This window comes from Flavobacterium adhaerens, assembly GCF_040045115.1.
Lineage (GTDB): Bacteria > Bacteroidota > Bacteroidia > Flavobacteriales > Flavobacteriaceae > Flavobacterium > Flavobacterium adhaerens.
In genome coordinates this window covers 346,029-403,699 of the sequence record NZ_JBDLZX010000001.1, presented here as the reverse complement: position 1 = coordinate 403,699, position 57,671 = coordinate 346,029, and the positions used below count along the sequence as shown (strand labels likewise).

Sequence of the window (57,671 nt, the reverse complement as noted above, 5' to 3'; positions counted from 1 at the left end):
AGGGTCGATAATCCGCATACCAAACCGTTTTATTTTTGGGGTTGGTTAATTGCCGAAATAAAGAAAACGCATCCCGATGTATTGTTTTTGGCCGAAGCTTTTACCCGTCCTAAAATTATGAACGAATTAGCGAAACAAGGTTTTAGCCAATCCTACACGTATTTTACATGGAGAAATTCAAAACAGGAATTAACTCAATATGTTGAGGAGCTAACTCAAACGGAACAAAAAGAATTCTATAGACCTAATTTTTGGCCCAACACACCTGATATTAATCCATTTGCTTTGCAACACGGAAATGAATCAATGCATTTGCAAAAATATTTTTTGGCTGCTACACTAAGTTCTAATGTTGGAATTTACGGACCAATTTTTGAATATATGATTAGTACTCCAATGGGTAATGGCAAAGAAGAATATTTAGATTCCGAAAAATATCAATATTATAAATGGGATTGGAGCATTCGCAACAGGCTAATAACACTAATTACTAGAATTAATATGCTTAGACGCGAACATCTTTCATTGCAACAAACCAATAATATTGTTTTTTGTGAAACCAATAATGACCAAATCATATCTTATTACAAGTTTGATGACACTAAAGAAGATGAAACTTTGATGATTGTAAATCTTGATAATCACAACACAAGTAGTGCTTCGGTAAGAATGCCTTCGGATTTTAGTCATATTCATATAACTGATTTAATTACCGGAAACTCATATTATTGGGAAAATGAATGGAACTATGTAGAGCTTTCTGCAGATTTGCCTTTTCATCTTTTCAAAATTCATCGTTAACCGTAATCAGCGAAATATTATTTTATAAAAAACAAAGCCACAAATATGAACAAAGTACAAACCTATTCACTTTTTACGGATTTTGATATCGATTTATTCAAAGCAGGCAAACATTTTAAACTTTATGAAAAATTAGGAGCACATTTCATTGAGGTAGATGGTGTAAAAGGTGTTTATTTTGCTGTGTGGGCACCATCGGCTAGGACTGTTTCGGTGGTTGGAGATTTTAATTATTGGGTTCAAGGAGAGCATCAATTGTTTGTGCGTTGGGATTCTTCGGGAATTTGGGAAGGTTTCATACCAGGGATAGAACAGGGGACCAAATATAAATTCAAAATTCAATCCAATATCAACGGAATTATTACCGAAAAAGCAGACCCTTTTGCTTTTTACTGTGAAAAACCGCCACATACAGCTTCAGTAATTTGGGATTTAAACTATACTTGGAAGGATAAAAAATGGATGGAGAATCGCAAAGAACATAACGATTTAGATAAACCATTCTCTGTTTACGAAGTTCATTTGGGTTCTTGGAAACGTAAAGGTAAAGAAAATCGTTTTTTGACCTATAAAGAGTTTGCAGAGGATCTTGTAAAATATGTTAAAGAAACTGGTTTTACACATGTCGAATTTATGCCTGTTATGGAGTATCCTTATGATCCTTCGTGGGGTTATCAATTGGTAGGATATTTTGCTCCAACATCTCGTTTTGGAAACCCACAAGATTTTATGCTATTAGTAGATAAGTTACATCAAGCAGGAATTGGTGTTATTTTAGATTGGGTGCCTTCACATTTTCCTGAAGATAGTCATGGTTTGGGATTTTTTGATGGATCTCATTTATATGAACATCCCGATAGAAGAAAGGGGTATCATCCCGATTGGAAAAGTTTGGTTTTTAATTATGGAAGAAATGAAGTTCGTTCGTTTTTAATTAGTAATGCTTTGTTTTGGTTACAACATTATCATATTGATGGACTCCGAGTTGATGCTGTTGCTTCTATGTTATATTTGGATTATTCTAGGAATGATGGAGAATGGGAGCCTAATATTTATGGAGGAAGAGAAAACCTAGACACTATTAGCTTCTTGAAAGAATTTAATGAAGCGGTTTATGGCAATTATGAAGGAGTACAAACTATAGCCGAAGAGAGTACATCATTTCCAATGGTTTCTAGACCTACATTTGCAGGTGGTTTAGGATTTGGAATGAAATGGATGATGGGCTGGATGCACGATACCTTACAATATTTCCAGAAAGAAACGGTTTATAGAAAGTACCACCAAAACGATTTGACTTTTTCTATGACCTATACTTATACAGAAAATTTTATGTTACCATTATCTCATGATGAGGTGGTATATGGGAAAAGGTCTATTTTAGGAAGAATGCCAGGTGATGAGTGGCAACGATTTGCTAACCTTAGATTGCTTTATAGTTATATGTTTACGCATCCAGGAACCAATTTGTTGTTTATGGGGGATGAGTTTGGACAAAGTGGAGAGTGGGATTTTCAAAATAGTTTAGATTGGCATTTATTACAATATGATTTTCACAATGGGATAAAGTTATTAATCACGAATCTCAATAAACTGTATAGATCCGAACCAGCTCTCTACGAAAAACAGTTTAGCCCAGAGGGTTTTGAATGGATCAATTATTCAGATCATGAAAATGCTGTTTTATCCTTTATTAGAAAAGGAAACAATCCGAAAGATGATTTAATCATTGTTCTCAATTTTACGCAAGTAGTGAGAGAAAACTATAAGATTGGAGTTCCTCAAAAAGGAAAACTTGTAGAAGTGTTTAATAGTGATGAAAGTGATTTTGGAGGGAGTGGTGTTAAAAACACTAAAAAAATAGCCGTTGAAAATAATCCTCACGATCAAAAAGAGTATTCTGCCACCATTACACTTCCTCCGTTGGGGGTTGTAGTTTTTAAAACTTCTTAAATAAAAAGGAATAAAAATGTAACTTTATACCTCGATAATTAAATCTATGCATTATGAAAAAAAACATATTATTAGGAATCGGTATAATTGGTTTAGTCTATTCTTGCGCAACTAATCCTATTACAGGTTCAAAGGAGCTTAATTTTGTGTCAAATGATAATTTATTCGCAACATCATTTCAGGAATACGGAACTTTTTTAAAAGACAATAAAGTAATTTCGGGTACTGCTGATGCTAAAAAAGTAGAGAGTGTTGGAATTAGAATTAAAGCGGCAGCCGAAAAGTACGCAAATTACCTTGGTAAACCAGAGTATTTAAAAGGCTATCAATGGGAATATAAATTAGTAGAGAGTAAAGATGTGAATGCTTGGTGTATGCCAGGAGGAAAAATTGTTGTTTATTCAGGAATTATGCCAATTGCCAAAGATGAAAATGGCTTAGCAACCGTGATGGGACATGAGGTGTCGCATGCTATTGCCAATCATGGAGCGCAGCGAATGAGCGCTAGTCAAATACAGCAAATTGGTGCTGCAGGTGTTGCCGTTGCAACAGGGAATCAAAGTGCAGAAAAGCAACAAATGTGGCAACAATATTACGGAATAGGAACTCAAGTAGGAGGAATGCTCCCTTTTAGTAGAAGTCATGAAAGTGAAGCTGATAAATTGGGACTTATTTTAATGACAATTGCAGGTTTCAATCCAGACGAGAGTATTGTTTTTTGGCAAAGAATGTCGGCACAATCAGGAGGATCAGCACCTGCCGAATTCATGAGTACTCACCCTTCAGATGCTACTAGGATTGCTAATTTGAAAAAATTAATTCCGCAAGCAAGAGAAATTGCTGCAAAAGTTAATGCTCCTGCAAAAGGAGTTGCTAAATAGTCGGAATCTATTTGTAAACTAATAAGCCATAGATCAATAACAAATTGTTGTCGATTTATGGCTTCGTCTTTTTGAGGATATTCTAAAATTCTAATTTTAAATTTTTAATATTAATCTGTGAAAAAATATAATTGGCTATCATTCCAATAAAAAAATAAATAAATTCGCAAATAAAAAAATCAAGTATGGCAGATTTAGAAAAAGGAAGCAAGAAGTTATTAAACGCTTGGGCATTTTACGATTGGGCAAATTCCGTTTATCCTTTAGTGATTTCATCGGCAATTTTTCCAATTTTTTATGAATCCCTATTTTCTGATCGAAGTCATTATATAGATGTTTTCGGAATGAATTTAAAAAATTCAGCACTGATTAGTTTTGTTACTGCAATAGCTTTTTTAATGGTTGCTATTTTTTCACCAATACTATCAGGAATTGCAGATTATGTTGGAAATAAAAAAACATTTATGAAATTCTTCTGCTATATGGGAGCTATTTCATGTATTGGATTAAACTGGTTTAGTTTAGAAAATATTTATGTTGGGTTGTTTTTTTATTTTTTTGGACTAATTGGTTTTTGGGGAAGTTTAGTGTTTTATAATTCTTATTTGCCAGATATAGCTTTTCCCGATCAGCAAGATTCAATTAGCGCCAAAGGATATTCTCTAGGATATATAGGAAGTGTAGTTTTGTTAGTTCTTAATTTGGGAATGGTTTTGATGCCTGATTTTTTTGGTATCACAGGAACAAAAGGAGAGGCAGCAATGAAAGCAATGAAATATTCTTTTATAATGGTTGGAATCTGGTGGATCATATTTAGTCAGTACACCTATTATTTCTTGCCTAAAGGAAATAAAAAGTCAGATTCAAAAATAACAAAAGCGGTAGTTTTTAATGGTTTCAATGAATTGAAAAAAGTTTTGAAATTATTAGAAGCCAATATACCACTTAAACGATATTTGGTAAGCTTTTTTGTTTATAGTATGGCTGTTCAAACCGTAATGCTAATTGCAACTTATTTTGGCTCACAAGAAATTGCTTGGGAATCAGATAGTCAAAGTCAAACAGGGCTTATAATTTGTATTTTGTTGATTCAGTTGGTGGCTGTTGTTGGAGCAGTATTAACTTCCAGAGCCTCAACTAAGTTTGGAAATATACCTGTTCTTATCGTAATCAATTGTTTTTGGATTGTATTGTGTTCTGTGGCTTATTTTATCGTAACTCCTATGCAGTTTTATGTGATGGCAGCATTGGTAGGACTTGTTATGGGCGGAATTCAAGCTTTATCTCGTTCTACTTATTCGAAATTATTGCCTGAAACCGATGATACAGCCTCTTTTTTTAGTTTTTACGATGTTACCGAAAAAATCGGAATTGTGATAGGGATGTGTGTCTATGGAATTATCGATCAAATTACAGGCAGTCCAAGATTAGCAATAGTATTTTTGGCCGTATTTTTTATAGTTGGCGTTTTACTGTTGAATAGGGTTCCTCAAAAAGGGACAATTGCTAAATAATTTTTTTTTAAAGGAATTAAAAAAGGCTAATTAGTACAATTTTAGCCTTTTTTATTGGTCTTTATTTTGAAACGCTTTTAATGAAATCTTGGCTTGTTTTTGAATTTCTCTTTGCATGAAGCCTGTCCATCCAAATAAGAAACCTTTAAATCCAAATGCTTGTCTTGACCATTTCCAGATATCAAACGAATCAGTGTGTTGTAGTATCAATCCGTCTGAAAAATGAAATTGTCCACGAACTTCATTGACGACCTGTCTGTTGGTTTTGCTAAAATTATAAGTAGCAATCCATTTTACAGAACCAGATGTTTCGTTGGCTTTAATGTCGGAGTATTCTATTTTTATATTCCCGTTGCTATTTTTTAACAGCATTTTCCACATCATACGTACCTCATCACCTTTTAATTTTCCAAAAGCAGGATCCTCAAATTGTATAGATGGATGATAACATTCGCACATTGTTTTGGCATCGGCATTAGCAAATGCAGTATAAAATTTTTGAATTGTTTTTTCGTTTGGATTCATTTTAATTGAAATTTTAAAAATGGTTATATGATTTTCAAAAGTAAATTGGGATCGGGACAGTTTTTTAGATAATGCTCTAATTTATTTTTGCTGCAAACTCCAGGATAATCTCCAAAATTATCTTCAATGTCAGCTATTATTTGAAAATGCAAATGTGGAGCATAATCGCCATTTACCGATGAATCCCCTAAAAATGCCAACTTTTGTCCTTTCTTAAAAGAATCTCCAACTTTAAGATTGTCAATACTCTGTAATGTCAAATGCCCGTATAGTGTGTAAAAAGTTTGCTGTTCAAATTGGTGCTCCAGTATAATTGTTGGGCCATAATCACCCAATTTGGCATTATTTTGAAAACTGTGTACTTTTCCGTCAAGAGCGGTTAATACCGGTGTTCCAGCTTTTGTCCATAAATCCAAACCAATATGTATATTGCGTTCTTCGGTATTTAAAGCATTGAATACGGAGCTTCGTTTGTATAAATTTCTATTCTCATTATATCCACCAAAAGCCACTGTTGCGTTTTTCTCTTTCAAAAAATGATTAATAAAATGTTCAAATTCATTCGAATTTTGAATTTGATCGATTGCAATATTTGATTCTGATAAGTCTATAGAAGTGTATTGAGAGTAGGGGATAGAGGCATCAATAACTTTGATATCTTTCAAGTCTAAAAATAAATTTTCAAGAGCTGTCATCTAGGTATGTTTGGTTGTATAAAGATAAAAAAAAATCTCAACCCTAAGATTGAGATTTCTTTTACGATTGGTTTAACTATTAATACAAAGAAGGGAATCTTGCAGGATTTACTTCATGTATCATGTCATAAACTTTTTCAAAAATATCTTCAGCTGATGGTTTTGAGAAATAATCGCCATCGGTTCCGTATGCAGGTCTGTGAGCTTTTGCAGACAAAGTTTGTGGTTTACTGTCTAAATAAACATAAGCATTTTGTTTTTCAATTATTTGTTGCAAAATAAAAGCTGAAGCTCCACCAGGAACATCTTCGTCAATTACCAATAAGCGATTGGTTTTTTGGATACTTTTTTGGATATCGTGATTGACATCAAATGGAAGTAAAGATTGTATGTCTATTACTTCACAATCAATACCTATTTCGAATAATTCTTTAGCGGCTTGTTCTACCAATCGTAAGGTAGAACCATATGAAACAAGTGTAATGTCGTTTCCTTTTTTTAGTGTTTCTACAACTCCAATAGGTGTTTTAAATTCACCATAATTCAAAGGTGTTTTTTCTTTTAATCTGTATCCGTTCAAGCATTCTATGACCAAAGCTGGTTCGTCGCACTCTAATAATGAGTTATAAAAACCTGCTGCTTGTGTCATGTTTCTAGGAACCAATACACGGATTCCTCTAACCGCATTAATAATCATTCCCATTGGAGAACCAGAATGCCAAATTCCTTCTAAACGATGACCTCGGGTACGAATGATTAATGGGGCTTTTTGTTTACCAACAGTTCTATATTGTAAAGTAGCCAAATCATCACTCATGGTTTGAATGGCATAAATCAAATAGTCTAAATATTGTATTTCGGCAATAGGGCGTAAACCTCTTAGAGCCAAACCAATTCCTTGACCTATGATGGTGGCTTCACGAATTCCAGTATCGGCAACACGAAGTTCCCCGTACTTTTCTTGCATTCCTTCGAGCCCTTGATTTACATCGCCTATGTTTCCAGAATCTTCACCAAAAATCAATGCTTCGGGAAATTTGGAAAATAGCGCATCAAAATTATCTCTCAAAATCATTCGGCCATCAGTGTCTGCCACAGCGTTTGGTGCGTATTCTGGCAATATCTCTTTGGCCGAAAACACATTGTTTTCTGATTCAGAATATAAATGACTACTGAACTTTGGTTGTGTTATTTTGAAGTAGTTTGTTATCCAATTGGACAGTTCTTCTTTTTGAGGTTCGCTAATAATTAAACGAAGTGATTTTCGAGCAATTATCATAATCTCCTTTTTTAGGGGAGATTTTATATTCTTTAAACTGTTAATATTTCTTTGAATTTCGTCTCTTCTGTTGCTAGTGGTTACTGCTTTTTCTAAAATAGAGATTAATTCATTTTTCTCTTCGATAATAGGTTCGATAAAAGTATTCCAGGCAGCCTTTTTACCTTCAAAAACTTCTTTTTTAGCTTCAAGGTCTATTGCCTCGAGTTCTTCTGGCGACGCAATATTAATGGCAATCATCCATAATTTCATCTGACGAATACAGTCAAACTCTTTTTCCCAAGCCAATCGTGAAGCGCTTTTGTATCTTTCGTGAGAACCTGAGCTGGAATGTCCTTGAGGTTGTGTTAGTTGTGAAACGTGGATTATAACAGGAATATGCCTTTCACGAGCAATTTCGGCTGCTTTTTCATAAGTAGCAATCAAATCTACATAATCCCAACCTTTTACAGTTAGAATTTCGTAACCGTTTGTTCCTTCTTCAATTTGAAATCCTTTTAATATTTCAGAGATGTTTTCTTTAGTAGTTTGATGCTTTGCATGTACCGAAATACCATATTCGTCATCCCAAATACTCATAACCATTGGTACTTGTAAAACCCCGGCTGCATTTATGGTTTCAAAAAATAATCCTTCAGAAGTGCTGGCATTACCAATAGTTCCCCATGCAATTTCATTACCATTATTCGAAAATAATTCTGCATTAGGGATGTTAGGAATGTTTCTGTATATTTTCGAGGCCTGTGCTAATCCTAGTAATCTTGGCATTTGTCCAGCAGTAGGAGAGATATCGGCACTCGAATTTTTTTGTTGTGTTAAGTTTTTCCACGAACCGTCTTCATTTAAGCTATGGGTTACAAAATGACCTCCCATTTGTCTTCCTGCCGACATAGGTTCGATTTCTAAATCAGTATGTCCGTACAGTCCAGCGAAAAATTGTTCAATTGTCAATTCGCCAATAGCCATCATAAAAGTTTGATCTCGATAGTAACCTGAACGAAAATCACCGTTTTTAAAACATTTAGCCATTGCAAGCTGAGGGACTTCTTTTCCGTCTCCGAAAATACCAAACTTAGCTTTTCCTGTTAATACTTCTTTACGACCTAATAAGCTACATTCTCTGCTTATTAAGGCAATTTTGTAGTCATTTAGAACTTCAGTTTTGAAATCTTCAAATGTTAAACTGGTATCTACTGTTTCTTTAATCATATCTTAAAAAGGTCTGCTTACGGGAGCAAATTTAATTAAAAACAATCTAAACAGCATTAAATTATTGTTTATTTTTTAGTTTTTTCACAAATAATTTTTATTAAAACGAATGTATTTTTATTAAATAAATAATTTTAGCTTAAATAATTGTGTAAAAGTTTAAAAAATTAAAGTTTTTATTTTGAATTAAAACCATTTTCTAGTAAAAAGGTTGATTAATGATTTGGGATTGAAAATAAAAATAAACCGAATTTTTTCGCCATAATTTTTATCTGCAGGTTCAAATCCATTTGAAGAGTAGATAGGAAAGTACAATTCGAAATAATCTTGAACCAAATTCAGTCGGATACCGCTATCGTATAAAAAAGTAGGATCGGCGTTTCTGTTTTTTATCAGACCAAAATCTGCATAAGCATCAACCCAATTCCAAAGTAGTGAATAACTTAAATTTGTAGTAGTTAGCCATTGGTTTGCTTCTGAAGGAGTTACAAATGATTTGAATCCGCCTTGTCCTAAAATAAACTGTTGGCTTAATATACCTGTTGTTTCCGATCGAGCATAAACCGCATAATCAAACAAATAATCGTTTACTCTAGAAACTCCAAAATTATAATTTTGTGTGTTGTTGCTGTTGTAAATAAAAGTTCCAGCAAAAACACGAGCATTAAAATAACGATTGTCATTGAATAGCTTACGAAACTCCATTTCGGCAGAGATTTTACCAAAATATCCTGAGAATTGAATATCTGTGAGGAATTTTACATGACTAGTGATTTCTGTTTTTATATTGTAATATTTGAGGTTTAAAATAGAATAATTATCGGTGCTGTCTATTACTGTCAAAGAAGGTTCTTTGTAAATAATGTTGTATTTCATTGTAAAAGCTTGCTTTCTATTGTCACGATAATTTGGTTGTCTGATGTAGAAAGAAACACTTGGATACAATTTTAGATATGCAGCATCTGAAGCATAGTGATAATAGGAGGCTCCTAATAAATATCGGATATTGTACAGTCTGTTCTCTCTTAAATATTGATTGTATGCAAAAGAACCGCTCCCAATGACTGAATTGGTATTAATGGAATACATTGGATTAACATTAAACATAAAAGGTTTATCAAATAAACTGTAGTTATAGAAGCTAAAACCTGGCGCAAAACCATCGTATAAATTATAAAATAAGGTTGGGACATAAAATAATTGCGTACGATGTGGATCTTCTAAATCTTGAAAAAAGGTCATTTTTAAAGGACGATTTAAAGAAAAAGCACGCAATGATTTCCAGTTGTTTCTTAGGTTAAACTCGGGAACTTCATTGCTGTAATTGAGTACTAATTTGTCAATTTTTTTTCTTTCTATGGTAAGAATAGTGTCTATTTGATTGGTTTCTAACCATTTTTTGAAAACAACTTGTTTATCTCTGATTCCAAATATAGGCATCGGAACTAGAGGGATTCCTTTGTTTTTTACCTTAAAAGTAATACTATCACTGGTTTTGGTAATGTGACTAAATTTATAATCTATAGGTTTTCGGTTGTCAATAATATACTCAAAAAACCATTCTATGTTTTGGGGTGAATTGGATTTTAAAATTTGTTCAAAATCATTTCCATTCGTTTGTTTTTGAAGGTTTAATTCGTAAAATTGCTTAATTCCTGTAGAAACCTTATTAGTGCCAAGGTAATCATCAAGGTATTTTAAACTCAGTCCAGCTTTGTATTTATTGGCAATTTGAACATTGTATTTTATCAATGTATTTTTCGAAACATTAAGGGGTTGGTCTAGATTTTTTCTAGCCATAAGCATATAGTAATAACTGTATTGTTCATTAAAGTCGGTTTGAGCCATTTTGAAACTTCTCAATAAATAATATTTAGAGGCGTCTCCCATCATTTTGGCATCATGATGGTATTGGTCAATATAATTCATCATGCTAAAGATTTGAATTCCATCAAATATCCAATTGTCTTTTCTGGGGTCTAATCTTAAACTGTTTTTGAGATAATTATTTAAATATGTTTTTAAAAATTTTATTTCGAATAAAAAATCGGTATGAAACGGTCGCATAAATTTGGGTAACTGATTCAGTCCGTAAAAAGGATTTTTTTCATAATCGGTTGTTGAAATGATTATTTTATCCATCGGATATTCGCCTATATGATGGTTGCAATAGGTTACGATTCGCTCGATAATTTTAGCTTTTAACGAATCGTTGAATCTTCCAGAATTAATGTTATTAAATACTTCTAAGTTATTGACTTTGAATTTTGTATAACTTGATTTTTTTTCGATTATTAAATCAAAATTTGTTCTGTTTTTTCCAGTCAAAATCGCATGAGTTTCCTCTTCGGTCTGTGATATTTGTTGTTGTAACAGGTCTGTTGTGATGTCGCTTTTGCCTTTAATTTTTAGGTCAATATCAAAATCAGTTGAGCCATTGGCAATATCATCCAGATTTTCGTTACTGTATTTTACAAATTGATGATTCTCATATCGAGCAGGAGTGATGAACCAATCCTTAAGATGCATTCCAGATTTTTCTAAACGCCCATATTTTGTGAATTTGTCACTTGGTATTTTGACATTATAGGTCAGAATCAATTTGATTTTTTGATTGGGTAATAAGTTTGTATCAAGTAAAATTTTAATATAATCTGGATTTTTTTTTGTTCTTTCCCAACCAACTTTTTTTTGCAGTGTATTGTTAACGATAAAGTTTGTTGTGCCTCCAAGATCAGATTGATCCGCAAGATGAAATTTGTTGTAAAACTCATCCGAAAATCGTTTGCCCAAAGGACTTTCTTTGTCTGAGAAAGCATTGTTCCAGTCGTTTAAAACAATAGTAGTTAACGTGTCTTTCGATTGGTTGTAGAAAGTAATTTCTTGATGGATAGATAAAGAAGATTGTTCCATATCAGCAACTACAGTCATCTTAGAATGATGCTGTGCATACTGTTTTTGAGTCACCCATAAAACAATAATAGAGAAGATGATTTTGCTGTATGTTTTCAATCTGGGACGATGTATTAGTTTATAAGGTTATAAAGCTACTACAATTTACAAATAATTAAGAAAAGTACAGTATTAATCAGCTAAAAAGCATCGAAAAGCGTTGAAATAAAAAAGCCGTTCTTTCAAACGGCTGTGAGATTAAAAATTAGGGCTTAAATCGTATTTCTTATAGAATTTCTCAATTACTTCTACCACTTCGTCCTCGGTATCGACAATTTTAAATAAATTCAAATCTTCAGGATTTATAGTGTGTTCTTTTTCGAGTAAAACAGTTTTTATCCAGTCGATTAGACCAGCCCAAAAAGATGAACCGACTAATATAATTGGAAATTTTCCAATTTTTTTGGTTTGAATTAAAGTGATGGCTTCAAATAATTCGTCTAGTGTACCAAAACCTCCTGGCATTACGACAAATCCTTGCGAATATCGTACAAACATTACTTTTCTGACAAAGAAATAATCAAAATTCAAATTCTTGTCTCTATCAATATATGGATTAAAATGTTGTTCAAATGGTAACTCGATATTCAATCCTACCGAAGTTCCTCCACCAAAATGTGCTCCTTTGTTACCAGCTTCCATAATTCCAGGACCACCACCAGTAATTACCCCATAACCAGCTTTACTGATTTTGTAGGCTATTTTTTCGGCCAATTGATAGTAGTGATCTTCAGGTTTGATTCTGGCCGATCCAAAAATAGTTACACAAGGTCCAATTCGCCCCATGTTTTCATAACCGTTTACAAACTCAGACATAATTTTGAATATTCCCCAGCTATCATGGGTTCTTATTTCGGTCCATGTTTTTTGTTTAAAACTTTCATGGATTATTTTATCTTCCTCATTATCAAAATCTTGTAGTTTCATGTTTTATATTGTTTTTTGTTTATGCTTTTTTGTTGTTGATTCTTACTTTTTGCAATTAAAATTATATTCTATATAAGTATCCTATTGGTAAACTAAGATACTTGTTTTTCTAAAGAATCATTGTAATAGTAACCTTAATTTTAATGTTTTTTTAAATGAATAGAAAATTAAAAAGAATTAAAATTAGTTTGTATTTTTTATTTTATGAGTAATCAAGACAGTTTTTTTTGAATTATTTGTAGTTTTAGGGCGTAATTGTATTGTTTTCTTGAATAACACAGTTACCTCATTTAAAATAAATACACTTTGAAGAAATTTTTTATAAATCTATTACTATTAATAGGATTTCACTTTTCTATTGAAGCTCAGGAAAATCCTGTTCAGTTTTTGGATATATCTGATGGATTGTCAAACAATTCGGTCACTACAATTTTTCAGGATAGTGATGGGTATTTATGGTTTGGAACTTATGACGGATTAAATCGATACGATGGTTATGGTTTTAAGGTTTATCGTAATCGTATCAACGATAAAAAATCATTGCCTTTTAATACCATTTATAATATTGAAGGAGATTTTCAAAAAAATATTTGGTTGGGAGGTTCGAATGGGATTTGTATTTACAATAAAAATACGGCAAGTTTTCAGTCGGTTCAATACAAGGGTTTTGATGGAAAATCAAAAAAATTAAAAGATGTTATCCATCAAATTCGGGCTATATCGAATGATTTGGTATTAATAGCTTCTCAAAGTTTGGGTTTGGTGGCTTTTGAAAATAATACATATATAGGTAGCCAAGTTCCTTTAGCAATTCGAAGCACTAAAAAAGTTATAAAAAACTACGATGCAATAGCTATTCAGCATGATAAAATAAATAAACATTCTTGGGTATATGTTCGTAATACTGGAATTTGTAGTTATCAGTATCAATCAAAATCATTGCAATTAGTATTTCCGTTATTAAAAGAAGTAAAGGCTATGAAGCTGGCTACAGATGGAAATTTATGGTTAGGAACTGATGAAGGACTTTTTTTGTTTGATACTAAATTTGGTACTGTTTCTGAAAATTATTTTTTGAATAAATGTAGTGTTACCGATATTCTTGTTGATCGAAAAAAAGAAGTTTGGGTAACTACAGATGGTTGCGGAATTTATAAAGTATTAAAAGGGAAAAACAAAGTAATCTCTCAGGATGAAATAAATAGCAATCCATTGGCCAAAAGTAACTCGGTTTGGAGCTTATATGAAGACAAAACTGGAAATAAATGGTTTGGATCCTTACGTGGTGGTGTGAGTATGCTAAGTAATGTACCGAAGTATTTTAAGACTATTCGGTATAATGCAAAAAATCCGGCGGAGAATTTTATTTTGTCATTCTGTGAAGATGAACAAAAAAATGTTTGGGTTGGAACAGATGGTGCTGGATTAAAATACTGGAATCGAAAAAATAATACTTATACCAATTATAGTAATAGCCTTTCGAGCAAGTTTATTACAGGAATTGCTAGAGATGACAATAACGATATTTGGATCTCGACTTGGGCAGGAGGGGTAAATCGAATTGCTAAAAACAATACCGTAACCCAATATTCTTGTTACAATCCCTATACGAAACAAATAGAGAAAAATATTTGGTCTATATACAAAGATTCAAAATCTAACATTTGGGCAAGTGCCACCAATGAAGGTTCACTTTACTTTTTTGATCGAAAACAAAATGTTTTTGCCCTTTTTGATAAATCGATCACTAATTTGCAATGTTTGACCGAAACTAGTGATGGGAAAATTTGGGGAGGAAATTATACGAGTCTATTTTCTATAGAAAAAGAAGCTCATAAAATTTCAAAGTTTCCAATAGGAAATCCTATTCGATGCATTCATGAAGATAAAAAGAAGAATCTTTGGGTTGGTACACAAGAAGGAGGATTGGTTTTGTTTGATCGTAATACCCAAAAATTCAAAAGGTTTACTACTGATGATGGCATTCCATCTAATACTATTTTGAGATTGCTTGAAGACAAAGAGGGAAATCTTTGGATGAGTACTTATAATGGTGTTTGTAGATTTGATAATAACAGAAAAACGTTTCGTAATTTTTCTGTAAATGATGGACTTCAAAGCAATCAGTTTAGTTTTAATGCAGGTCTTCAGTTATCTACTGGAGAATTCCTTTTTGGAGGAATAAATGGTTTTAATATCTTTTTTCCTGAGGCTATAAAAGGGTTTAATCAAAAGAATAATTTGTTGCTGACCAATTTTTATGTGAATAATCAATCGGTCGAAGAAAGTAAAGCCCGCATTGATAGTTCGAATAAAATTAAACAAGTTGTTTTGAATTATGATGAAACAACTTTATCAATGGAGTTTGTAGCTTTAGATTACAATAATGCCGACAAAATCAATTATGCCTATTTTTTAGAAGGTTGGGATCAGCAATGGAACTATGTGGGACAAACTCGTAAAGCAAATTATTCAAGATTGCCCGAAGGGAATTATACTTTTAAAGTAAAGACAACCAATTTTAAAGGGGGATGGAATAAGGAGGAGACTCTTGTTGAGATTCAGGTTTTACCTCCTTGGTATAGAACTTGGTGGGCCTATATGCTTTATCTGTTGACAATTGGAGGATTGTTATATGTTTATAAAGATTATAATAGAAATAAAGAGCAGTTAAAATATAAGGTCAAAATTGCTGAGTTAGAAAGTAAAAAAGAAAAAGAAATTGCTGAGAAACAGTCATCGATGTTTACTTATATATCTCATGAGTTTCGAACTCCTCTTTCATTAATTATAAACCCTCTGAAAAAGGCTGTTCAGAAAGAAAACGTTCAAAATGGTTCTTCTGGAAGTGATCTAGCCATTGCACACAGAAATGCTAGAAGGCTTTTGAGTTTAGTGGATCAACTTTTACTTTTGAGAAAAGCAGAGAATGATGCTGATTCGCTTAGACTGTCAACAATCAATATGAATAGTTTATGTAATGAGGTTTTTCAGTGTTTTGTAAATCAAGCAAAGGATAAAAACATTCAATACAATTTTGTAGTTCCAGATCATGATATTGTGATTGTTGGTGATTACGAAAAAATCGAAATTTCTTTGTTTAACTTGATGTCCAATGCATTTAAATACACATCAATAGGAGGACATATAGATTTGATATTGACGGAAACTAATAATGAAGTTATTCTTAAAATAGCGGATACTGGTCACGGAATAAATGCAAAAGATATTGATGTGATTTTTGAGAAATTCAAACAAATTAACTCTAAAGTTTCTATTGGGACTGGTTTTGGAATCGGACTTTACATTGTTAAATATTTTGTAGAGAAGCATAAAGGAACAGTAAGTTGTACCAGTGAGATAGGTAAAGGGACATCATTTACATTGACTTTTCTTAAAGGTGATAGTCATTTTGATAACGTTGAAATAATGGATGTGACTCCAAAAAGAACTCAATTGTTTGACGAATTAATTGTTGATGATGCAGAAGAGACAAATTTATCAATCGAAAGCTCAGGTGCAGATAAAGACTTGAAAAAAGTGATGCTTACCGAAAAACGTACTGTTTTAATTATTGATGATAATTTTGAAATTAGATCATACCTAATCAAATTATTCTCTGAAAACTATGTTGTTTATAGTGCTCAAAATGGTGAGGAAGGTTTGAAATTAACAAAACAACACATGCCTGATCTTGTAATTAGTGATATTACTATGGATGAAATGGATGGTATCGAATTGTGTAGAAGAATAAAAGAAAATAATGATTTGTCTCATATTCCTGTTATTTTGTTAACGGCCTCCAAAAATACTGAGACTCATTTGCAAGGAATCAACGAAGGAGCTGATGATTATATCACCAAACCTTTTGATGATGATATTTTGGTTGCTCGGGTAGAATCATTATTGAAAAATAGAAGTAATCTAAGAGCGTATTTCTTAGATAGTATAACTTTAAGAGAGAATACACAAAAAGTTCCTGTCGAATATCAAGAAATGCTTAAAAAATGTATCGATATAGTAGAAGCTAATATCCATAAAAAAGATTTCACCATCAAGAATTTTGCCCTTGAAATGGGAATGAGTCATAGAACACTTTATACTAAAATCAAAATTATTTCTGGGCAAACCTTAAATGCTTTTATTCGTTCTCTGCGAATACGAAGAGCTGCTATGTTAATGCTTACTGAGGATATGAATATTGCTCAAGCAAGTGCAGAAGTAGGTTTTGAAGATCCAAAATATTTTAGACAACAATTTGTGAAACTTTTTGGAATGACTCCTTCTGAATACATTAAAAAATATAAGAATTCCTTTAATTCTGATCTTAATGTTGTCAATTAATTTTAACTCAAGATTATATTTTTATTAAACATATTTGTTTTTTTATAGCTGTTTTGCGCTATTCTATGAAAAAACTACAACGTTTTAGTGATAAATCGTCTTTAAAACAAAAAATATACAATATTCAAAAACAAGTATTTTTTTTTAAATACTTAATAATTTTTAGAGCAAATAAATATCTTATTACAATTTTGACCTCCTTTTTTTTCCAATTTACCCCTCTTTATAAGTGTAGATTAAACATTTCTTTGTGGTTATAGTAATTTAATTAACATTTTACTATGAAATTAAGAGTGTTCGTTTTTCATATATAATCTGGTTTGAATTTTAGTAAAATTTAAAAGCATATTAAAATTTGGTTATGTTTTGGTTAAAGTTAATTAGTTGTTGCTTATCCATTAACCCGTAGCTTAAAAACTACGGGTTTTAAAAAAATAAAAACACTCTTTTTTGAAATCTTGAATTGTGCAGAAATTAGAAAACAATAGACAATCCTTTTAGAATACTATTATATATAAATTATGAAAACAATTAGATAACCATTTTACCCTTTTTGTTTACCTAAATGAAGGAAAACAGAATTAATCAGTTTACAATTAAACCAGTGATTACCTTAAGAATTAAAAAAAAAAAAAAAAAATAACCTAACTTAAAATTAATGAAATGAAAAAAAATGTATTTCTATTTTTTCTTGCTCTTTTTGCTGTCCTTTTTACGGGATGCCAAAATGACGAATCAGATTTCCCAAGTTCTGATGATCCTACGATAGTAGTTGCCACCGAAGAAATTTATGGTGCGCCTACTAGAAAATTTGAAATCAAAGCTGCTTTGGCGGATGATTTAGGATTAAAGAGTGTTCAAATTCAAATCCCTGAATTATCACTTGATAAAGTCATAACTTTTGGGACAGATCCATTAGTAACAAACTATGACTTAAGTTACTTTTTTGAAGTACCAGCAGATAGAGGAACTTCAGAAGTTTTCAAAATTAAATTGATTACTACAGACGTTTCTGGAAATGTTGTTAACGATGAAATTAATTTGCGTTTAGACGGAGAGTTTTCAGTTCCATCGATAACAATGAACACACCAAAAGAAGGTGCTGTGATCTTGTTGTCAACTAGCAATGAAATGCCAGTAAATTTTGTCGTAAATGACGATTCAGGTATTGATTATATTGAAGTAAAATGTGAGGCTCTTGGTATTCTTGATTTAATTCAATTAACAGATAGCCCTCAATCATATACTTTCAATAAAACTTATACATTGCCAGTTACTGCTGCAAATTATGTATTGACCATTACAGCAAGAGATAAATTTGCTATTCCTAACACAGGTTCATTAAGCATTAATGTGGTTGCTACAAACGAATACCCAGCTATTTATTTATGTGATCAACCAAAAGGAACTAATCTTACTACAGATGCTGTTGGAGTTCCTATGTATTTCCATGAGAAAAACGGACAAGATTTTGAGTTTAACTATTATGCAGATTCAGACAACAAAGAAATTTATTTCTTAGGACAAGAATCAGATTTTGCACCACATTGTTTTGGATTAAACGCTTCTGGTAATTTAGCAGATGATGTTACTTCTAGTCCAATTGTTTTACCAACCAAAGGATATTACATAATAAAAGTAAACCCAAATACTTTGCTTTATTCTGTAGAAAAATACACACCAACAAGTAAAGTTTGGGCTGATGTTGCTAATGGATTATGGCATGACGACGAAGCTTTAAGAAAACCATTCGTAAGTGTTTGTGGTGGTGGAATTAAAGATGCTAACTGGGATACTTGGAATGCTTGGGTAATGACAGGTTTACATTTAGCTAATAATCCAAACAATCCTTACCAATTAGTGGGCGAATATACTCTGACAGGTACTATGGAAGCTACATTTACTGGTCAATGGTGGAGTCCATCATGGAGATTAATTCAAAATGGTGTTTGTACAATGTCTCCAGGTGAAAACGGAAATGCTAAATATCCAGCAGCTGCAGGAGTTTACAAAGTAGTTCTAGATACAGAATTGGAAAGAGTCTTTATATCTAAAAAATAGTTTGTTATGACTTTGTTGTAACATTTAATCAATAAAACAACTTAATATGAAATTTAAATATATATGGTTTTTTATTGTCCTTTTATGTACCACGGTATCATTTGGACAAATAAAAATAAAAGGAACCGTTAAGGATAAAACTAACGTTCCAATTCCAGGGGTTAATGTAATTGTAAAAGGTTCTACGATGTCAGCATCTACAGATTTTGACGGGAATTATTCAGTAGAAATTCCTAACAAAAATGCACAAGTTGAGTTTTCTTATGTTGGTTTTACTACCAAGGTAGAGCTTGTAAACGGTAGAACCGAAGTAAATGTAATACTTAGTGATGCTAGTAACGAGTTAGATGAAGTAGTTGTGGTAGGTTATGCTACAGTAAAAAAGAGTGATGTAACGAGTTCTATTTCTTCTATAAAAGGAAAAGAATTACAAACGATGACTGTAGGTAACGTAACCGAATCATTGCAAGGTAAAGTTTCTGGGGTTCAAGTTGTTGGAGCTGGAGGACCTGGTGCACAACCTAGAGTATTAATTCGTGGTATCTCTACGGTAAATTTAAGTACAGACCCGCTTTATGTAGTCGATGGAATCCCGATGGGTACAAGTATCAACTTCTTGAGTAATAATGAGATAGAGTCTATGGAGGTTTTAAAAGATGCTTCTGCAAGTGCTATCTATGGTTCTCGTGCATCAAATGGAGTTATCTTGATTACAACCAAAAAAGGTAAAGTAGGTAAAACTAGATTTACAGTTGATCTTAGCTCAGGTATGCAAATCATGAATAACCCTTATAATATGGCTGATGCCGAAGGGTATGCTACTATTATGAATGCTGCTTATAACAATTCGGGATATTCAGATTATTTACCAAATCCTTCTCAATATAGAGGAAAAACTACTGATTGGTGGGGAGCAGGAATTAGAACGGGTACACCTGTAACAAACGCTTCTCTTGGAGTGACAGGAGGTTCAGAAAAACATACTTACGCAGCGAGCATCAACTATTATGATAGCGACTCGATGTACGGAGTTGGTGGTTGGGAAAGAGTTACGATGAGAATCGCTAACGATTTCAAATTCTCTGATAAATTCTCTGCAGGAATTACATTGAATCCTCGTTATGAAACTTGGGGTTCTCCAGGAAACTGGGCAGATTTTGATAAAATTGATCCAATCACACCAATTTACAAACCAGTTGATCAATTAGATGGTACCGAAAATGAATATAGCATTTATGCTCGTTCTCCTTCGTATATCTGGAATCCAGTTGCATCAGTAGCAAGATATGATGATTATACAGATCAGTATAATTTAAACATGAATGGATATTTACAATATACACCAATCAAAGGATTGGTAATTCGTTCACAAGCCTCTATCGAGGTTGGTGATAAAACACAAAGTATTTTTAGACCTGATTTCGTAATTGATGCTGCTCACGAAAAAGCAGAAATCAATAGTGTTGAAAGAACTAACACTACTAACGCAGATTGGACTTGGCAAAATACAATTACCTATAGCAAAACTTTTGCTGAAAAACACAATGCTTCTTTAATGGTAGGTAATACTATGGAAGAGTACAACGGAAATAATGTTTGGGGTTATGGTGAAGGTGTTCCTAATAACTCAGATTCTATGAGAGAGTTAAATGCTGCTACCAAAAACCGTAACAGTGGAGGTAACAGATGGTCAAGTTCTTTGATGTCTTATATTTCTCGTCTTTCTTATAATTATGACGGAAAATATTATTTGACAGGAACTTTTAGACGTGATGGATCTTCAAAATTCATGGAAAATAACAAATGGGCAAATTTCCCATCGGCATCTTTCTCTTGGAGAATCTTGAATGAAGATTTTATGGAATCAACTAAAGAAGTTTTTAGTGATTTAAGATTTAGAGCTGGTTGGGGTAAAGTAGGTAATCAAAATTTACCAAGTGCCGTTTATCAGTCAAACATTGGTCAAGGATTTTACGTAATTGATGGTGTTGTTGTAGATACATCGTATCCATCTTCTATGGCAAATAAAGATATCAAATGGGAAACTGTAGAAGATGTAAGTTTTGGTATTGATTATGCTTTATGGAAAAACAAACTTTCAGGATCTATCGAGTATTACCAAAAGAAAACTAACGATATGTTATTCTCTAAACAGTTCCCAACCTATAGTGGTTTCCCAAATTATTCAACAATGTGGACAAACGTTGGTTCTATGAAATCAAGCGGTATCGATTTAATGATTTCATATAAAGATAAAGTTGGAGATTTCTCTTATGGCGCTGATTTAACTTTTACAACTGTAGATGTAGAGATGGTATCCTTATCTACAGATGGAGAAAAATTATACGGAGCAAGTAATAGAACGCTTACAGTAGAAGGTGATGAGCCAGGATATTTTTACGGATACGTTGCTGATGGTTTATTCCAAAACCAAACAGAATTGAACTCTCATACAGATGAACACGGAACTAAATTGCAACCTTATGCACAAGTAGGAGATGTTCGTTTTAAAGATTTAAACAACGATGGAAAATTAGACGATCAAGACAGAACAAAAATTGGTACTCCTTGGGCTGATTACAATATTGGTTTGAATTTAAACTTTGCTTACAAAGGATTTGATTTAGTAGCTAATTTCTATTCAAGTTTAGGGAATGATCTTGTAAACCAAAATATATCTGATTTATACAATGGTGCAAGTTTGACTAACAAAGTAAGCGGATTAGATCAAATGGCTTGGCATGGTGAAGGAACTTCTACTTATGTGCCTCGTTTGTCTAAAGATGATAATAACGAAAACTTTACCAAATTCTCTTCTCTTTATGTTGAAGATGGTTCATTTGTTCGTCTAAAAAATATTCAATTGGGATACACATTTACAAACCAATTCGGATTGGATAAATTGAGATTATCAGTGTCTGGACAAAACATTTGGACATGGACAAACTATACAGGAGTAGATCCTGAAGTAGGAGGAGGAGTTTTAGGATCAGGTTTTGGTGGATGGAATTATCCTGTACAACCAACAATCCTAATGGGGCTTAATGTAGCATTTTAATTAAAAAAATCATGAAAAAAATAATAGTATCAATAATTGCTTTTGCTGCATTTGCAGTTTCTTGTAGCGATTTTATCGAAAAAGAAGAAAGAGGTACGCAAACTTTGGAGAACTACTTTCAAACGGCACAAGAATGCGAAAATTACGCTAATGAATTAACCCAACGTTTATTATTAGCCAAAGACTGGTGGACATTAACAGCGCCAAGAGTTACCAACGAAATGTCAACCGATGATGCTTGGATGGGAAATACTGGTCAAGACAATTCAGCTCACAGACCTTGTTCTCAATACATTATTACACCAGATAATATGGGAGATATGAACAGTATTTATACTGCTCATTTTTATACTATTCAATCGGCTAATATTGGTTTAGAGAAAATGGTAAATTCACCAATTACTGAGGCTCAAAGAAATCAATACATGGGTGAATCTTTGTTTGTTCGTGCTTATTGTTATTATGAATTGGTAAACCTTTTTGGAGGTGTGCCTTTGTACACAACTTCATTAGGAACTGGTGATTTAAATTTATCTCGTAGCTCTGCTGCCGAAGTTTATGCTCAAATTGAGTCTGATCTTAAAGAGTCTGCTGCAAAATTAGAAAGCGCTCCAGTAAATAGAGATGGAAGAATCAATAAATGGGCTGCTTATGCATTACTGGCTCGTGTAACTTTATTCCAAGAAAAATGGGCTGATGCTAAAATGTATGCTAACAAAGTTATTACCGAAGGACCTTTCTCTCTTGAAACTGACTTCTTAAACATTTGGAATGTAAACAATCACAACGGAGTTGAGTCTATTCTTGAAGCTCAAACGTCTTCTGTTCAAGATAAAAGTCTAGGTGCAGCTTTGCCAACTTTGGCAGGTGCTAGAGGTGAAGACAAGAAAAACTTCCCAAGTAATGATGCTGGAGATGTTCTTGACGGATGGGGATGGTGTATGCCAACTAGTGATTTAGAAAATGCTTATTTGTCTGAAAACGATGAAATTCGTCGTAGAAGTACCATTACAAAATGGGGTGAAGCCGCTTATGGTGATGAACTTTTAAATCCAACTCACAAGTTTAGTTTAAATGATAACAAATCAGGACGTATCTGTCGTAAATATTACATTCCGATTGAAACACGTCGTTCTTTAGATAAATTAGACGGTCACTTACCATTGAATATTCCATTGATTCGTTTGGCCGAAATGTATTTAACAAGAGCAGAAGCTAGTTACCATGCAGGAGGAGATGCTTTGGGAGATATCAATATCATCAGAGCTCGTGTAAAATTAGATCCAAAAACAGGGATTTCTGGACCAACTTTGTTGAAACAAATTTACAAAGAGCGTCGTTTAGAATTAGCATTCGAAGGATTGCGTTTGTTTGATATTCGTCGTCAAAAAGATCCATCAACTGGTAAAAGAGTTATCGAAACATTAATGGGACCAAACGGAACTTTTGTACAGTATAACTTGAATTCTTCTGACGAGTACGAAACAACAAATACTCGTGAAGCTCAAGACAAAGGAATCAATTTTGATGCTTCGAAACACTTATTATGGCCAATTCCTCAAGTAGAAATTGATTTGAGCCATGGTTTGATCGAACAAAATCCTGGTTACTAAGATGAATTTTTTAAAAACTACCAAAGTAAGTCTGCTATGTGCAGGCTTACTTTTAGCTAATTCTTTTGTTGGTTGTAGTTCGGATTCATCAGATAATGATTCTGGCGAAGGGACTTCTACAACAACAAGTTTGGATATCAATTTAAGTACAAATCTTCAAACGATGGAAAGTTTTGGTGCTTCTGATGCTTGGCAATGTAATTTTATTGGAAAAAATTGGCCATCGGAAAAAAGAAATAAAATAGCTGATTTGCTATTTAGTAAAGAAGTTGATTCAGACGGAAATCCAAAAGGTATTGGATTGTCATTATGGCGTTTTAATCTTGGAGCAGGTAGTTCAGAACAAGGCGATGCAAGTGATATAGGTGATGAATGGAGACGTACCGAATGTTTTACTTCGGATGGTGTAACTTATGATATGACAAAACAAGCAGGTCAGGTTTGGTTTATGAAAGCGGCTAAACAACGTGGTACTGAGAAATTATTGGCTTTTGCTAATAGTGCACCTGTATATTTGACTCAAAACGGGAAAGCATATGCGTCTATCAAAGAGTTTTATAATCTGAAAGATGGAAAAATGTCTGAGTTGGCAGATTTCTGGGTAAACTCGTTGAGTAAATTAAAATCTGAACACGGATTAACTATTGATTATGTAAGTCCGTTTAACGAACCACAATACGAGTGGGACGGTACAGGGCAAGAAGGATCGCCAGCAACCAATGCTAATATTTACAGTTTGGTATCTACTTTATCACCAAAATTAGCTTCGAGCGGAATTGATGCTCAAATCGTTGTTGGAGAAGCTGGGGCTTACGAACCTCTTTATAAAACAGTTTCAGGAAAAGAAAGTAGATCTAATCAAATTGATTATTTCTTTGGAGCAAATTCAACCAAAAATATTGCTGGTTTGAGTAATGTAAAAAAAACCATTTCGGCTCATAGTTACTGGCAAGCTTGGCCTTTGAGTGATTTGGTTTCTTCAAGACAATCTGCAGCTACAAAAATTGCAAGTGCCAATATTAGTCTTTGGTCATCAGAATATTGTGTTTTAGAAAGTCCAGGAACTTCAGAATTACCTGGTGGTTCAGGAAATGGTAGAGATTTAGGCATGCAATTGGCACTTTGGACAGCACGTATTATTAGTACCGATATTGCTGTAGGAGGAGTTACTTCTTGGCAATGGTGGACAGCCATCAGTCGAGGAGACTACAAAGATGGTTTAATTCATGTTGATAATGGTTCTAGCAATGGTGCAGGAGATGCGAATTATTGCAAATACGACGGATACATTAGGGAGTCTAAAACCTTATGGGCTCTTGGGAATTTTTCATTCTTCATAAAACCTGGAATGATAAGAGTTCAAATTCCTTCTGTAAACAATGCCGCTGCTGTAAATGATGTGATGGTTACTGCTTACAAAGACGAATCAAGCAAAAAGTTGGTTGTAGTTGCTGTAAATGTTAATACTGCAGCAAAGGCTTATAAATTGAATCTTGCAGGAGGGACATTGGTCGATAATAAATTAACACCTTACACAACTTCTGAATCTTCAAGTTTGAAAAAAGGGGCAGATATTGATCCAACAAATTTTGAAATTCCTGCAAAATCTGTAGTGACCTATGTAGGAACTTATAAATAAGAATCGATAAAGATATTTAATCGCAAAGTTCAATGTTGTTCTGTTGGATTTAGACACAGAAAGATAGGCTTTGCGGTTATATATAAAATAGAATATTAAAATGAAAAAAGTATATATCTCTCTTTTATTGGTAATGGGTTCAATGGCATTTGCTCAGAGAACCGCTATCATTAGCACAGATAATGTAGTTCAGACAATGGATGGATTTGGAGGATCTGATGCCTGGCGAACTCAGTTTGTTGGAAAAAATTGGCCTGAGCAAAAAAAGAATGCCATAGCTGATTTACTTTTTAGCAAAGAAATTGATGCTCAAGGAAACCCTAAAGGAATTGGGCTTTCTATTTGGAGATTTAATTTGGGTGCTGGAAGTGTAGAGCAAGGTGAAAATAGTAAAGTTTCGGATGAGTGGAGAAGAAGCGAATGTTTTCTTAATGCAGATGGTACTTATGATTTTTCAAAACAAGAAGGACAAAGATGGTTTTTACAGGCAGCTAAAAAAAGAGGTGTTGAAAAATTCTTGATTTTTACAAATAGTCCACCCGTTCAAATGACAAATAACGGATTGTCTTTTTCTTCTGAAAAAAATAAGCTGAATCTAAAAAATGGAGCAATCCCAAAATTTACTGATTTTTTAGTTCAAAGTATTAAAGGTTTAGAGAAAAAAGAAGGAATCAAATTTGATTATGTGAGTCCATTAAATGAACCACAATGGGAATGGATGCCAAATAATGGTGACAGGAACAGTCAAGAAGGAACACCAGCAACAAATTTGGAAATTTATGAGGTAACGAAATCACTTTCGGAGAAACTCAAAGCTGAAAAGATGAGTACTGAAATTGTAATTGCCGAAGCAGGGCAAATCAATTATTTATACGAGAATGTAAATGCCGAAAACCGCGATAATCAAATTGACTATTTCTTTGGAAAAACAAAGACCAATATTTCGAAACTCCCAAATGTAAAAAATGTCATTCTAGGACATAGTTATTTTACAACTTGGCCAATTGATAGACAAGTTTTGAGCAGAAAATTGATCGCTGCCGAAGTGAAACAAAAACCAGGTTTAAAATATTGGCAGTCCGAATATTGTATTTTAGAAAATCCTGGTGTAGCCGAAATTCCAGGAGGTTCTGGAAATGGTAGAGATTTAGGAATGCAGACAGCATTATTTGTTGCGAGGCTAATTCATAATGATATTGCTCTTGCTAATGCTTCGTCATGGCAATGGTGGACATCACTTACTCGTGCCGATTATAAAGATGGTTTGATTTATCTAGATGATGGCAAAAGTAACGGAAGTACTGCACCTGATTACGTGAAAAATGATGGTGTGTTTCATGATTCTAAACTGCTTTGGGCATTGGGTAATTACTCTCTTTTTGTTCGCCCAGGAATGCTTAGAATTGATGTTCCTAATCAAAATGAATTGGATGCTGCAAATGATGTGATGCTTACCGCTTACAAAGATACAGCAAACAAAAAGTTAATTGTTGTGGCTGTAAACTGCGGAAAATCTGCTCAGAAATACAAATTTGAATTATCAAAAGGAACTGTAAAAAACAATGAATTGACACCTTATATCACTTCTGAAAATTCAAATTTAAAAAGATCCGAAATTCAAAAAATAGACAATCTTGAAATACCAGCAAAGTCAGTGGTAACATTTGTTGGAGAATTACAATATTAAAAATTACTAATTATTGTTTGTGAAAATTAATTTTTTCAGCAACATAGAATCTTAATAAAAATGGTTACAAAAAAAATCTTATTACCAGCATTACTCTTTTCGTGTCTGTCTGCGAGCAGTCAGGTTTCGTTTGGGGATTCAAAAAAAATTAATGACAATTGGAAATTCAACCTTCAAGAAACTCCAGATGCCAAAAACACAACTTTTGATGACAGTAAATGGCAAAAAATAAATGTGCCTCATGATTGGAGTGTAAAAGGACAATTAAGTCCAACACTTGCGAGTTGTACAGGATATTTACCTGGAGGTATTGGTTGGTACAGGAAATCAATCAATATCCCACAAGCCAAAAGTGGCGAAAAAGTGTATTTGTATTTTGAAGGAGTATATAACAGAAGCGAAGTTTTTATCAATGGTCATTCTTTAGGAAAACGTCCAAACGGATATATATCTTTTGCTTATGACGCAACTCCTTATGTGAAATATGGAGAAGAAAACACAATTTCAGTAAGAGTAGATCATAGTCAAAGTGCCGATTCTAGATGGTACACTGGTTCTGGAATTTACAGAAATGTTTGGGTTGTTTATTCAAATCCGGTTCACATTGCACAATGGGGAGTTTATGCTTATCCAGAAGTAAAAAAAGGGTCAGGAATTTTGAATGTTGAAGTAGATTTAGAAAATGGTTCTTCATCAAAATCGGCTTTAACAGTTGTAAACGAATTGATTTCTAAAGACGGAAAATCGGTTGCCAAATCTTCTTCAAAAGTAGAAGTAGCGGCTAATAAAAACGGGAAAATTGCGACGAAATTAAATGTCAAAAATCCACAATTGTGGGATTTAAATAACCCAAATTTATATCAGCTTAAAACGACAGTTTTTAGAGATGGAAAAGAAATTGATAAAACGGTTACACAAACAGGTTTTAGAACTTTTACCTTCGATCCTAACAATGGTTTCGCTTTAAACGGGGAGTGGATGAAAATGAAAGGGGTTTGTTTACACCATGATGCTGGAGTTTTGGGATCTGCTGTACCGAGAGAAGTATGGGAAACTAGACTTAAAACTTTGAAAGAGATTGGCGTAAACGCAATACGTACCAGCCATAATCCACAAGCTCCAGATTTTTATGAGCTTTGTGACGAATTAGGATTATTAGTTTTGAATGAAGCTTATGACGAATGGGAATTCCCAAAACGTAAATGGTTAGAGGGATGGAATTATGGAACTCCAGGATTCCAAGGCTCATTTGATATTTTTGCTGATTGGGCTGAAAAAGATTTAGAAGATTTTGTTCGTCGTGACAGAAATCATATGTCGGTTTTTGGATGGAGTATTGGTAATGAAGTAGATTATCCAAACGATCCTTATTCGCATCCTGTTTTAGACAAAGGAAAAGATGGATTTGGTCAAGCTAATTATGGAGGTTACAAGAAAGATGCACCAGATGCAATGCGTTTAGGTGCTATTGCAAAACGTTTGGTTGCAGCGGTTAAAAAATATGATAAATCACGTCCTACAACGGCTGGTTTAGCAGGTGTTGCCATGTCTAACGAAACGGAATATCCAGGCGCTTTAGATATTACAGGATATAATTATACTGAAAGCAAATACCAATCCGATCATGCTAAATATCCAAAAAGGGTAATTTATGGTAGTGAAAATGTGCATGATATGGAACCTTGGTTGGCTGTAAAAAACAACAAACATATTTTTGGTCAGTTCCTTTGGACGGGTATCGATTATTTAGGAGAATCAGGTAGATGGCCATCTAGAGGTTTTTATTCAGGATTAGTTGATTTTGCTGGAGTTATAAAGCCTAGAGGGTATTACCGTCAATCACTATGGTCAGATAAACCAATGGCTTATTTAGGAACTTATCCATTGACAAATGACAAAGACGTTTCTAAAGATGCTTGGGCAATTTGGAATTACGATGCTGGGCAAAAAATACGTGTAGTTTGCTATACCAATGCTGCTAAAGCTCGTTTGGAATTAAACGGAAAAGTTGTTGGTGAAACTAAGTTATATGATGAGAAAACTGGAATTATCTACTGGGACATTCCTTTTGCGTCTGGAAAATTAGAAGCAATTGGTTTAGATAAAAATGACAAAGAGGTTAGTCGTTATGCGATTACTTCAACTCAACAGCCAGTTGAATTAACGATTGCAGAGAAAAACATCACAATCAGTAAAGATAAAGGTGTTGCCAAAATCATGGTTCAGGTTAAAGACCAAAACGGTTTGCCAGTAATGCTCTCTGATAATGAAGTGACTTGTACAATTACAGGACCAGGAACTTTACTAGGACTTGAAGCAGGAAACAACAGCGATATGACAGATTACACAGATAATGTACAGAGAGTATTTCACGGTCATATAGCGGCATATGTACAAGCTACAGGTGAATCTACAGAGCCTATAAAAGTAACATTTAAAAGCCAATGGCTAAAACCAGTTGATGTTATCGTAAATGTGAAATAATTTTTTTTTCGCTAAAAACACAAATTAGATCTAAGAGCAATTAATTGTTTTTTAGATCTAATTTCATTTCAATATAAAACAGTATATTTAAAGTGTATTATTAACACTTATTTTTTTAAAAATTATGAAAATAAAAAATAAAATAACCATTTTTTTAGGAACCATTTTAATTTCTGCATCTGTAAATGCGCAAATAAAAACATTTGCAGAAGGAGAATTTAAACAATGGGCAAAAACACCTCCAATGGGCTGGAACAGCTGGGATTGTTATGGTCCGACTGTAGAAGAACATGAAGTAAAAGCCAATGCTGATTATATGGCAAAAGAACTTAAAAAGTTTGGTTGGGAATATATAATTGTTGATATAAGATGGTTTGTAGAAAATGACAAAGCAGGCGGTTACAATCAAACAGATCCTCGATATGTAATGGATCAATACGGAAGATATTTACCAGCGTTAAATAGATTTCCGTCTGCAAAAGATGGACAAGGTTTTAAACCTTTGGCTGATTATGTTCATGCTAAAGGATTGAAATTCGGAATTCATATCATGCGAGGAATTCCTAAAAAAGCAGTTGAAGACAAGATGCCAATTAAAGGTGCAAACGGTGTAACTGCAGATCAAATTTATTCTACAGCTTTGCAATGCGAATGGTTAAGAGATAATTATACCATTGTTGCGGACAAACCTGGAGCACAGGAGTATTATGATTCTATTTTTGAATTATATGCACAATGGGGAGTCGATTTTATTAAAATAGATGATTTATCTAGACCTTATCATGAAGGTGAAATCAATTTAATCCGAAAAGCAATCGATAAATGTGGGCGCAAAATTGTTTTGAGTACTTCGCCTGGAGAAACTCCAATTACGGCTGCTTCACACGTAAAAGAGCATGCTAATATGTGGCGTATGGTTGATGATGTTTGGGATACATGGCCTCACATGACGCATTTGATGGATATTGCTCAAAAATGGTATCCACATATTGCTCCAGGAACATGGCCTGATTGCGATATGATTCCGTTGGGTCGCATTTCGATTAGAGGAGAGCGTGGTAATGATAGAATGACTCGTTTAACAAAAGACGAGCAATATACGTTGATTACATTTTTTAATATCTTAAAATCACCATTGTTTTTTGGTGGAGATTTACCAAGTAACGATGCTTTTACTTTGTCATTATTAACAAATCCTGAAGTTGTAAAAATGCATAATGAGAGTACCGATGTAAAGCAACTTTTTCAAAAAGATGGAAAAATTGCGGTTACTTCAAAAAATGCAAAAGATGGAAGTGTTTATCTGGCATTGTTCAATATTTCAGATAAAGACTCACAGAAAGTATCCGTAAATCTTTCAGATCTTGGAATTTCCGGTTCAGCAGAAGTTTTAAATATGTGGACAGGTGAAAAATCTAAAGTAACTTCCAAAGAAATAGGAGCAGATTTAAAACCGCATAGTTCAGTTCTGTATCAATTAAAAAGCAAAAAATAATGAAAAGAATATTTTTAATTCTGCTAATGTGTTTTAGTTTAGCACAGGCACAGAATACAACCAAAGGAACACCACCAATTATTGCCGAAAAAGATTTAACGGCATACTTATTTGTATATTTTACAGGAAACTCAGTCGAGGAGGAGGCTGTTCGTTATGCGATTAGCGCAGACGGCTATCATTATTACCATCTTAATAATAATAAACCGGTAATAGACAGCAAAGCAATCAGTTCAACTGGAGGTGTGCGTGATCCACATATTTTGAGAGGTGAAGATGGAAAGACTTTTTATATGGTTTTGACAGATATGACTTCATCAAAAGGTTGGGACAGTAATCGTGCAATGGTTTTATTAAAAAGTACCGACCTTGTCAATTGGACAAGTAATGTAGTGAATATCCAAACTACTTTTCCAGGTAATGAGAACTTAAAACGTGTTTGGGCACCTCAAACTATTTACGATGCAAAAGCTGGTAAATATATGATTTACTTTAGTTTGCAGTATGCGGGAGGCCCTGACAAAATTTACTATGCTTATGCTAATAAGGACTTTACAGCTCTTGAAAGCGCTCCAAAATTATTGTTTGTGCCAAAATCAGAAAGAGCTTGTATAGACGGTGATATCATCGAAAAAGAAGGCGTTTATCATCTTTTTTATAAAACAGAAACCGAGAAAGCGGGTATAAAAGTAGCAACTACTACCGATTTGACTTCGGGGAATTGGATAGAAAATGATAATTATCTACAACAAACCAACGATGGAGTAGAAGGGTCTAGTGTTTTTAAATTGAATAATTCTGATGAGTATATTTTGATGTATGATGTTTACACCAAAGGGAGATATCAGTTTACTAAGACAAAAGATTTAGAGCATTTTGCTGTAATCGATAATGAAATAGCTATGGATTTCAACCCGCGTCACGGAACGATTTTGCCTATTACAAGATCCGAATTGAATCGTCTTACCGATAAATGGGGAACTCCGGCAAAATATCCAAGAGTAAACAATAATCCAGTTCTTGAGGGCTACTATGCAGATCCAGATATTTTATATTCTAACAAAACTAAGAAATATTACATTTACCCAACAAGCGATGGTTTTGATGGCTGGTCAGGGTATTATTTCAAAACATTCTCGTCCGATAATTTGAAAGATTGGAAAGACGAAGGTGTTATCATCGATCTTAAAAAAGATGTTACTTGGGCAAATCGCAATGCTTGGGCTCCTTGTATTGTTGAGAAAAAAGTAAAAGGAAAGTATAAGTATTTCTATTATTTCACAGCAGCACAAAAAATTGGTGTTGCCGTTTCAGACAATCCAACAGGACCTTTCAAAGACAGTGGAAAAGCTCTTGTAGCGACTAGACCAGAAGGAGTAAAAGGTGGACAAGAAATTGATCCAGATGTTTTTACAGATCCTAAAACAGGTAAAAGTTATTTGTATTGGGGTAATGGTTATATGGCTGTAGCCGAATTGAATGACGATATGGTTTCTTTCAAAGGTCAAGCCAAATTAATTAATGTTGACAACACTTATCGTGAAGGAACTTACGTAATTTACAGAAAAGGAACTTATTATTTTATGTGGAGTGAGGATGATACTAGAAGTCCAAATTACAAAGTGCGTTACGGAACGTCAAAATCACCTTTGGGGCCAATTGAAATTTCTAAAGATAATGTAGTTATCCAGGGTATTCCAGATCAGGGAATTTACGCAACAGGACACAATTCGGTTTTACAAATCCCAAATAAGGATGAATGGTATATTACGTACCACCGTTTTTCATATCCAACTGGTATCAAAATGGGTGAAGCTGGTGGCTTTCACCGCGAAGTCTGTATCGATAAATTAGAATTTAAACCTGATGGAACTATCAAACAAGTTGTTCCAACCCATCAAGGAATTGAATTATCTAAGTAAAACAAGAATTATGATGAAAAGCAAAAGACTAGTTTTGGTAACACTTTTTTTATGTGTAGTACTTCCAGTTTTTTCTCAGCAGAAGCATACAAAAGTAAAAAACAATATTGTTTTAGATTCAATACGATTAAGTGACCCATTTGTTTTTGCTGACAAAAAAAGTAATATGTATTACATGACTGGGACTGGTGGCTTATTATGGAAGAGTAAGGATTTAAAATACTGGTCAGGCCCTTTTGAAGTTGCAAAACCAAACCCTGAATCATGGATGGGAAAATCACCAATGATTTGGGCAGCAGAGATACACGAGTACAAAGGAAAGTATTATTATTTTGCCACTTTCACTAATGAAAAAATCATCATTGATGCTAAAAAGAATGTTAGAAGGGCAAGTCACGTTCTGATAAGTGATAGCCCAGAGGGGCCTTATGTACCTATGGCTGATAAAACGTATCTACCTGAATCTATGTCAACGCTTGATGCAACATTATGGACAGATGTAGATCAAAAACCATATATGGTATATTGTCATGAATGGGTACAGAATAATAATGGTACTGTTGAAAAAATAGAGCTTAAGAATAATTTTAGTGGTACAACTGGGAAAGCAAAAATTCTTTTCTATGCTAAAGATTCGCCTTGGAGTAAACAAAAGGAGAATGGGTTTATAGAGCCAAATAAAGTGACTGACGGACCATGGGTTTTTAGAACAAAAACTGGAAAACTAGGAATGTTGTGGACTAGTTGGGTTTATGATGTTTATACTCAGGGGGTGGCATATTCAGAAAGCGGTACTCTTGACGGACCTTGGATACAAGAACCCGAACCAATAACACCACCAAATTTTGGGCATGGCATGATGTTTTATACTTTTGATGGTAAACTAATTATGTCATTACATAGTCATTATGAGAATAATAAAGGAAAATATATTCGTATTCCTAAATTTTTTGAAGTCGATGATTCTGGTGATAAACTAAAGTTAGGGGATACATATACTCCATAATGATGTTTAGATAATTCTTATGATTAAAATTAACTGAACTAATCATTTATATAAAATATTTATACTCTAATTTTTTAAGTTGAATTTTTATTAGAAAAGACTGTCTCTTATTTAAGAGATAGTCTTTGTCTTTTAATAATAAATGTAATTTGTGATTTTTATGGATATTAATAGATTTTTCACAAAAAGAGAAACTCTATTCAAAATTTTAATTAGGATAATTCCTTTTTCAAAAACTTGGCTGTAAAGCTTTTTTTGTTTTGAGCGACTTCTTCAGGAGTTCCTTTGGCTACAAGCGTTCCGCCACCTTTACCACCTTCAGGACCAATATCAATTATATAATCGGCCAATTTTATAACATCCATATTGTGTTCGATAATTAATATGGTATTTCCTTTATCAACTAATTTATTGATGACCTCCATCAATACTCGAATATCTTCAAAATGTAAACCTGTAGTAGGCTCGTCTAAAATATAGAAAGTGTTTCCAGTATCTTTTTTGGATAATTCTCCTGCGAGTTTAATACGTTGTGCTTCGCCACCAGAAAGAGTTGTACTTTGTTGACCAAGTGTGATATAGCCCAAACCAACGTCTTGAATAGTTTTTATTTTTCTGTAAATTTTTGGAATATTTTCAAAAAAAGGAACAGCTTCATCAACAGTCATTTCGAGTACATCCGAAATAGATTTGCCTTTGTAGCGTATTTCAAGTGTTTCTCTATTAAAGCGTTTGCCTTGACATGTTTCGCATTCGACATAAACATCTGGCAAAAAATTCATTTCGATTGTACGAACTCCAGAACCTTCACAGGTTTCGCAACGTCCTCCTTTTACATTAAAACTAAAACGACCAGCTTTATAACCTCGAATCATACTCTCGGGAGTCATCGTGAAAAGATTTCTGATTTCTGAAAAAACTTCAGTATAAGTTGCTGGATTGGATCGTGGTGTTCTTCCAATTGGACTTTGATCAATATCTATTACTTTATCGATATGCTCTAAACCTTCAATTTTTTTGTAAGGCTTTGGTTTTTTGACCCCATTAAAATAATAAGCATTCAAAATAGGATAAAGGGTTTCGTTAATCAAAGTCGATTTTCCGCTTCCAGAAACGCCTGTGACACAAACTAATTGACCTAGAGGGATTTCGATAGAAACATTTTTTAAGTTATTTCCTGTTGCTCCTGTAAGTTTTAGGAATTTGCCATTTCCTTTTCTTCTTTCTTTCGGAATATCAAATTTCATTTTACCATTCAGATATTGAGCGGTAATGGTATTGGATGCTAATGTTTCTTTTGGGGTACCGATACTAATGATTTCACCCCCGAATTTGCCTGCTTTTGGACCTATATCAATAACATAATCAGCCGTTTCGATCATGTCTTTATCATGCTCGACTACAATAACGGAGTTTCCAATATCACGTAACTGTTCAAGTGATTGAATCAGTTTTTCATTGTCTCTTTGGTGCAAACCAATACTAGGTTCGTCGAGAATATACAAAACACCGACCAATTGTGAACCTATTTGAGTTGCCAATCGAATACGTTGTGCTTCGCCACCAGAAAGCGATTTTGAGCTTCGGCTTAAGGCTAAATAATTCAAACCAACATTCATTAAAAAGTTCAATCTGTCTTTGATTTCTTTAATGACTTCAGAAGCAATTGTTTTTTGTTTTTCAGACAAATGTTGGTCTAGGTCTAAAAACCAAGCAGTCAAATCTGAAATATCCAAATCGCATAATTCGGAAATGTTTTTTTCGTTGATTTTAAAAAAAAGAGCTTCTTTTTTTAATCGTGAACCTTCGCAAACTGGGCATTTTACTTCATCCATAAATTCTTTAGCCCAACGTTTTATGGTTGTCGAACCGCTTTCGTCGTGTTGGTTTTTGATGAAATGAGAAATTCCTTCAAAATCAATTTTGTATTCTTTGGTAACGCCTAAAACTTTAGATTCAATTGCGAATTTCTCTTTTCCACCATTCAAAATCATTTCCATTGCTTCTTCAGAAATACTTTCGATTGCATCGGTTAATTTGAAATTGAATTTTTCGCCAATAATTTCTAATTGTTTGAAAATCCAACTGCTTTTGTATTCACCCAAAGGAGCAAATCCGCCAGCTTTTATCGATAATTTAGGATTGGGAACTATTTTTTTAACATTGATTTGATTGATTGTTCCTAAGCCATTGCAATGATCGCAAGCTCCTTTTGGGGAATTAAAAGAGAATAAATTGGGTTCTGGATTTTGATAGGAAATTCCAGTTGAAGGACACATTAAATTCCTGCTAAAATAACGAACTTCATTCGTGTCCTGATCAAGTACCATCAAAACATTTTCGCCGTGATGCATAGCGGTATTGATACTTTCGGATAATCGTTTGTCGATATCGGGATTGTTTTCGATAACCATTCTGTCCACGACAATTTCGATATCATGTGTTTTGTATCGATCCAATTTCATTCCAGGAACCAAATCGAGGATATCTCCATTTACACGAACTTTCAGAAATCCTTGTTTGGTTATTTGTTGAAATAACTCGGCATAATGTCCTTTTCTAGAACGAATTACGGGTGCTAAAATATTGATTCTTTTTCCGGTAAAATTATCAGTAATCAGTTCTTTAATTTGATCATCAGAGTAGGAAACCATTTTCTCGCCCGTATTGTAACTGTATGCGTCTGCGCCACGTGCGAATAACAAACGCAAAAAATCGTAAATTTCTGTAATCGTTCCTACGGTAGAGCGTGGGCTTTTACTAGTTGTTTTTTGTTCAATTGCAATTACGGGCGAAAGCCCATCAATTTTATCAACATCGGGTCGCTCCAATCCTCCTAAGAATTGTCGAGCATAGGCCGAAAAAGTTTCTACATAACGCCTTTGTCCTTCGGCATAAATCGTATCAAATGCCAAAGATGATTTTCCAGACCCCGAAAGACCAGTAATAACCACTAGTTTTTCGCGAGGAATTGAAATGTCTATATTTTTTAGATTATGAACGCGAGCGCCTTGAACTTCAATCGTATTGTCTGTTTCTAGCATAATTTTTACAAAAAAGCAAAGTTACCATTTTGCTTGATTTTTTTGATAGGATATCATGGAAGATTGTGTTAAAATAAGATAATATAAAAGCAAAAGAGGATTCGCATTTTTTTTTTGAAACAATATGATTTTCTCTTTTAGATTATGTGTGTTTATTTTGCCGTTGAATAAAATTAATAACTACTTAGTTTAGATAAAAAATTATTCTATAGTCATTGATTTTAATTTGGTTCTGTAGGCTTCTAGCGCAACATATTTGGATATAAAACCATAATATTTTTCATCACGAACCACCGGGAGATAGTTTTTTTTGGATGATTCAAATTTGTTCATTACTACTTCCATGCTGTTAAAAGGATGGATAACAGTTTCTGGTCGTACCATAACTTCTTTGATCAAGGTGTATTTTACCCGGTAAGTATTGAAAATAATTTCACGGATATCATTAAAATGAATAATTCCTAAAAGTTTATTGTCTTTGGAAACTACGGCAAAAATTACTTGATTGGAATGAGAGATCAAATCGACTAATTTTTCTAAATTTTCATCGGGTGATACTGTAAGGAAATCAGTTTGGATAATAGAGTTAGTATCTAATGTGGAGAGAACATTAGTGTCTTTATTACTCGTAAATGCGTGCCCTTTTTTAGCTAAATTTTTAACATCCAACGAATGAATTTCAAAACGTTTAGAGATTGCAAAACTAATTGAAGCAACTATCATTAGAGGAATCATTAATCCGTAACCCCCTGTGATTTCTGCAATCAAAAATATTGCTGTTAAAGGTGCGTGAAATAAACCGCTCAAGATTCCGGCCATTCCAACCATTGTGAAATTACTAACTGGCAAGTTAGTTAATCCCGTCATATTAAGGAACTTTGAAAAAAAGAATCCAACATATGAACCTAAAAATAGAGCAGGGGCAAAATTACCCCCATTTCCGCCACTTCCTATTGTAATCCCCGAAGCAAAGGCTTTTAGCATAAACGAACATCCAACAAAGGCCAACAAAGCCCAATCGTTGTTTCTAAATTCACTAAAAAAAGTATTCTCTAATAGTTGCCCAGGGTCTTCTTCTGCAAGTGTTCTAATCGTTTCGTATCCTTCGCCAAAAAGAGTTGGAAAAATAAAGATTAAAAGAGCTAGAATCGAAGCTCCAAATAATGCTTTTTTATAAGGAGAAAGCTTTACGTGACTAAAAAAATGCTCTGCTTTTTGAAAATTTCGGGTGTAATAAATCCCGATAAAACCTGTTGAAATTCCAAGAAAAATGTAATAAAAAAGATTATGATAATTAAAAGTTTGTCTAGTAGGGAAATTCAATAATATACTTTCGTCTAAAGCAATTGCAGATACTAAAGCTCCAGTTGCAGCAGCAATCATAATAGGTGTAAAGGCCGAAATACTCACATCGACAAGTAAAACCTCTACAGCAAATAACACTCCGGCTATTGGGGCGTTAAAAGCTGCTGCAATACCAGCTGCAACACCACAACCAATAAGCAAAGTTCTATCTCTATAATGTAATTTGTATTTCTGAGCATAATTAGAACCAAATGCCGCTCCTGTAATTACGATCGGACTTTCGAGTCCAGCCGACCCTCCTAAACCTACGGTAAGTGAGCTGGTTGCGATTTGAGCGTACATTTGTTTCTTCGGAATTATACTGGCTTTTTTGGCAACTGCAAATAAAATTTGAGAAGTTCCTTTCTCGATGGCGCCACCTAAAAATCTATTGACAACGAATACCGTAAGCAAAATTCCTATTGCAGGAAGCATTATTTTGATTAATCCAATAGTTAGAAAATCAGTATGAATAGTAAGAAAATTGGTATGTCTGGTTACATAAGTTGCAAATCGAAAAACCCAGTGCGCAAATGTTTTTAATACAATCACCGCAAAAGCTGATGAAATACCAACCAAAACACTCGATAGGAGTATGAATTGTTTTTCTCCTAAAAGAGATTGTGATAAAGCAATTAGTTGTTCAAATTTGGAAAGGAGTTTTTTTAACATTAGATCTTACATCATGGATTGAATACAAAATTAAGATTTTATATTAAGAAGAGAAAACTATTCCATTAATGACATTGCATGTTTAGCAACAATTCCAAAATTATAACCTTGAGCTTGATCATATCCTGCATAATTTACAGCTATGAGTTGGCCACATTCGTTAAATACTGGTGAACCACTAGCACCATGGGTAGAAGTCACATTGTATTGAATACTAACACCGTCTGATTCTTTATTTATTTGACCTTCATATACCTGAACTTTGATTCCCTTGCGGGTATTGGCTAATTGCAATCCTAGCGGATAACCAATTAAAATTGCATTGGTTCCAGGTTTTAGAGAAGTGTCATCGGTTACAGCGTTATCTAAATCGACAATATTAGTTACTGATGTTGGTAAAGTTTCATTTGTTAATTGTAAAATAGCAACATCAACTTCATCTTCGTTAGCTATTTTAAAGACTTTGCATGGAAGCCAGTTGTCTTTTGAACCGTGTAATGCAATACTAACTGTAACTGTTTTAGGAACAATTTCAATATCTTCAAGACTAGTATAGGTAATTTGACCTGTTACTGCTGCTTCATCAGTTTTGTTTTCGGTAATTAAATCGTTTACTTCTGAGTTTACATTTGTTGAATCTACATTGGCTACAACTAAATTATTTTCGATAGCAGCTTCTTCATCGGAAAAATCTCCTTCGTTTTCATAATCATTATAATAGTCATTCCAATGGGACTCTAGATAAACTTTGTAATCTTTTTTATCGATAGAATCAGGAAGTATTGCTGCAATATGATTTTTCAATTCATCAAAAGCTTGGGTATCTGGGGTTGCGTATTTCCAAGGTTCAGCCACATGATGATTGGTTACAATTTTTCCGTCTTCTGAAACAAAAAAGCCTGTTCCTGAAATAGTTTTTTCTTCAAATGAGGTATCGTCAACTTCGATTTGAAAAGGTTCTGAACCTTTGATTGAAATCTGTAATGAATAGGAGTGTTTAACCAACACGACTGCATTTTTGAACTTGTCGTAAATTTGAGTCTGACTGTTCAAGCATATGGTTTCTTTTTTGTTGAACTTTGCCCAAACACGTGGTATTATGATGATGCCAAGTACGACTAATACAGCCGATATAAGAATTATTTTTTTTGATTTAGAATTGTTTTTTTCTGGATTTGAATTTACTTCGGGTTGGTTGTTTTCTGACATTTTGATTTTTTTAGCAAGCAAATTTAATAAAACAAATCTGAGTTAATATGTGCTGTTGTTGTATAATTCGTTGTTTTTATAAAAACTTATAAACAATTAACCGTCACAATTTTATTGGAGTTTAAAATCCATAAATACATAGTGCCATATCAGTATTGAAACTTTCTAGAAAAAATCAAGAATATTCGTTTCAATTTAGGTTTTGTTTCTTTTGAGAATGACTAAAAAAAGTACCATTTCTTAAATAGAAATTAGTTTTTGATACGATTCTTTTCTTAAATCTTCGAAGAAAGTTGTAAACTCTTCTTCAAAATCATCGTAATGTGTGGTAAGTTCTGTTGAAGCAAATCGCATATTGGATTGATTCTTCGTGCGATAATCCATTTGTGTTAGGATTTGGTTGATTCCTTCGATAGTTTGGTAGCTTGCTAACCAGTTTTGTTTAATCATGTATGGCATCATTCCTTTGGCTCTTTCGGATAGCAAATCGTAATTATCGTGTAAGGATTGATAAAAAAGAGCTACATAATTTTCGAGTTTTTCATCAGAATAACAATTCCAATTTTTGGCTAAAAAATGATCGTAAATCACATCTATTATAACTCCTGAATAATGATGGTATTTACTATGCAATCGGCTGGTGCTTTTTCTAAAAATGGGGTGCGAATCGGTGTAGGTGTCAATAAATCGGTGCAGAATTATTCCTTTTTGAATATCCGAATGGTAATTTACGAATTGTTTTCCGCGAATTCCATCGGCCATGAAATTTCCAATTTTTACGAGTTCTTGGTCGCCTGACAAATAGATATGGGCAAGAAAATTCATTTTTTTACTTTTTTCTGGAAACAGTTTACTAAGTACTCTTAGGTTTCTTAGTTTTCGTTTTTAGTAAAAATAGCATTTTTTTTTTTAAACTTAGAAACTTAATAAGTCGGAAACTTAGCAACTTTTCTATATTTGTAACTAAATAACCATATAATTTTTAAAAATGACATTAATAAAATCAATATCAGGTATTCGTGGTACGATAGGAGGTAAGGTAGGAGATAATTTGACTCCTGTTGATGCTGTAAAGTTCGCCTCAGCTTACGGAACTTGGCTAAAAACATATTCAAAAAAAGAAAATTTAACTGTTGTTGTTGGTCGTGATGCTCGTATTTCTGGGCCAATGATTCATAATTTAGTAATCAATACTCTTGTTGGTTTAGGAATTGATGTGATTGATTTGGGGTTGTCAACTACTCCAACTGTCGAAGTTGCTGTTCCTTTAGAAAAAGCTGATGGCGGAATCATTTTGACTGCTTCTCATAATCCGAAACAATGGAATGCTTTGAAGTTATTGAATGAAAAAGGGGAGTTTTTGAGCGGTGCTGCAGGTGAAAAAATTCTTGAAATTGCAGAAGCCGAAGCTTTTGATTTTGCCGATGTAGATAATTTAGGGCAAATCACTGTAAATGATGCTTATATGGATATTCATATCGACGAAGTCTTGAATTTACCTTTAGTCGATATTGAAGCCGTAAAAGCAGCTAAATTTAAAGTAGTAGTAGATGGTGTAAACTCTTCGGGCGGAATTATTGTTCCTAAATTATTAGAATTAATGGGAGTTGAAGTGGTCAAATTGTACTGCGAACCAAACGGTCATTTCCCTCATAATCCTGAGCCATTAAAAGAACATTTAACCGATATTTCTGAATTGGTTGTTAAAGAAAAAGCCCATTTTGGAATCGTAGTAGATCCTGATGTAGATCGTTTGGCTTTTATTAGCGATGACGGAGAAATGTTTGGTGAAGAATATACTCTAGTAGCTGTAGCCGATTATGTTTTGAGTAAAACACCTGGTAATACAGTGTCTAATATGTCTTCATCTCGTGCATTGCGTGATATCACTAACAAGTACAATGGTACCTATGAAGCGAGTGCTGTTGGAGAGGTAAATGTTGTCGAATTAATGAAGAAAAACAATGCTATCATTGGTGGTGAAGGGAATGGCGGAATTATCTACCCTGAGTCTCATTACGGTCGTGATAGTATGGTAGGAATTGCTTTGTTTTTAACGCATTTGGCCAACCAAAATGTATCTGTTTCGGCATTACGTGCTTCTTATCCTGAGTATTATATGAGTAAAAACAAAATAGAATTGACTCCTCAAATCGATGTTGATGCTATTCTGGTTGCTATGACCGAAAAATATAAAAATGAAGACATCACAACAATTGATGGTGTGAAAATTGATTTCGCCGAAAATTGGGTTCACCTTCGAAAATCTAATACCGAACCCATTATTCGTATCTATACCGAAGCCGCCACACAAAAAATCGCCGATGATTTAGCATTAAGAATTATCGATGAAATAAAAGCAGTAGCAGGCATATAAATTTTAAGAAGCGAAACAATAGGCTTTATCAATTAGCATAGATTCCTGCCATCGTCTTTATCTCTACGCTATGCTTCGAGGATATCGACTCTGTCAGGGCTAAAAAGTGAGCAATTGTCTTTATTTGCAAAAATATATAAACCTAAAAAACCGTTCCATTATTTTGGAACGGTTTTTTTATATTTCGTCGGGATGACTGGATTCGAACCAGCGACCCCTAGCACCCCATGCTAGTACGCTACCAGGCTGCGCTACATCCCGATTTTTTTAGAATTGCAAATTTATTTTTTTCCCAATAATATCAAACAATTTAGAAACTATTTTTTTAGATAAGTATCGAAAAAATATTGAGGATTTTATTATTTGTCAAGTAATAATTGTTTGTTTAAATAGGTAGTATTGAATATTTATCAGAAATCCGTCTGTTTTTCGGGTTAATAATCAGGATACTCTTTTAAAATCTAGAATATTTACCAAAAAACGTAAAGTTGCCGATTTGTCTTTTATCAAAAAGCGATATATTTGAAGCCAAATTGCGTTAAAATGATTTCGACAAAAACAAGCACTCAATTAGAAAACTATTTTCAACAGTTTAGAGAAAACATAATTGGCATCAATCAAGAGTTTGAATCGCCTTTTGGTCTTCAAAAAATTGTTTATACAGATTGGACTGCAAGTGGGCGTTTGTATCGTCCAATAGAAGAAAAATTGATGAATGAGTTTGGTCCATTTGTTGCCAATACGCATACCGAAACTACCGTTTCGGGAACCGCAATGACCAAGGCATATCACCTAGCAAGACATATCATAAAGAATCATGTAAATGCTAATTCGGATGATGTTTTAATTACCGATGGTACCGGAATGACAGGGGTGGTCAACAAATTTCAGCGAATTCTAGGTTTGAAAATCCCTGAAAACCTTATAGAATATGTAAATATTCCAATCGAGAAAAAACCTATTGTTTTTATATCTCACATGGAGCATCATTCGAATCAAACTTCTTGGTTAGAGACTATTGCTGATGTAGAGGTCATCCCTTCCTGCGAAAATGGACTTTTTAGTCTGGATAATTTGTTTGCTTTATTAGAAAAACACAAAGATAGAACATACAAAATAGCTTCTATAACTTCGTGTTCGAATGTAACGGGAATAAAAACTCCTTATCATGAAGTAGCCAAACTTATGCATCAGTACAACGGAGTTTGTTTTGTTGATTTTGCGTGTTCAGGCCCGTATGTAAAAATCGATATGCATCCTGAGGATCCAAAATCTTATTTGGATGCTATTTTCTTTTCGCCTCATAAATTCTTGGGAGGTCCCGGAACGTCTGGGGTTTTGGTTTTCAACAAAAAGTTATATCATAATATGGTGCCAGATTGTCCAGGAGGCGGAACGGTTTCTTGGACAAATCCTTGGGGCGAACATAAATATATAGACAACATTGAAGATCGGGAAGATGGAGGAACACCTGGTTTTTTGCAGGTTATTAAAACGGCTTTGGCAGTTCAACTGAAGGAACAAATGGGTGTTGATAATATTCTAGAACGAGAGCATGAACTGGTAGAATATGTTTTTGCTTCTCTGAATACAATTTCTAATTTAAAAATACTAGCTAATCAGCATCATGATCGTTTAGGTGTAATTTCGTTCTTTATAGAAGATTTGCATTTTAATCTTGGGGTGAAATTATTAAATGATAAGTTTGGGATTCAAACGCGTGGGGGATGTAGTTGTGCGGGTACTTACGGACACTTTTTGTTGCATGTCGATCAAGAAGCTTCTAACAAATTAATCGACGAAATTAGTTTAGGAGATTTGATTCGAAAACCAGGCTGGATTAGAATGTCTATTCATCCAACCACAACTTCAGAAGAAATTGAATATGTTTGCGATAGTATTAAATCTTTATCCGAAAATTTCAAAGAGTGGTCCTTAGATTATACTTATGATAAAGTGACCAATGAATTTATTCATAGGAATTCAAAGGCAATCGAAGACGAATTTGTACAAAAATGGTTTTCGGTCAAAAAATAGGAAACTAAAAAAGCTTTTCGAAAATGGTATCGAAAAGCTTTTTTTTAGTTTATAAAAAATATGTTTCTTAACGTCTGTATTTCCATCGTTTATGAGTCCATAAATAATATTCGGGAGCTTCATAAATTTGTTTTTCCAAAAGATGCAAATATTGGTTGGTAAGTTCAAAATCAGGTATTTCTTTTGGGTTTTCCGAAAGGATTTCAAGGGTAGCTTCGTAGTGACCTCGACTTACTTTTTTGGTATTCAAATATAGTAGAGCCATGTTGTATCTTTTGGACAACATTTCGGCACCAATATGAACAGGAACTTCTATCCCCATAAATTTTGCCCAATGTACAGCCGCTTTGGCTTTAGGCGATTGATCGCTTGCAAACCCGTATAATGACAATACTTTGTTTTTATTGTTACTAATAATTGTTGGAACTGTCTGTCTAGTAGTGATTAATTTGGCTTTGAATCTCGAACGTATTTTATGGACTAATTTATCAAAATAAGGATTTTTAATTTGTTTATAAATTCCATAGCCCACGAAATCAGAATAATAATTCATGGATATAATCCATTCGTAACTAGCATAATGTGAGCAAATTACAGCGATGCTTTTTTCGTGTTTTTCGACTTCTTTGTAAACATCTATATTTTTGAAAACAAATCTTTTGCGAATTTCTTTTTCCGAAATATTCATCGTTTTGATCATTTCAAGAAACATATCGCACATATGGTGGTAAAACTTTTTTTCTACATCAAGGCGCTCTTTTTCGGATAAATGAGGAAGTGCCAATGCCAAATTTTCTCTTACTGTTTTTTTGCGATAGCCTATAATTCTGTAGGTTATAAAACAAACCAAATCAGAAACTAAATAAAGTATTGGAAAAGGAAGTATAGATATTCCCCAAATTAATGGATAAGCAAGTAAATATACAAGATATTGCATGTAGTTAAAATTTATACAAATATAAATAAATAATAATTTTAAAATTAATTGTACTAATAAGCTTCTAGTTTTGAGATTATCTCAATTTTTGTATGTTTTAAATAGTCAAAACTCGAAATGGTTATGGTAATCAAAAAGAAAGTGCTGAAATACAATATATAAAGGATAACTCATAAGCCTGAATGTATTTCATTTTTTATCCAATCAAATATATACTTTTAAACATGTTTCCTGTTTTTTTTATCGTTTTTTTAAGATTTTTAGTAGCCAACTGCTATTTATTTTTTTAGTTATCAAATACTTTTCAATTCATTTCAAAAGAGTGTATCTTGTCTATCAAATAATAGTTAGTTTTACTGTAAACTTTTAAAATTTAATTCGAGTATGAATCTTATTTTGCTTGCCATTATAATTGCCAATGTTATAATTAGTTATAAGGGATTTAATGATCTTTATTTCTTCAGAAAGTACGAATTCCATATTGGTAGTATTCGTTCTGGAGAACAAATCCGAATGATTTCGTCAGGATTCTTGCATGTAGATATAGCCCATTTGGTATTCAATATGCTGACGTTGTATTTTTTTGCACCTGTAGTATTAACTTTTTTAGGAACAGTTTCGTTTGTAATGGTCTATTTTGGTAGCTTGATTTTTGGTAGTTTGCTTACAATGTTGTTTCATAAAAACGATTATAGTTATAGAGCCGTAGGAGCATCTGGTGCGGTTACTGGAGTATTGTATTCGGCTATTTTGTTGCAACCCGATATGATGTTGGGACTGTATTTTATATTACCAATTCCTGCGTATTTGTTCGGAATTTTATATTTATTGTATTCTATTTACGGAATGAGAGCCAAGAATGATAATATTGGCCATACAGCACATTTTGGAGGTGCAGTTGGTGGGTATTTAATTACCTTATTGCGAAATCCGGAGCTGATTCAGGAACATACTTTGATGACTATATTATTGGCAATTCCTATTGTTATTTTATTTGTTATGGCCAAAACAGGAAAGCTTTGATTTACCGTATGAAGAGAGTTTATTTTTGCACCTTATTTTTGTTTTTTGGGTTTCTTTCAATAGCACAAGAAAAAGTGGCATATCATTCTCTTGATGCTAAAAATCCAATTCAGTTTACTGGAAAAACCATCATTTACAAAGGTAAGACCATTGAGTTAGGACCAAAATCGTTCTTTATAGATTCGCAACTAACAGACGATCAGGTGGCTAAATATAGATTTGTTTTCAATTCGATACATGCTGCTAGCAAAGAGCTTACAGATGGAACCGAATCCTCTCCAATGACTTTGTTTATCGCACCAAATGTTTATTGGATAGACAATCCCGATGATCCCGAAATTCGAAAACCTCAAGCTAACGAAACAGTTCCGTATGGCTTGGTTATTAAATGCGAATGGCTTCGATTTTATGGTCTTAGTGATAATCCTGAAAATGTTGTTTTAGCTTCTAATCGTGGACAAACTATTGGTGCCGTTGGAAATTTTACCATGTTTAAATTCTCTGGTCAAGGTACAAGTTCCGAGAATATTACTTTTGGAAATTATTGCAATGTTGATTTGAATTATCCATTGAGGCCAGAATTAAACAGAAAAAAAAGAGCATCTGCAATTGTTCAGGCGCAGCTTATTCACTGTGATGGTGACAAAATTGTAGCTCGAAATACCCGATTTATAAGTCGTCTTAATTTGTGTCCATTTGTTGGTGGCAAAAGAGTACTGTTTGATCGTTGTCATTTTGAATCAACTGATGATGCTTTATGCGGGACTGGTGTTTATTTGAATTGTAGTTTAGATTTTTATAGCTCTAAGCCGTTTTATTCTACCGTTGGAACTGGTGCTGTTTTTTTGAATTGTGATATCAGATCATTTGTTTATGGGAATCAGTTTTTTACAAAAGCTAATGGACAATTGTCAATAGTGGATACGAGATTTTCGTCGGATAAAACAATTTATTTGGGATGGAATGATAATTTACCAAAGGAAACTCGAAATTATCAATACAATGTGAGTCTTAATAACAAAGCGGTTTGGATTGAAAACAACAATAAAATAGCGACTGTTGATATGAATAATTTAGATGTTCTTAATGCATATCGATTTATTTATAATGGTAAAGTTGTTTACAATACCTATAATTTATTGTCAGGAAATGATAATTGGGATCCAATGCAAATAAAGGATTTGGTTTTTGAGGCCGAAAAGAAAAATCAACAAAAATATACCCATCTTCCAACACAGCTCTTAGTAAGTCCTTCACAAATTACGATTGAAACAGATAAGAGCAAAGTACTTTTGAAGGCTACTGTTAATCGCTTTGGAAATTATGAATTAAAAGGAGAAAAAATTACTTGGAGTACAGATGCTGACAATAGTGTGCTGAGTTTGAAGCCTAATTACGATGGTAGCGAATGTGAGCTTATACCAAATAATTTGAATGACGAAATGCAAACGGTAATAGTTACCGCAAAAGCAGCTTCTGGACTAGTAGCGGCTTCGGTAGTGTATGTCATTCCGCCAAAATTAGATAGTCCAAAATTTATCAAACTCCCTCAATTTTCTAAAATTATAGACGAAAAGCTAAAGTTAAATTATCAAGTTGAGAATTCTTTTAAAGACGAAACACAAGTTACTTGGTATCGCTGTAGTGACAAAAAAGGAAGTGAGCCAATTGAAGTAGCAATATCCAGAAACAATGTTCCTCTTATCGATTATCCGCTTAATATTGCAGATGTTGGGTATTATATGATGGCGACTGTTGCTCCCAAAAGTAGCAGGAGTGATGCAGGAAAACCTTTTGTTGTTATTACTGACAAACCTATCGATCCAAAAGATATTCTTACGACCAAAATGAATTTTTGGACAGATTTTCAAAATACTTCGACAAGAAACCAGTTCGAGCTTAAACCTGGTTTTTGGACTTTGCGACCATTTACTAATGAAGGTAATGATCCTAATAAAGAAGTATGGTATTATGGAAAAGGATTTGATGGAGCTGATAATCAATTTGGACTTTTACAAACGGGCAGAAGTGCTACTTTGCTATACACACCAATTGAAAAGAGATATACAGATATGAAATTTTGCCTTACCGTAACACCATTCAAAACGGCTGGTCAGGGTTTTAGCATGGCTCATTTGTATATGGATGTATTAATTAAGTTTGATACTAAAACGATGAGTGGTTATGCAGTACGATTTATTCGAACTACTAAATTTCATGATGCTGTAGATTGTGTTTTATTAGAGTATAAAAATGGTATCGCAACAACAATAACTCAGCCAATATCTACTAATGGATTTAAAGGAAAATACACGATTAATCTTGAAGTTGTGGCTAATCAATTGGTTGTAAAAGGTACTGCGTGTAATCCAGAATTAATTTCGGCCACCACCAATGAAGAGGTACATTCTGAAGTTTTTTTAACTGCAAAAATTAATACTTCTGATTACGGTGGTTTTGGAATTCTTTATAATGGTGGTTCGCCTACAATGATAAATACAGTAGATGTTGAGTGGAAATAAAGTTATAATATCATTTTTTCTAGCTCTTTTTCGAGTTTGTCAAAGTTTTCTTCATTTTTATCTATAACATAAGGTTTTAGTTTTTGACAAGCTTCATCAGTTTCAAAAAGCATTTTGAAAACAACTTTGGTTTCGTTTGCAGAAATAGCTTCAAAAGTGGTTAGGATTTGAAAATGCGGTTTTGAATGACGCTTCCAAGCAATAAGATTTGGTTTTTCTATTTTGATGAATTCACATTCATTCTCGAAATTCCCTTTTTCAGGGCCGTGCATGGTAAATTTCCATTTACCTCCTTCGCGAAAATCAAATTCGTGAAACGTATTGGTAAAACCTTTAGGTCCCCACCAATTTTTCAAATGTTCAGGTTCCGACCAAGCACGATATAAGTGCTCTATAGAGAAGTTGAATATTCTGATACTAACAATTTCAGAATTTGGTGTTGTGGAAAGGATTTCTGAGGTCATATTTCTTAAAATTATAGTTCGATTGTTCGTTCAATATTGATTTTCTCTAAAAAACTTTTATCATGTGATACAACAATTAATGTTCCTTGGTATTGATTGATGGCAGTTGTTAGTATTACAACGTTCTGAATATCTAAATTATTGGTAGGTTCGTCTAAAATAATAAGATCTGGTGATTGTTTGTTTAGGGTCAAGCAACAAAGCATTAAACGCATTCTTTCGCCACCACTCAAAGTATTACACGATTTGTCCCAGTATTCATTAGTAAATAAAAAATGATTCAATCTAAATTTGATTTCGTGTTCCTGTAATTCTGAAACATTGAACAATTCTATTTGTTCATAAACATTCAAAGTGTTGTTAAGTAATGAGTAATCTTGGTCAATGTATATCCCTTTACTTTCGGCAGCTAAAACAGATCCTGTTTGTGGCTTTAACTTTTCTAAAATGAGATTAATTAAAGTTGTTTTTCCAGAACCATTTTGGCCATTTAAGGCAATTCGCTCTCCAGATGTTATTTGGAAATTCAAATTTTCTTTCCATAGATTATGGCTGTTGTAGCCAAAATTCACATCAATTGCAGTAAAAAGGATTTTTCCTTTGTGCAGATTGGAAGAACTAAAACCAAATTTCATTTTGTCTAGAGGAGTCAAATTAGATCGCAATTCTTGTAGATCATGTGAAATACCGTTAATTTTTTCGGCATGAACACTTTTTATTTTCGAGGTGCTATTTTCGGCATTGTTGCGCAATGTATTCATCATGATTCTCGAAACTCCTGACTTTTCTTGCTTGTTTTTCCCTTTACTGTCTAACTTTTGCTGTCGTTCGATTATTTCTCTTTCTTTTTCTTTGGCCTTGCGTAAGGCTTTTTCTTTGTTTTGAATATTGTTGTTTAATGCGTTTTTTTCAATTTGTTTTTGTTCAATATAAAAATCAAAGTTTCCGCCATAAACTTTAATTTTATTTGGGGTTAACTCGCAAGTAGCATGTAGCTGATTCAGTAATTTTTGATCGTGACTTACAATAATCATAGTTGTTTTTGATGATTGAATAAAATCATACAACAATTGCCTGCCAGAGCTGTCAAGATGGTTGCTAGGCTCGTCTAATAAGACGAGTTCTGGCTGATGAATTAAAATTCCAGCAAGAAAAATTTTGATTTTTTCGCCACCACTTAATGTTTCCATTTTTTTAGAAAGATCGATATCCGTTAGTTGCCAGAAGTGTAATGCTTCCTGACATCGGTCTTCGAAAGTCCAGTCGTTATTTAGGATAGTAAAATTTTCATCATTGGTATTTCCTTTCAAAATTTCATGAAGTGCAGTTAGTTTTTCCTCTATTTGTAAAGCTTTTGAAATAGTGAGATGATTGTACTGTCCAAAAATTTGGGGTATATAATAAGGTTCGGCTCCCAAGGTTAGGACTCCGCCCGTAGGTTGTAATTCATTGGCAATAATTTTTAAAAGCGTCGATTTACCGACGCCGTTATTTCCAATTAAAGCGATTTTATTTTGTTTGTTTACTGTTAGGTTAATTTCATTAAACAGTAAGTCTTTGTTAAGATGTGTATAGGAAATGTTTTGTAAAACAACCATAATTTCTTTCTATTAAGAATTAAACAATACCGCAAATCGAATCCTGATTTGTGGTCGTACTTGTCTGAAAGAAATTGTTTTTTACATTTTTAGTCCGATTTTTTTAGGTCTGCAAATTTAATAAAAAAAAAATGGTTGTTTTATAATGGTTGAAAAACATCGCTAAAATTAGCTTCAGATAAGCCTATACACGAATAATGTCTTGGTAAAAACCAGGCAAATGCCAACATAACATTTTGGTATATGGCTTCAGATTCGAAATCGTTGGGCGTGATATTAAAGGCTAAGTCTTGGGAAATGATTTCTTTTTTTTCATTTTGTCGCATCAACAACAATACTTTTGGAGATTCGATTCCATTATATTTTAAAAAAGATTCTAATACTTTTCTTGTTTTAATAGGCAATAAAGTTTCCGAAGGTTGACCGATGAGGACTTGTTCTGATTTTGTTATGGTTTCAGTTTTTTTTCTTTTTGAAAACAGTGTCGGTTCGTTTGAATAAAATGTGTTGTTAAGATGTAAATTTACAATATCACCATAGGATAAAACCCAATCAGGTTCTTCTGCAGTAGGATTTATTACAACGCCATAACCGTATTCTAATAAAAAATCATCTTTCATTTTTTCGATTACGAAACATTGAAAACTAACATTAGGTTCTGGTAGAAAGAGTTGAAAATAAGGGAAACCATCAGGGCCAGTAATCACTTGTGGCTCGCCACATTTAAAACTTGCTGCAACTATATTTGATAAGAATTCGGAATTCCAATTGTCATCTCTTTCAGAATTCGGTGTTTGCACTAACTGATAAATTTTTTGCGTTTTTTCTAAATCACCATAATAAGGTTGTGTTGTTTGGTTTTGTTCTTCTGATAATGAGTTAGTCATAATTTTATATTTTTTTAAGGTATAACTTGTTAGTGCTTTTGGGTAAGTCGCTTTGTTTTAACAGTGTTTCAAATGTAAGTGTTTTTCTTATTTATTTAATATGGTTGATTAGTTGTATTTGTTAAAGATAACTCTTCGAGATAGTTTGTAATTAATTAACTTAATTTTTTTTTTTTTTTTGAGGCAGCTAGTTAAAGCAGGAGATGTTAGGACAGTTTGCGTGTTTAGAATGACGAAGCAGGAAAGTTTAAAATGTCAGTTTGTCATATTGTTTTATGCCAATTAAACTGCAAACTGACAATTTACTATTGTTTTTTTTATTGGCACAATGATTGACTATAGCAACTCAAGTTGTTAAAATGAGTATATAATAAAATTAAATATAAATAAAAATGGGTAAAATAATCGGAATTGATTTAGGTACTACAAACTCTTGTGTTTCTGTAATGGAAGGTAACGAAGCAGTTGTTATCCCTAACGCAGAAGGAAAAAGAACTACACCATCTATCATCGCTTTTGTTGAAGGTGGAGAGATTAAAGTGGGTGATCCTGCAAAAAGACAAGCAGTAACTAATCCAACTAAGACTATTGCTTCTATCAAACGTTTTATGGGACATACTTTTGCTGAAACTCAAGAAGAGGCAAAAAGAGTTCCTTACAGTGTAGTAAAAGGAGACAACAATACACCACGTGTAGATATTGACGGTCGTTTATACACTGCTCAAGAATTGTCTGCTATGACACTTCAAAAAATGAAAAAAACTGCTGAAGACTATTTAGGTCAAACAGTATCAGAAGCAGTTATTACTGTTCCTGCTTACTTTAACGATGCGCAACGTCAAGCTACTAAAGAAGCTGGAGAAATTGCTGGTCTTAAAGTAATGCGTATCATCAATGAGCCAACTGCTGCTGCACTTGCTTACGGATTAGATAAAAAAGGGACTGATCAAAAAATTGCTGTTTACGATTTAGGAGGAGGTACTTTTGATATTTCTGTTCTTGAATTAGGAGACGGTGTATTCGAAGTGTTATCTACAAACGGAGATACTCACTTAGGAGGTGATGATTTTGATCAAGTTATTATTGACTGGTTGGCAGACGAATTCAAAGCTGAAGAAGGTGTTGATTTGCGTTTAGATCCAATGTCATTACAACGTATTAAAGAAGCTGCTGAAAAAGCAAAAATTGAATTGTCTTCTTCTGCAGAGACAGAAATCAACTTGCCATACGTTACAGCTACTGCTTCTGGACCAAAACACTTAGTTAAAAAATTATCTAGAGCTAAATTTGAGCAATTAGCTGATTCTTTAGTAAAACGTTCTATGGAGCCAGTTGCTAAAGCATTAAAAGATGCAAGTTTGTCAATCTCTGATATTGACGAAGTTATCTTAGTAGGAGGTTCTACTCGTATCCCAAGAATTGTTGAGGAAGTAGAGAAATTCTTTGGTAAAAAAGCTTCTAAAGGTGTTAACCCAGACGAGGTTGTAGCTATCGGAGCTGCTATCCAAGGTGGAGTTCTTTCTGGAGATGTAAAAGATGTATTGTTACTTGACGTAACTCCATTGTCTTTAGGTATCGAAACTATGGGTGGTGTAATGACAGTTCTTATCGAGGCTAACACTACTATCCCAACTAAAAAATCTCAAGTATTCTCTACTGCTGCTGATTCTCAACCATCTGTTGAAATCCACGTTTTACAAGGAGCTAGAGCAATGGCTGCTGATAACAAAACGATCGGTCGTTTCCACTTAGACGGTATTCCACCAGCACCAAGAGGAGTTCCTCAAATCGAAGTATCTTTCGATATTGATGCTAACGGTATCATCAAAGTTTCTGCAACTGATAAAGGAACTGGAAAATCTCACGATATCCGTATCGAAGCTTCTTCTGGTTTAACAGCTGAAGAAATCGAAAAAATGAAAAAAGATGCTGAGGCAAATGCTGATGCTGACAAAATTGCAAAAGAAAGAGCTGAGAAATTGAACGAAGCTGATAGTACTATCTTCCAAACTGAATCTCAATTGAAAGAGCTTGGAGATAAATTATCTGCAGAGCACAAAACAGCTATCGAATATGCTTTAACTGAATTGAGAATGGCTCACCAATCTCAAGATCTTGATGCAATCCAAAAAGGATTAGACAATGTGAATGCAGCTTGGAAAACAGCTACTGAAGCAATGTATGCTCAAGGTGAACAAGGTCAAGCTGCTGCTGAGCCACAAGCTCAATCACAAGGAGACAATGTTGAAGACGTTGAATTCGAAGAAGTGAAATAATTACTTTTTAGTTTATAAATTAAAACCGAGTCATTTCTGACTCGGTTTTTTTATGGAATCAAATTTTTTAATCTCTCTACTGCTAAAAGAATAGGTAGATTTTTAATCTCTTTTAAATTTAATTTTGACAACTTCGGTTATTAATTGTGTGTCTTTTTCTAAATACAATTTTAAAGCAGTCTCGTCATCAGTAAGTTTCAATTCTATATTTTCATATCCGATATATGCAAATTTTAGAATATCTCCTTTTTTGGCAGTTACTGAGAACTCACCATTTGAATTGGTAAATATTTTTTTTTCATAATCATTTATGCTTATTGTAGCTCCAGATAAAGGAGTTCTGTTTTCGTCATATATGATTCCAGTATATTTTTTTGTGCCTTTTCTTGTTTGAGCATCTGTTGAGTTGTCAACATTATTGTAATCTGTAAGGTTTATGTTTATAGATTCCTGTGCTTTACTTTCTTGATTTCCTAAAATAAAAAGCATAAGCAATAAAGTGACTGTGATCCAAATTGTGCTTTTTTTGTTTTGGCTATATGTTGTATCTTCTAGTTTTTTATGACAAGAATTAGGAATTGCTATTTGAAATATCTGATTCATTTTTGATTTTTTTGGCAATTTAAATAAAAATTATTAAAGTAATTATTTTTATGCATAATTTTTACAGATATGATATAATGTAGGTGATTTTAAAATAATATTGAAAATTATTAAAATAATTCATTTTTTTTATAATTAATATAAATATGATACGCTGTTAATGGTTTTTAAACCGTTTTGTAAAATATTAATATTATTTTTTTTGTAATATTACTATAGAAAACATTTTATGAGAAAGATTAAATATAAGAAAGGACGTAAAATACAATCTACGAATTTAGAATATACAGGTTTGCATAAAAGTCAAGAGTCCGAGATGCAACTTTTTGTATATGATAATGTTGATATTATTGAGTATGAAAAATTATTGCCAATTGCTTTAGATTCTTGCTTAGATATTTCAAAGAATAATTGGCTAAATATTCATGGACTCAATGATATTGATTTAATAAAAAAGGTTGGTGATCGGTTTAATATTGACGATTTTTTGTTGGCTGATATTTTAAATACAACCAAAAGGACTAAATTAGAAGAGCGACTTGAAATTCTGTTTTTCAATATCAAATCCATTTTACCATCTGGAGATTCAGACGATATAAGAGTCGAACAGATCAGTTTTGTTCTTAAAGAAGGAATTTTGATTTCGTTTCAAGAAAAGCGAAGTGATTTTTTTACGCATATTCGGGAGCGTCTCCGTTTGCATGGCGGAATTGTGCGCTCTAGAAAAGTAGATTATTTGCTTTATTTATTGTTAGATGCGGTAATCGAAAATTTTTACATTACAATTGAAAACGAAGAAAATAAGATTGAGCAACTCATTAATATGACCAAGAATGGAGCAGATCCAATTATTTTAGAGCGAATAGAAAATCATCGAGATAATTTTAATTTCTTGAAACGTTCTATCATTCCGTTGCGTGATTCCTTGTATGATTTGAAGAGTATAAAAGATGATGATATGTTTAATGGAGTCGAAAATAATACTTTTAGTTTTTTCTCACGATTGCATCAAAAATGTCTAGAGTTGTTAGAACAAATAGACTCAGATATGAGTTCTCTCGAGAGTGCTTCGAATTTTTATTTTTCTGAACAAAGCCGAAAGATGAACGAGATTATGAAGACACTAACAATTATATCAGTGATATTTATTCCGTTGACTTTTATAGTGGGAGTTTATGGAATGAATTTTGAAAATATGCCCGAATTGAGGATGATAAACGGTTATTTTATTGTTATTGGTATAATGTTTCTAATCGTTATCGGAATGGTTATTTATTTCAAAAAGAGAAGATGGTTTTAAATGGTTTGTAAATAATTGATTTTTTTTGGTTAAAACTGATTTTGGTCATTTTTCTTAGTGAATTAATCTGTTAATTTTGTAAGAAGTCAAAAGCTTAAAAAAAGATAAAAATGAAAAAAGCAATATACATCGCTACTGTAGAAGAGAATTGTGGAAAAACAATAATTACTTTGGGATTATTGAGAATGCTTTTAGGGAAAACAGCAAAAGTAGGCTATTTTAGGCCTATTATTGAAGATTGTGAAGAAGGCAAAAAAGATTCTCATATCGAAATGGTACTTTCTTACTTTGATCTTGATATTAAATACGAAGAAGCTTATGCGCTTTCGAAGAGTAATTTAATTAAGAAAAATAATAAAGGAAAACTTGGTGATGTTGTCGATTTGATTATTGATAAATACAAACAGTTAGAAGATCGTTTTGATTTTATTCTGGTTGAGGGAACTGGTTTTACAGGTGAAGGAACTGCTATAGAATTGGATACTAATGTTTTAATTGCTAAAAACTTACAAATCCCAACCATTATTGTGGGGTCGGGTGTAGGGAAAACATTAGAGGAATTAATTGATAGTTTAAATTTAGCGTATAGTTCATTCAAGAGTAAAGAGGTCGAAGTTATTGCTGTTATTGCCAATAAAGTACAACCCGAAAATATAGAATTGGTAACCAATGGATTAAGAAAAAGTTTACCAGCATCTGTACTAGTAAACTCAATTCCTTTAATTGGTAGTTTGAACAACCCAACTATTCAGGAAATTGTCGAAGTTTTGGATGCTAAAATATTATTTGGACACGATTATTTACACAATCAAACAGGAAGTTATAGTATTGGAGCAATGCAGTTGTGTAATTATTTGTTACATCTCAAAGAAAATGGGCTTATTATCACTCCAGGAGACAGAGCTGATATAATTCTTGGAGCTTTACAAGCAAATGAATCTAGTAATTATCCCTCAGTTTCAGGAATTGTTTTGACCGGAAATATTACTCCCGAAGAGAGTATTATGAAATTAATAGAAGGACTTTCTCCAGTTGTACCAATATTTACAGTCGAAGGCGGAACGTATCATATAGCTAATAAAATAGGAAATATTAAATCTAAAATTCACCCTAATAATTTTCAGAAAATAGAAACTTCAATTAACACTTTTGATAAGTATGTTGATTTAGATGTTTTACTTGATAAGTTTAATGCTTTTGAAGCAGAAGGGATGACACCAAAAATGTTTTTATACAATTTGGTTAAAAGAGCGAAAGCTCATCGAAAACATATTGTTCTGCCAGAAGGGAATGATGATAGAATTATAATCGCTGCAGCTCGCTTGCAAGCAAT

35 protein-coding genes and 1 tRNA gene (2 of these 36 cut by a window edge) are annotated in these 57,671 nt (G+C 33.3%); 21 read left to right on the top strand and 15 right to left on the bottom strand.

From position 1 onward, the window contains the following. From ABEB18_RS01725 to ABEB18_RS01710, 4 genes are all read left to right on the top strand, one after another. Positions 1 to 801: the 3' end of an alpha-1,4-glucan--maltose-1-phosphate maltosyltransferase gene (locus ABEB18_RS01725; RefSeq protein WP_348797277.1), read on the top strand. The gene continues 1,125 nt to the left of window position 1, outside the view; the window shows 801 of its 1,926 coding nt (coding positions 1,126-1,926); its start codon lies off the left edge, out of view; the stop codon is at positions 799 to 801. 45 nt (positions 802 to 846) lie between these two features. Next, positions 847 to 2,754 carry a 1,4-alpha-glucan branching protein GlgB gene (gene glgB, locus ABEB18_RS01720; protein WP_348797276.1) on the top strand — a complete coding sequence of 636 codons (1,908 nt, stop codon included), beginning with the start codon at positions 847 to 849 and terminating at the stop codon, positions 2,752 to 2,754. Between the two features lie 53 nt (positions 2,755 to 2,807). Then, positions 2,808 to 3,635 (top strand): M48 family metallopeptidase, encoded by an 828-nt coding sequence (locus tag ABEB18_RS01715; protein ID WP_348797275.1) that lies wholly within the window; start codon positions 2,808 to 2,810, stop codon positions 3,633 to 3,635. 185 nt (positions 3,636 to 3,820) lie between these two features. Further along, positions 3,821 to 5,149, top strand: coding sequence for an MFS transporter (locus ABEB18_RS01710; RefSeq protein WP_348797274.1), 1,329 nt, complete (start codon positions 3,821 to 3,823; stop codon positions 5,147 to 5,149). 51 nt (positions 5,150 to 5,200) lie between these two features. On the opposite strand, the gene ABEB18_RS01705 is transcribed toward ABEB18_RS01710, so the two are convergent. The 5 genes from ABEB18_RS01705 to ABEB18_RS01685 all read right to left on the bottom strand — a co-directional run bounded on the left by ABEB18_RS01705 (position 5,201) and on the right by ABEB18_RS01685 (position 12,736). Continuing rightward, entirely contained in the window at positions 5,201 to 5,674 is a 474-nt protein-coding gene (locus ABEB18_RS01705; RefSeq protein ID WP_348797273.1) for a nuclear transport factor 2 family protein, read from the bottom strand. Between the two features lie 23 nt (positions 5,675 to 5,697). Then, positions 5,698 to 6,369: a peptidoglycan DD-metalloendopeptidase family protein gene (locus ABEB18_RS01700; RefSeq protein ID WP_348797272.1), complete on the bottom strand. Its 672-nt coding sequence runs from the start codon at positions 6,367 to 6,369 to the stop codon at positions 5,698 to 5,700. A 79-nt stretch (positions 6,370 to 6,448) separates the two neighbouring features. Next, a complete protein-coding gene (locus tag ABEB18_RS01695; RefSeq protein ID WP_348797271.1) occupies positions 6,449 to 8,857 on the bottom strand; it encodes an alpha-ketoacid dehydrogenase subunit alpha/beta in 2,409 nt (802 codons plus the stop codon). Positions 8,858 to 9,043: 186 nt separating this feature from the next. Beyond that, positions 9,044 to 11,869 carry a gluzincin family metallopeptidase gene (locus tag ABEB18_RS01690; protein WP_348797270.1) on the bottom strand — a complete coding sequence of 942 codons (2,826 nt, stop codon included), beginning with the start codon at positions 11,867 to 11,869 and terminating at the stop codon, positions 9,044 to 9,046. 138 nt (positions 11,870 to 12,007) lie between these two features. Then, positions 12,008 to 12,736, bottom strand: a complete 729-nt coding sequence (locus ABEB18_RS01685) for an LOG family protein (RefSeq protein ID WP_348797269.1) — start codon at positions 12,734 to 12,736, stop codon at positions 12,008 to 12,010. A gap of 306 nt (positions 12,737 to 13,042) precedes the next feature. Between ABEB18_RS01685 and ABEB18_RS01680 the strand changes: the two genes are divergently transcribed. The 10 genes from ABEB18_RS01680 (at position 13,043) to ABEB18_RS01635 (ending at position 34,045) form a co-directional block, all read left to right on the top strand. Further along, positions 13,043 to 17,080: a two-component regulator propeller domain-containing protein gene (locus ABEB18_RS01680; RefSeq protein ID WP_348797268.1), complete on the top strand. Its 4,038-nt coding sequence runs from the start codon at positions 13,043 to 13,045 to the stop codon at positions 17,078 to 17,080. A 663-nt stretch (positions 17,081 to 17,743) separates the two neighbouring features. Further along, entirely contained in the window at positions 17,744 to 19,141 is a 1,398-nt protein-coding gene (locus tag ABEB18_RS01675) for a hypothetical protein (protein WP_348797267.1), read from the top strand. 46 nt (positions 19,142 to 19,187) lie between these two features. Beyond that, positions 19,188 to 22,199 carry a SusC/RagA family TonB-linked outer membrane protein gene (locus tag ABEB18_RS01670; RefSeq protein ID WP_348797266.1) on the top strand — a complete coding sequence of 1,004 codons (3,012 nt, stop codon included), beginning with the start codon at positions 19,188 to 19,190 and terminating at the stop codon, positions 22,197 to 22,199. A gap of 11 nt (positions 22,200 to 22,210) precedes the next feature. Next, entirely contained in the window at positions 22,211 to 23,812 is a 1,602-nt protein-coding gene (locus ABEB18_RS01665; protein WP_348797265.1) for a RagB/SusD family nutrient uptake outer membrane protein, read from the top strand. A gap of 1 nt (position 23,813) precedes the next feature. Further along, on the top strand, positions 23,814 to 25,451 hold the full coding sequence (locus ABEB18_RS01660) for a glycoside hydrolase (RefSeq protein ID WP_348797264.1): 1,638 nt from the start codon (positions 23,814 to 23,816) through the stop codon (positions 25,449 to 25,451). 100 nt (positions 25,452 to 25,551) lie between these two features. Continuing rightward, a complete protein-coding gene (locus ABEB18_RS01655) occupies positions 25,552 to 27,138 on the top strand; it encodes a glycoside hydrolase (protein WP_348797263.1) in 1,587 nt (528 codons plus the stop codon). A gap of 60 nt (positions 27,139 to 27,198) precedes the next feature. Further along, complete coding sequence (locus ABEB18_RS01650; protein ID WP_348797262.1) at positions 27,199 to 29,622, top strand: glycoside hydrolase family 2 TIM barrel-domain containing protein; 2,424 nt, start codon at positions 27,199 to 27,201, stop codon at positions 29,620 to 29,622. Between the two features lie 124 nt (positions 29,623 to 29,746). Next, the gene (locus ABEB18_RS01645; protein WP_348797261.1) at positions 29,747 to 31,117 is read left to right on the top strand and encodes a glycoside hydrolase family 27 protein; all 1,371 of its coding nucleotides are present in this window, start codon (positions 29,747 to 29,749) and stop codon (positions 31,115 to 31,117) included. Next, the gene (locus ABEB18_RS01640; protein WP_348797260.1) at positions 31,117 to 33,039 is read left to right on the top strand and encodes a glycoside hydrolase family 43 protein; all 1,923 of its coding nucleotides are present in this window, start codon (positions 31,117 to 31,119) and stop codon (positions 33,037 to 33,039) included. Before ABEB18_RS01645 ends, ABEB18_RS01640 begins: the two co-directional genes overlap by 1 nt. Continuing rightward, positions 32,984 to 34,045, top strand: a complete 1,062-nt coding sequence (locus ABEB18_RS01635) for a glycoside hydrolase family 43 protein (RefSeq protein ID WP_348797259.1) — start codon at positions 32,984 to 32,986, stop codon at positions 34,043 to 34,045. Before ABEB18_RS01640 ends, ABEB18_RS01635 begins: the two co-directional genes overlap by 56 nt. Before the next feature lie 212 nt (positions 34,046 to 34,257). Here the strand turns inward: ABEB18_RS01635 and uvrA are convergent, their stop codons facing one another. The 4 genes from uvrA to ABEB18_RS01615 all read right to left on the bottom strand — a co-directional run bounded on the left by uvrA (position 34,258) and on the right by ABEB18_RS01615 (position 41,139). Continuing rightward, positions 34,258 to 37,089 carry an excinuclease ABC subunit UvrA gene (uvrA, locus tag ABEB18_RS01630; protein ID WP_348797258.1) on the bottom strand — a complete coding sequence of 944 codons (2,832 nt, stop codon included), beginning with the start codon at positions 37,087 to 37,089 and terminating at the stop codon, positions 34,258 to 34,260. 201 nt (positions 37,090 to 37,290) lie between these two features. Next, a complete protein-coding gene (locus ABEB18_RS01625) occupies positions 37,291 to 39,105 on the bottom strand; it encodes a chloride channel protein (protein WP_348797257.1) in 1,815 nt (604 codons plus the stop codon). A gap of 57 nt (positions 39,106 to 39,162) precedes the next feature. Next, positions 39,163 to 40,314, bottom strand: a complete 1,152-nt coding sequence (locus ABEB18_RS01620; RefSeq protein WP_348797256.1) for a S1 family peptidase — start codon at positions 40,312 to 40,314, stop codon at positions 39,163 to 39,165. A gap of 240 nt (positions 40,315 to 40,554) precedes the next feature. Further along, positions 40,555 to 41,139 carry an acyl carrier protein phosphodiesterase gene (locus ABEB18_RS01615; protein ID WP_348797255.1) on the bottom strand — a complete coding sequence of 195 codons (585 nt, stop codon included), beginning with the start codon at positions 41,137 to 41,139 and terminating at the stop codon, positions 40,555 to 40,557. A 163-nt stretch (positions 41,140 to 41,302) separates the two neighbouring features. Here ABEB18_RS01615 and glmM point away from each other — a divergent pair, with 163 nt between their 5' ends. Further along, positions 41,303 to 42,691 carry a phosphoglucosamine mutase gene (gene glmM / locus ABEB18_RS01610; RefSeq protein ID WP_348797254.1) on the top strand — a complete coding sequence of 463 codons (1,389 nt, stop codon included), beginning with the start codon at positions 41,303 to 41,305 and terminating at the stop codon, positions 42,689 to 42,691. 187 nt (positions 42,692 to 42,878) lie between these two features. Here glmM and ABEB18_RS01605 read toward each other — a convergent pair. Further along, a tRNA-Pro gene (locus tag ABEB18_RS01605) sits at positions 42,879 to 42,952 on the bottom strand. A gap of 282 nt (positions 42,953 to 43,234) precedes the next feature. Here ABEB18_RS01605 and ABEB18_RS01600 point away from each other — a divergent pair. Further along, positions 43,235 to 44,728, top strand: a complete 1,494-nt coding sequence (locus ABEB18_RS01600; protein ID WP_348797253.1) for an aminotransferase class V-fold PLP-dependent enzyme — start codon at positions 43,235 to 43,237, stop codon at positions 44,726 to 44,728. Between the two features lie 67 nt (positions 44,729 to 44,795). Here ABEB18_RS01600 and ABEB18_RS01595 read toward each other — a convergent pair whose 3' ends face one another. Continuing rightward, positions 44,796 to 45,665 carry a lysophospholipid acyltransferase family protein gene (locus ABEB18_RS01595; RefSeq protein WP_348797252.1) on the bottom strand — a complete coding sequence of 290 codons (870 nt, stop codon included), beginning with the start codon at positions 45,663 to 45,665 and terminating at the stop codon, positions 44,796 to 44,798. 384 nt (positions 45,666 to 46,049) lie between these two features. Between ABEB18_RS01595 and ABEB18_RS01590 the strand changes: the two genes are divergently transcribed. Together ABEB18_RS01590 and ABEB18_RS01585 are read left to right on the top strand one after the other, a co-directional pair. Then, positions 46,050 to 46,688, top strand: a complete 639-nt coding sequence (locus ABEB18_RS01590; RefSeq protein ID WP_348797251.1) for a rhomboid family intramembrane serine protease — start codon at positions 46,050 to 46,052, stop codon at positions 46,686 to 46,688. 8 nt (positions 46,689 to 46,696) lie between these two features. Beyond that, entirely contained in the window at positions 46,697 to 49,210 is a 2,514-nt protein-coding gene (locus ABEB18_RS01585) for a pectinesterase (protein ID WP_348797250.1), read from the top strand. Positions 49,211 to 49,212: 2 nt separating this feature from the next. Here the strand turns inward: ABEB18_RS01585 and ABEB18_RS01580 are convergent, their stop codons facing one another. The 3 genes from ABEB18_RS01580 to ABEB18_RS01570 all read right to left on the bottom strand — a co-directional run bounded on the left by ABEB18_RS01580 (position 49,213) and on the right by ABEB18_RS01570 (position 52,159). Next, a complete protein-coding gene (locus ABEB18_RS01580; RefSeq protein WP_348797249.1) occupies positions 49,213 to 49,674 on the bottom strand; it encodes an SRPBCC family protein in 462 nt (153 codons plus the stop codon). Positions 49,675 to 49,685: 11 nt separating this feature from the next. Further along, positions 49,686 to 51,272, bottom strand: coding sequence for an ABC-F family ATP-binding cassette domain-containing protein (locus ABEB18_RS01575; RefSeq protein WP_348797248.1), 1,587 nt, complete (start codon positions 51,270 to 51,272; stop codon positions 49,686 to 49,688). A 140-nt stretch (positions 51,273 to 51,412) separates the two neighbouring features. After that, positions 51,413 to 52,159 carry a hypothetical protein gene (locus ABEB18_RS01570; RefSeq protein WP_348797247.1) on the bottom strand — a complete coding sequence of 249 codons (747 nt, stop codon included), beginning with the start codon at positions 52,157 to 52,159 and terminating at the stop codon, positions 51,413 to 51,415. 392 nt (positions 52,160 to 52,551) lie between these two features. Here ABEB18_RS01570 and dnaK point away from each other — a divergent pair, with 392 nt between their 5' ends. Continuing rightward, positions 52,552 to 54,435, top strand: a complete 1,884-nt coding sequence (dnaK, locus tag ABEB18_RS01565; protein WP_348797246.1) for a molecular chaperone DnaK — start codon at positions 52,552 to 52,554, stop codon at positions 54,433 to 54,435. A 102-nt stretch (positions 54,436 to 54,537) separates the two neighbouring features. On the opposite strand, the gene ABEB18_RS01560 is transcribed toward dnaK, so the two are convergent. Beyond that, a complete protein-coding gene (locus ABEB18_RS01560) occupies positions 54,538 to 55,038 on the bottom strand; it encodes a carboxypeptidase-like regulatory domain-containing protein (RefSeq protein ID WP_348797245.1) in 501 nt (166 codons plus the stop codon). 229 nt (positions 55,039 to 55,267) lie between these two features. Here ABEB18_RS01560 and corA point away from each other — a divergent pair, with 229 nt between their 5' ends. Continuing rightward, the gene (gene corA, locus ABEB18_RS01555; protein ID WP_348797244.1) at positions 55,268 to 56,338 is read left to right on the top strand and encodes a magnesium/cobalt transporter CorA; all 1,071 of its coding nucleotides are present in this window, start codon (positions 55,268 to 55,270) and stop codon (positions 56,336 to 56,338) included. A 110-nt stretch (positions 56,339 to 56,448) separates the two neighbouring features. Beyond that, a protein-coding gene (gene pta / locus ABEB18_RS01550; RefSeq protein ID WP_348797243.1) for a phosphate acetyltransferase crosses the window boundary here: on the top strand, positions 56,449 to 57,671 show its 5' portion. It continues 871 nt past the right edge of the window; only the first 1,223 of its 2,094 coding nucleotides appear in the window; the start codon lies at positions 56,449 to 56,451; the stop codon falls past the right edge of the window.

Bases quoted from the DNA above. Each gene is read 5' to 3' on its own strand.
- ABEB18_RS01615 (WP_348797255.1), bottom strand. From the start codon at position 41,139: ATGAATTTTCTTGCCCATATCTATTTGTCAGGCGACCAAGAACTCGTA.
- ABEB18_RS01580 (WP_348797249.1), bottom strand. From the start codon at position 49,674: ATGACCTCAGAAATCCTTTCCACAACACCAAATTCTGAAATTGTTAGT.
- ABEB18_RS01590 (WP_348797251.1), top strand. From the start codon at position 46,050: ATGAATCTTATTTTGCTTGCCATTATAATTGCCAATGTTATAATTAGT.
- ABEB18_RS01635 (WP_348797259.1), top strand. From the start codon at position 32,984: ATGGAACTATCAAACAAGTTGTTCCAACCCATCAAGGAATTGAATTAT.
- ABEB18_RS01665 (WP_348797265.1), top strand. From the start codon at position 22,211: ATGAAAAAAATAATAGTATCAATAATTGCTTTTGCTGCATTTGCAGTT.
- ABEB18_RS01600 (WP_348797253.1), top strand. From the start codon at position 43,235: ATGATTTCGACAAAAACAAGCACTCAATTAGAAAACTATTTTCAACAG.
- ABEB18_RS01620 (WP_348797256.1), bottom strand. From the start codon at position 40,314: ATGTCAGAAAACAACCAACCCGAAGTAAATTCAAATCCAGAAAAAAAC.
- corA (WP_348797244.1), top strand. From the start codon at position 55,268: ATGAGAAAGATTAAATATAAGAAAGGACGTAAAATACAATCTACGAAT.
- ABEB18_RS01625 (WP_348797257.1), bottom strand. From the start codon at position 39,105: ATGTTAAAAAAACTCCTTTCCAAATTTGAACAACTAATTGCTTTATCA.
- ABEB18_RS01700 (WP_348797272.1), bottom strand. From the start codon at position 6,369: ATGACAGCTCTTGAAAATTTATTTTTAGACTTGAAAGATATCAAAGTT.
- ABEB18_RS01670 (WP_348797266.1), top strand. From the start codon at position 19,188: ATGAAATTTAAATATATATGGTTTTTTATTGTCCTTTTATGTACCACG.
- ABEB18_RS01640 (WP_348797260.1), top strand. From the start codon at position 31,117: ATGAAAAGAATATTTTTAATTCTGCTAATGTGTTTTAGTTTAGCACAG.
- ABEB18_RS01695 (WP_348797271.1), bottom strand. From the start codon at position 8,857: ATGATTAAAGAAACAGTAGATACCAGTTTAACATTTGAAGATTTCAAA.
- ABEB18_RS01660 (WP_348797264.1), top strand. From the start codon at position 23,814: ATGAATTTTTTAAAAACTACCAAAGTAAGTCTGCTATGTGCAGGCTTA.
- glmM (WP_348797254.1), top strand. From the start codon at position 41,303: ATGACATTAATAAAATCAATATCAGGTATTCGTGGTACGATAGGAGGT.
- ABEB18_RS01685 (WP_348797269.1), bottom strand. From the start codon at position 12,736: ATGAAACTACAAGATTTTGATAATGAGGAAGATAAAATAATCCATGAA.
- ABEB18_RS01715 (WP_348797275.1), top strand. From the start codon at position 2,808: ATGAAAAAAAACATATTATTAGGAATCGGTATAATTGGTTTAGTCTAT.
- ABEB18_RS01705 (WP_348797273.1), bottom strand. From the start codon at position 5,674: ATGAATCCAAACGAAAAAACAATTCAAAAATTTTATACTGCATTTGCT.
- ABEB18_RS01650 (WP_348797262.1), top strand. From the start codon at position 27,199: ATGGTTACAAAAAAAATCTTATTACCAGCATTACTCTTTTCGTGTCTG.
- ABEB18_RS01655 (WP_348797263.1), top strand. From the start codon at position 25,552: ATGAAAAAAGTATATATCTCTCTTTTATTGGTAATGGGTTCAATGGCA.
- ABEB18_RS01585 (WP_348797250.1), top strand. From the start codon at position 46,697: ATGAAGAGAGTTTATTTTTGCACCTTATTTTTGTTTTTTGGGTTTCTT.
- ABEB18_RS01645 (WP_348797261.1), top strand. From the start codon at position 29,747: ATGAAAATAAAAAATAAAATAACCATTTTTTTAGGAACCATTTTAATT.
- ABEB18_RS01675 (WP_348797267.1), top strand. From the start codon at position 17,744: ATGAAAAAAAATGTATTTCTATTTTTTCTTGCTCTTTTTGCTGTCCTT.
- ABEB18_RS01575 (WP_348797248.1), bottom strand. From the start codon at position 51,272: ATGGTTGTTTTACAAAACATTTCCTATACACATCTTAACAAAGACTTA.
- ABEB18_RS01570 (WP_348797247.1), bottom strand. From the start codon at position 52,159: ATGACTAACTCATTATCAGAAGAACAAAACCAAACAACACAACCTTAT.
- uvrA (WP_348797258.1), bottom strand. From the start codon at position 37,089: ATGCTAGAAACAGACAATACGATTGAAGTTCAAGGCGCTCGCGTTCAT.
- ABEB18_RS01710 (WP_348797274.1), top strand. From the start codon at position 3,821: ATGGCAGATTTAGAAAAAGGAAGCAAGAAGTTATTAAACGCTTGGGCA.
- ABEB18_RS01560 (WP_348797245.1), bottom strand. From the start codon at position 55,038: ATGAATCAGATATTTCAAATAGCAATTCCTAATTCTTGTCATAAAAAA.
- dnaK (WP_348797246.1), top strand. From the start codon at position 52,552: ATGGGTAAAATAATCGGAATTGATTTAGGTACTACAAACTCTTGTGTT.
- glgB (WP_348797276.1), top strand. From the start codon at position 847: ATGAACAAAGTACAAACCTATTCACTTTTTACGGATTTTGATATCGAT.
- ABEB18_RS01595 (WP_348797252.1), bottom strand. From the start codon at position 45,665: ATGCAATATCTTGTATATTTACTTGCTTATCCATTAATTTGGGGAATA.